Origin of the sequence: Desulfobacula sp. (assembly GCF_030145145.1) — a bacterium.
Taxonomy (GTDB): Bacteria; Desulfobacterota; Desulfobacteria; order Desulfobacterales; family Desulfobacteraceae; genus Desulfobacula.
Map to the genome: position 1 here is coordinate 1 of NZ_JAQYWD010000030.1, position 57,671 is coordinate 57,671.

49 protein-coding genes and 2 pseudogenes (1 of these 51 running past the window's edge) are annotated in these 57,671 nt (G+C 44.7%); 26 read left to right on the top strand and 25 right to left on the bottom strand.

What is annotated here, in order from left to right; genetic code table 11:
• Positions 1-208: pseudogene (locus Q1Q15_RS16835) on the bottom strand (transcriptional regulator); the annotation flags it as partial.
• Positions 209-374: 166 nt separating this feature from the next.
• Complete coding sequence (locus Q1Q15_RS16840; protein ID WP_300462488.1) at positions 375-1,040, bottom strand: MBL fold metallo-hydrolase; 666 nt, start codon at positions 1,038-1,040, stop codon at positions 375-377.
• Between the two features lie 640 nt (positions 1,041-1,680).
• Here Q1Q15_RS16840 and Q1Q15_RS16845 point away from each other — a divergent pair.
• From Q1Q15_RS16845 to Q1Q15_RS16860, 5 genes and pseudogenes are all read left to right on the top strand, one after another.
• Positions 1,681-2,640: a hypothetical protein gene (locus Q1Q15_RS16845; protein ID WP_300462490.1), complete on the top strand. Its 960-nt coding sequence runs from the start codon at positions 1,681-1,683 to the stop codon at positions 2,638-2,640.
• 109 nt (positions 2,641-2,749) lie between these two features.
• Positions 2,750-3,715: a double-cubane-cluster-containing anaerobic reductase gene (locus Q1Q15_RS16850; protein ID WP_300462493.1), complete on the top strand. Its 966-nt coding sequence runs from the start codon at positions 2,750-2,752 to the stop codon at positions 3,713-3,715.
• Positions 3,716-3,740: 25 nt separating this feature from the next.
• Positions 3,741-4,052, top strand: a complete 312-nt coding sequence (locus Q1Q15_RS25510) for a hypothetical protein (protein WP_363321010.1) — start codon at positions 3,741-3,743, stop codon at positions 4,050-4,052.
• Positions 4,043-4,509, top strand: a pseudogene (locus Q1Q15_RS25515) (acyl-CoA dehydratase activase). The gene Q1Q15_RS25510 and the pseudogene Q1Q15_RS25515 overlap by 10 nt, the downstream one beginning before the upstream one ends.
• Complete coding sequence (locus Q1Q15_RS16860) at positions 4,506-4,895, top strand: hypothetical protein (protein ID WP_300462496.1); 390 nt, start codon at positions 4,506-4,508, stop codon at positions 4,893-4,895. Before Q1Q15_RS25515 ends, Q1Q15_RS16860 begins: the two are co-directional and overlap by 4 nt.
• Before the next feature lie 142 nt (positions 4,896-5,037).
• Here Q1Q15_RS16860 and Q1Q15_RS16865 read toward each other — a convergent pair whose 3' ends face one another.
• The 3 genes from Q1Q15_RS16865 to Q1Q15_RS16875 all read right to left on the bottom strand — a co-directional run bounded on the left by Q1Q15_RS16865 (position 5,038) and on the right by Q1Q15_RS16875 (position 8,499).
• Positions 5,038-5,544, bottom strand: a complete 507-nt coding sequence (locus Q1Q15_RS16865; RefSeq protein WP_300462499.1) for a hypothetical protein — start codon at positions 5,542-5,544, stop codon at positions 5,038-5,040.
• Positions 5,541-7,754, bottom strand: coding sequence for an MMPL family transporter (locus tag Q1Q15_RS16870; RefSeq protein WP_300462502.1), 2,214 nt, complete (start codon positions 7,752-7,754; stop codon positions 5,541-5,543). Before Q1Q15_RS16870 ends, Q1Q15_RS16865 begins: the two co-directional genes overlap by 4 nt.
• Before the next feature lie 181 nt (positions 7,755-7,935).
• Positions 7,936-8,499 (bottom strand): chalcone isomerase family protein, encoded by a 564-nt coding sequence (locus Q1Q15_RS16875; RefSeq protein WP_300462504.1) that lies wholly within the window; start codon positions 8,497-8,499, stop codon positions 7,936-7,938.
• 441 nt (positions 8,500-8,940) lie between these two features.
• Here Q1Q15_RS16875 and Q1Q15_RS16880 point away from each other — a divergent pair, with 441 nt between their 5' ends.
• From Q1Q15_RS16880 to Q1Q15_RS16920, 9 genes are all read left to right on the top strand, one after another.
• A complete protein-coding gene (locus tag Q1Q15_RS16880; RefSeq protein WP_300462507.1) occupies positions 8,941-9,723 on the top strand; it encodes an IclR family transcriptional regulator in 783 nt (260 codons plus the stop codon).
• 30 nt (positions 9,724-9,753) lie between these two features.
• Positions 9,754-12,195, top strand: a complete 2,442-nt coding sequence (locus Q1Q15_RS16885) for a molybdopterin-dependent oxidoreductase (protein WP_300462510.1) — start codon at positions 9,754-9,756, stop codon at positions 12,193-12,195.
• On the top strand, positions 12,188-12,529 hold the full coding sequence (locus Q1Q15_RS16890) for an oxidoreductase (RefSeq protein ID WP_300462513.1): 342 nt from the start codon (positions 12,188-12,190) through the stop codon (positions 12,527-12,529). The genes Q1Q15_RS16885 and Q1Q15_RS16890 overlap by 8 nt, the downstream gene beginning before the upstream one ends.
• A 25-nt stretch (positions 12,530-12,554) precedes the next feature.
• Positions 12,555-14,990, top strand: coding sequence for a molybdopterin-dependent oxidoreductase (locus Q1Q15_RS16895; RefSeq protein WP_300462514.1), 2,436 nt, complete (start codon positions 12,555-12,557; stop codon positions 14,988-14,990).
• A 5-nt stretch (positions 14,991-14,995) separates the two neighbouring features.
• Positions 14,996-15,331, top strand: a complete 336-nt coding sequence (locus Q1Q15_RS16900) for a 4Fe-4S dicluster domain-containing protein (protein ID WP_300462517.1) — start codon at positions 14,996-14,998, stop codon at positions 15,329-15,331.
• 266 nt (positions 15,332-15,597) lie between these two features.
• The gene (locus Q1Q15_RS16905) at positions 15,598-16,941 is read left to right on the top strand and encodes a sigma 54-interacting transcriptional regulator (protein WP_300462519.1); all 1,344 of its coding nucleotides are present in this window, start codon (positions 15,598-15,600) and stop codon (positions 16,939-16,941) included.
• A gap of 204 nt (positions 16,942-17,145) precedes the next feature.
• Positions 17,146-17,544 carry a NifB/NifX family molybdenum-iron cluster-binding protein gene (locus tag Q1Q15_RS16910; RefSeq protein ID WP_300462522.1) on the top strand — a complete coding sequence of 133 codons (399 nt, stop codon included), beginning with the start codon at positions 17,146-17,148 and terminating at the stop codon, positions 17,542-17,544.
• Positions 17,545-17,752: 208 nt separating this feature from the next.
• Positions 17,753-18,097 (top strand): cytochrome c3 family protein, encoded by a 345-nt coding sequence (locus tag Q1Q15_RS16915; protein WP_300462523.1) that lies wholly within the window; start codon positions 17,753-17,755, stop codon positions 18,095-18,097.
• A 116-nt stretch (positions 18,098-18,213) separates the two neighbouring features.
• Positions 18,214-20,133 carry a PAS domain S-box protein gene (locus Q1Q15_RS16920; RefSeq protein ID WP_300462525.1) on the top strand — a complete coding sequence of 640 codons (1,920 nt, stop codon included), beginning with the start codon at positions 18,214-18,216 and terminating at the stop codon, positions 20,131-20,133.
• A gap of 53 nt (positions 20,134-20,186) precedes the next feature.
• Here the strand turns inward: Q1Q15_RS16920 and Q1Q15_RS16925 are convergent, their stop codons facing one another.
• The 3 genes from Q1Q15_RS16925 to Q1Q15_RS16935 all read right to left on the bottom strand — a co-directional run bounded on the left by Q1Q15_RS16925 (position 20,187) and on the right by Q1Q15_RS16935 (position 23,246).
• Positions 20,187-21,074: a DMT family transporter gene (locus Q1Q15_RS16925; RefSeq protein ID WP_300462528.1), complete on the bottom strand. Its 888-nt coding sequence runs from the start codon at positions 21,072-21,074 to the stop codon at positions 20,187-20,189.
• Positions 21,075-21,427: 353 nt separating this feature from the next.
• Entirely contained in the window at positions 21,428-22,507 is a 1,080-nt protein-coding gene (locus Q1Q15_RS16930) for a uroporphyrinogen decarboxylase family protein (protein WP_300462529.1), read from the bottom strand.
• Between the two features lie 112 nt (positions 22,508-22,619).
• Complete coding sequence (locus Q1Q15_RS16935; RefSeq protein ID WP_300462532.1) at positions 22,620-23,246, bottom strand: cobalamin-dependent protein; 627 nt, start codon at positions 23,244-23,246, stop codon at positions 22,620-22,622.
• A gap of 557 nt (positions 23,247-23,803) precedes the next feature.
• On the opposite strand from Q1Q15_RS16935, the gene Q1Q15_RS16940 reads away from it, so the two are divergent.
• From Q1Q15_RS16940 to Q1Q15_RS16950, 3 genes are read left to right on the top strand one after another with little or no spacing between them, the layout of a single operon-like run.
• Positions 23,804-24,604 carry a dihydropteroate synthase gene (locus Q1Q15_RS16940; protein WP_300462535.1) on the top strand — a complete coding sequence of 267 codons (801 nt, stop codon included), beginning with the start codon at positions 23,804-23,806 and terminating at the stop codon, positions 24,602-24,604.
• 12 nt (positions 24,605-24,616) lie between these two features.
• The gene (locus tag Q1Q15_RS16945) at positions 24,617-25,333 is read left to right on the top strand and encodes a hypothetical protein (protein WP_300462537.1); all 717 of its coding nucleotides are present in this window, start codon (positions 24,617-24,619) and stop codon (positions 25,331-25,333) included.
• A gap of 38 nt (positions 25,334-25,371) precedes the next feature.
• Positions 25,372-25,968 (top strand): DUF2889 domain-containing protein, encoded by a 597-nt coding sequence (locus tag Q1Q15_RS16950; RefSeq protein ID WP_300462539.1) that lies wholly within the window; start codon positions 25,372-25,374, stop codon positions 25,966-25,968.
• An 18-nt stretch (positions 25,969-25,986) separates the two neighbouring features.
• Here Q1Q15_RS16950 and Q1Q15_RS16955 read toward each other — a convergent pair whose 3' ends face one another.
• The 4 genes from Q1Q15_RS16955 to Q1Q15_RS16970 form a co-directional block, all read right to left on the bottom strand.
• On the bottom strand, positions 25,987-26,364 hold the full coding sequence (locus Q1Q15_RS16955) for a DUF1667 domain-containing protein (protein WP_300462542.1): 378 nt from the start codon (positions 26,362-26,364) through the stop codon (positions 25,987-25,989).
• On the bottom strand, positions 26,358-27,602 hold the full coding sequence (locus tag Q1Q15_RS16960) for an FAD-dependent oxidoreductase (protein ID WP_300462544.1): 1,245 nt from the start codon (positions 27,600-27,602) through the stop codon (positions 26,358-26,360). The genes Q1Q15_RS16955 and Q1Q15_RS16960 overlap by 7 nt, the downstream gene beginning before the upstream one ends.
• A 1-nt stretch (position 27,603) precedes the next feature.
• Positions 27,604-29,073 carry an NAD(P)/FAD-dependent oxidoreductase gene (locus Q1Q15_RS16965; protein WP_300462547.1) on the bottom strand — a complete coding sequence of 490 codons (1,470 nt, stop codon included), beginning with the start codon at positions 29,071-29,073 and terminating at the stop codon, positions 27,604-27,606.
• Between the two features lie 71 nt (positions 29,074-29,144).
• Positions 29,145-30,581, bottom strand: a complete 1,437-nt coding sequence (locus tag Q1Q15_RS16970; RefSeq protein ID WP_300462550.1) for a 4-hydroxyphenylacetate 3-hydroxylase N-terminal domain-containing protein — start codon at positions 30,579-30,581, stop codon at positions 29,145-29,147.
• Between the two features lie 563 nt (positions 30,582-31,144).
• Here Q1Q15_RS16970 and Q1Q15_RS16975 point away from each other — a divergent pair.
• Both Q1Q15_RS16975 and sucD read left to right on the top strand, forming a co-directional pair.
• The gene (locus tag Q1Q15_RS16975) at positions 31,145-32,278 is read left to right on the top strand and encodes an ATP-grasp domain-containing protein (protein WP_300462552.1); all 1,134 of its coding nucleotides are present in this window, start codon (positions 31,145-31,147) and stop codon (positions 32,276-32,278) included.
• 59 nt (positions 32,279-32,337) lie between these two features.
• Positions 32,338-33,210, top strand: a complete 873-nt coding sequence (gene sucD, locus Q1Q15_RS16980; RefSeq protein WP_300462555.1) for a succinate--CoA ligase subunit alpha — start codon at positions 32,338-32,340, stop codon at positions 33,208-33,210.
• Between the two features lie 45 nt (positions 33,211-33,255).
• Here the strand turns inward: sucD and Q1Q15_RS16985 are convergent, their stop codons facing one another.
• Together Q1Q15_RS16985 and Q1Q15_RS16990 are read right to left on the bottom strand one after the other, a co-directional pair.
• Positions 33,256-33,564: an MGMT family protein gene (locus Q1Q15_RS16985; RefSeq protein ID WP_300462558.1), complete on the bottom strand. Its 309-nt coding sequence runs from the start codon at positions 33,562-33,564 to the stop codon at positions 33,256-33,258.
• A gap of 128 nt (positions 33,565-33,692) precedes the next feature.
• The gene (locus Q1Q15_RS16990) at positions 33,693-34,019 is read right to left on the bottom strand and encodes a hypothetical protein (RefSeq protein WP_300462560.1); all 327 of its coding nucleotides are present in this window, start codon (positions 34,017-34,019) and stop codon (positions 33,693-33,695) included.
• 168 nt (positions 34,020-34,187) lie between these two features.
• Here Q1Q15_RS16990 and Q1Q15_RS16995 point away from each other — a divergent pair, with 168 nt between their 5' ends.
• The 3 genes from Q1Q15_RS16995 to asd all read left to right on the top strand — a co-directional run bounded on the left by Q1Q15_RS16995 (position 34,188) and on the right by asd (position 38,524).
• Positions 34,188-35,645 carry a reductive dehalogenase domain-containing protein gene (locus tag Q1Q15_RS16995; protein WP_300462563.1) on the top strand — a complete coding sequence of 486 codons (1,458 nt, stop codon included), beginning with the start codon at positions 34,188-34,190 and terminating at the stop codon, positions 35,643-35,645.
• Between the two features lie 64 nt (positions 35,646-35,709).
• Positions 35,710-37,257, top strand: coding sequence for a leucyl aminopeptidase (locus tag Q1Q15_RS17000; RefSeq protein ID WP_300462566.1), 1,548 nt, complete (start codon positions 35,710-35,712; stop codon positions 37,255-37,257).
• 160 nt (positions 37,258-37,417) lie between these two features.
• Entirely contained in the window at positions 37,418-38,524 is a 1,107-nt protein-coding gene (asd, locus tag Q1Q15_RS17005; protein ID WP_300462567.1) for an aspartate-semialdehyde dehydrogenase, read from the top strand.
• 6 nt (positions 38,525-38,530) lie between these two features.
• Here asd and Q1Q15_RS17010 read toward each other — a convergent pair whose 3' ends face one another.
• The 6 genes from Q1Q15_RS17010 to Q1Q15_RS17035 form a co-directional block, all read right to left on the bottom strand.
• A complete protein-coding gene (locus tag Q1Q15_RS17010; protein WP_300462569.1) occupies positions 38,531-39,436 on the bottom strand; it encodes an amino acid ABC transporter permease in 906 nt (301 codons plus the stop codon).
• On the bottom strand, positions 39,402-40,196 hold the full coding sequence (locus tag Q1Q15_RS17015) for a transporter substrate-binding domain-containing protein (RefSeq protein ID WP_300462572.1): 795 nt from the start codon (positions 40,194-40,196) through the stop codon (positions 39,402-39,404). Before Q1Q15_RS17015 ends, Q1Q15_RS17010 begins: the two co-directional genes overlap by 35 nt.
• 35 nt (positions 40,197-40,231) lie before the next feature.
• Positions 40,232-41,005: an amino acid ABC transporter permease gene (locus Q1Q15_RS17020; RefSeq protein WP_300462574.1), complete on the bottom strand. Its 774-nt coding sequence runs from the start codon at positions 41,003-41,005 to the stop codon at positions 40,232-40,234.
• Positions 41,006-41,112: 107 nt separating this feature from the next.
• Positions 41,113-42,519, bottom strand: a complete 1,407-nt coding sequence (locus Q1Q15_RS17025) for an ammonium transporter (RefSeq protein ID WP_300462576.1) — start codon at positions 42,517-42,519, stop codon at positions 41,113-41,115.
• A 20-nt stretch (positions 42,520-42,539) separates the two neighbouring features.
• On the bottom strand, positions 42,540-42,878 hold the full coding sequence (locus Q1Q15_RS17030; protein ID WP_300462579.1) for a P-II family nitrogen regulator: 339 nt from the start codon (positions 42,876-42,878) through the stop codon (positions 42,540-42,542).
• Positions 42,879-43,135: 257 nt separating this feature from the next.
• On the bottom strand, positions 43,136-44,227 hold the full coding sequence (locus tag Q1Q15_RS17035; RefSeq protein ID WP_300462582.1) for a geranylgeranyl reductase family protein: 1,092 nt from the start codon (positions 44,225-44,227) through the stop codon (positions 43,136-43,138).
• Positions 44,228-44,529: 302 nt separating this feature from the next.
• On the opposite strand from Q1Q15_RS17035, the gene Q1Q15_RS17040 reads away from it, so the two are divergent.
• Together Q1Q15_RS17040 and Q1Q15_RS17045 are read left to right on the top strand one after the other, a co-directional pair.
• Entirely contained in the window at positions 44,530-45,735 is a 1,206-nt protein-coding gene (locus Q1Q15_RS17040; RefSeq protein ID WP_300462584.1) for an amino acid ABC transporter substrate-binding protein, read from the top strand.
• A 56-nt stretch (positions 45,736-45,791) separates the two neighbouring features.
• Positions 45,792-48,095, top strand: coding sequence for a response regulator (locus Q1Q15_RS17045; RefSeq protein ID WP_300462587.1), 2,304 nt, complete (start codon positions 45,792-45,794; stop codon positions 48,093-48,095).
• Between the two features lie 102 nt (positions 48,096-48,197).
• On the opposite strand, the gene Q1Q15_RS17050 is transcribed toward Q1Q15_RS17045, so the two are convergent.
• The 5 genes from Q1Q15_RS17050 to Q1Q15_RS17070 form a co-directional block, all read right to left on the bottom strand.
• A complete protein-coding gene (locus tag Q1Q15_RS17050; protein ID WP_300462590.1) occupies positions 48,198-49,223 on the bottom strand; it encodes an aminotransferase class I/II-fold pyridoxal phosphate-dependent enzyme in 1,026 nt (341 codons plus the stop codon).
• Positions 49,224-49,329: 106 nt separating this feature from the next.
• Complete coding sequence (locus tag Q1Q15_RS17055) at positions 49,330-50,253, bottom strand: DMT family transporter (RefSeq protein ID WP_300462591.1); 924 nt, start codon at positions 50,251-50,253, stop codon at positions 49,330-49,332.
• A gap of 131 nt (positions 50,254-50,384) precedes the next feature.
• Positions 50,385-51,275 (bottom strand): arginase, encoded by an 891-nt coding sequence (gene rocF / locus Q1Q15_RS17060; RefSeq protein WP_300462594.1) that lies wholly within the window; start codon positions 51,273-51,275, stop codon positions 50,385-50,387.
• 168 nt (positions 51,276-51,443) lie between these two features.
• A complete protein-coding gene (locus Q1Q15_RS17065) occupies positions 51,444-52,601 on the bottom strand; it encodes a SpoIIE family protein phosphatase (protein WP_300462595.1) in 1,158 nt (385 codons plus the stop codon).
• Positions 52,598-56,038 (bottom strand): response regulator, encoded by a 3,441-nt coding sequence (locus Q1Q15_RS17070; RefSeq protein ID WP_300462597.1) that lies wholly within the window; start codon positions 56,036-56,038, stop codon positions 52,598-52,600. The genes Q1Q15_RS17065 and Q1Q15_RS17070 overlap by 4 nt, the downstream gene beginning before the upstream one ends.
• Positions 56,039-56,449: 411 nt before the next feature.
• On the opposite strand from Q1Q15_RS17070, the gene Q1Q15_RS17075 reads away from it, so the two are divergent.
• Positions 56,450-57,031, top strand: coding sequence for a TetR/AcrR family transcriptional regulator (locus Q1Q15_RS17075; RefSeq protein ID WP_300462599.1), 582 nt, complete (start codon positions 56,450-56,452; stop codon positions 57,029-57,031).
• On the top strand, positions 57,028-57,671 hold the start of the coding sequence (locus tag Q1Q15_RS17080; RefSeq protein WP_300462601.1) for an acyl-CoA dehydratase activase-related protein. 3,712 nt of this gene lie beyond the right edge of the window; only the first 644 of its 4,356 coding nucleotides appear in the window; its start codon is at positions 57,028-57,030; the stop codon falls past the right edge of the window. Before Q1Q15_RS17075 ends, Q1Q15_RS17080 begins: the two co-directional genes overlap by 4 nt.

Consider the following 57,671-nt stretch of genomic DNA (forward strand, 5'->3'; position numbering starts at 1 on the left):
ATCCTTGCATCTGACCTATCCATAATACAGCAGGTGCTATCCTCCCATTTCTGCAATCCGGACACTTACCTGGTTTTCTGAATGTCTTCCTGTTTTTAAATTGAAATCCGCAATCCAAGCAATAATAGGGTTCCACATGTATTCTTTTTTTCTGTTGCCTGACTGATTTTTCTATGAAAGTCAGATGATGGTAAACATCTTTTTCCATAATTCCAACCGACTGAGAAATATCTCTCGCCGTCAGGGGGCATTTTTCAAGACGACTTATAATTTTCTGCCTGATGGTTTGTTTTCTTTCATTACTCATGCTGAATGATCTTTTAATTTTGTCCGTAGCGGATTGTAATTAAAAATTTGAAGAATTATAGAGCGGGCTATAATAAGGGTTGATTAAGTCTCTTGTGTTTTTCAATGTACTGTTTTACCCGGTGGTTTGGTTGAAAAATACCAAAATGGCCTTCACATAAAATATCTGCTTCCAAGTCCAGAAGTTTTTGCATTGACAACTGATAGTCCTGTAGGTCAGATAAAAAATTTTCATTGAAGGGGCCGTGTAAGTCTTGGCCAAACAATACCTTTTTCCCTTCTGATTCAACAAGAACAGATATCGAACCGGGTGTATGGCCAGGAGTATGGATGATCTGGAAATCGTAATTGCCGATTCTGAGGATAGTATCCGAGGTGAATTTTTGATACAATTTGACCGGTTCATATCTTACTCCGTACCAAGATGCTGCTGTCCGCCCATCATGATTCGGCTTTTCAATTGGAGCGGCATCCAATTCATGGGCATAAAATTTAATGCCGGACAATTCTCTACTTAACTGAGCGCAGATACCAATATGGTCAATATGACAATGGGTCAGGATACAATGCTGGATATTTTTAAACAGTATTCCATGAGAATTAATCTGTCTGATCATATCAAGATTCATGCCTGCATCGATTAGGACCAATCCTTCATCGCTTTGTGTATCTACCATATAAACAGAGCACTCATTGTCACCCACATGATAAATATTTTTAATAATTTGTTTCATTTATAAACGAATAATAAATTTGTGATTTACAGTCAAGCAAGAAAAAATCCTGCCAAGATTCTGTTGATGTATACTTGCACTGAGCAACCCCGTTTGTCAGGAATATCCCAGTAAAGTATATTTTTGGTATTTGAAAGAATTCCAGCCCATGAATACTCTTAACACGTATTTGGCCCATAACAGGCCAATAGAGGGCTGCAACCGGAAAGGCTTACTGGTATCCGAAAAGGAGTCATTATTGATGATCAGCCTGGCATGGCGGGTCTGACTTCTTCAGCGGAGACAATCAGATAAGGTGTTTTGAACCAGGGTGAAAGAGCCATTGAAGCATCAAACCCCTGTATTCTCCACATCTCCATGAACCCAAATACTCTCTAAATGATCAATTTGATACCTGATCCGGGTCCTGCTTATCTGGTACATCTATTGGGGTTTGATACGGAGAAGCACCAAGCTGGATTGACATTCCACGATAAAAAATCTAAGGCGGGCGATGCCCGCAACCCAATTCCCAGATGACATGAGCCGCCCAATTTGCTAAAGATGAAAGTATCCAAACAACCATCAAGCAAAAGGAGGCGGCTCATGAAATCATTTATAGATAGGTTTTCAAATTTGGTCAAGGGAACTATTTCCGGATTTGATCGGTGTATGGTCTTGTCTGGAAAGAGGGTCATCGTATCGTGCAGTGTATTGCGCTGAAGCCGGGTTCCCTCAGTTGAGACATTATCAAGTTCAATGCAAGCATTTATATTTTTATTTTGATGACAGTGAATATGGTTTTATGAATATACGTCTTCAAACCTGGTTTCCCTATCATATTCAGATATGCCTCAATGGGCGGGAGTGGTTGCGCCGTGGCCTTGAACGAGAGGGAATAAATTTCTCTGTTCATGGTAACAAATTTCTCCATATTGTCGATTATCCAAAGGCCCAGCAATTACTTGATAGACAGCTCGACACCCGTTTTAGCAAGCTGCTTAACAATTTTGCTCAAAAAATATTTCCCAGTATGAAGGATATTATGGGGCCATACCTTTCTTATTACTGGACGTTATGGCAAAGTGAATGGGCCACAGATTTTATTTTTGATACTCCTGCTTCTCTTAAATCAATCATGGATTCCCTATTACGCCATGCCCATATAACCGGGACAAGCAGTCGTGTTTTACGTTACCTTGATAGGCCCGTAACAAAATCAGGCCAACTGTATGCCAGATCCAAGGACACTGTTGTAACACGTATAACTGATTTTAATGATGGCATCCGTCTCCGCCATTGGGTTGACCGGAATTCTGTGAAAATCTACAATGAACAAAATAATCTCCGAGTGGAAACAACCATTAATGATCCCGGAAAATTCAAAGTGTTTCGTCATAAACAAGGGCAAGATAAAAATGAACCCAAACAACGCCTTCCCATGCGTAAGGGCGTAATGGATACTCCCTTGCGGGCAGCAGTCTCCCAAGATGTTAATAACCGTTTAATGGAGGACTTGGTAACCCTACAGGAAAAAACTCCGATTCGTGATCTCTTGGATGGGCTGATTGTTCCTATCATTAAAAAGGGTCGCAATTTTCGGGTCAGGGCTTACGGATAAACAATTGTCAGCAAAAGTCAGTCGTCATCTGAAACTGCTCAGGGTTCACGGGATTATCCGCAAACTACCAAGACAGAACAGATACCAAGTGACAATTAAAGGAATGAAATTGGCAAATACTTTAAGCGCATTATTGGCTGCATCTACCGAAAATCTCATTAAATTTAAACTGGGCAAAGTCTGCCCCTATCTTGAGAGTGCAGACATGATTGTCGGAGAAAACACCTGTGATGGCAAGAAAAAAGCCTATGAATCTCTGGGGCATCTGGTTGAAAACCTCTACGTCATGGACCTGCCTCAAATGAAATCAGGTCAGGGGCGCGATCTCCTCAGGAATGAGTATGACCGGTTTAAAAATGCAGTTGAAAAACTTACCGGTGTTGCCATCACCGCAGATTCTCTTAAGGATGCGGTTAATGTGGTTAATGCCAAACGCTCGGCCCTCCACAGGCTTTCCATGCTTCGAAAGGCTGATCCGGTGCCTATTTCCGGACTGGATGCCCTTCTGGCAAATCAGGTTTTCTTTTATGACAATCCCGCCCGGTTTACAGAGTCGGTAAATAAAATCTGTGAGGAACTGGAAAAAAGAATAGCCAAAAAACAGGGTGTTGCCCGGGAAAAGACTCCCAGAATTCTATTGTCCGGCTGCCCCATGGCTGTACCCAACTGGAAACTGCCGTGGATCATTGAAACATCCGGCGCTGTGATCGTGGGTGAAGAGTCCTGCGTAGGAGAACGGGGTGTCAGGAACCTTACTGAGGATTCAGGGACCACTGTCGATAAGTTAATGGATGCGATAACCGACAGGTATTTTAGAATGGATTGTGCTATTTTTACACCCAATGAAGACCGGCTCAACCATATCGTGGAGATGGCTGATACCTATAAGGCTGACGGGGTTATCCATTATGGCTTGCAATTTTGTCAGCCATATATCATGGAATCCATTCCGGTTGAAAAAGCCCTGGAAGAAAAGGACATCCCCTGCCTGCGCGTTGAAACCGATTATGGAATGGAGGATGTGGGCCAGGTCAAAACAAGGGTGGAAGCTTTTATTGAACTGATCAAAGTCTGATAAAGGGTTTAAGAGATAAAAATTTATGAAATACGCTGGAATTGATATTGGTTCAAGGACCATTGAACTTGTGGTCGTAAAAGGCGGTCGGATAATTGAAAGCCGCCAGACCGATACCGGATTTGACCCGATCACGAAAGCTAGAAGAATACTGGATGGGGTTGATTATGACAAAATTATGGCAACCGGATATGGCCGCAATTTGTTTGAAATTGTTTTTGATGATGCGAAAACCGTAACGGAAATTAAAGCCCATGCAAAGGGGGTCCGCTCTTTTTTCAGGATGCCCGGACCATACTGGATATCGGGGGACAGGACAGCAAAGCCATTGCTCTAAATGAAAACGGACGGGTTCAAAAATTCGAAATGAATGATCGCTGTGCAGCCGGTACCGGCAAGTTTTTAGAAATTATGGCAAAAAATCTTGGATTTCCATTGACCAGTTCGGTCCAGCAGCTCTTGAGGCCAGGAAAGATTTGAGTATAAACAGCATGTGTACGGTATTTGCAGAATCCGAAGTGACATCTTTGATTGCAAAAGGGGCCAATCGGAAAGAAATTGCCCGGGGGCTGCATCTCAGTGTTGTCAAACGGGCAGCAGGAATGATCAACAGAGTATCGTCAACTGGACCGATTGTTTTTTCCGGCGGTGTGGCAAAGAATCCCTGTATCCGGGAATTGATTTCTCAAACCCTTAACCGGGAAATTTTTGTCCATGAAAATCCACAGATGATTGGCGCTTTAGGTGCGGCCTTGATTCTTGAGGAAGAAACCCATGTGAATTCAGCAAAATGATTCAACATATCAAATATCATCCCCGGTTTCACAAACAGTGTGAAAAACTTAAACGCTCAAACGACAAAGCAAGCAAGGCTGTGGAAAATGCCTTGGACATCATTTTGGCTTTCAAAAAACATAGAAAAAATTTCAATACCATGGGAGCACTTAGCCATTCCGGTGAGTTGAGGTTGAAAGACGGTATAAAATACCGGCTTGGCAATGGTTATCGGCTTGTGCTTTCCATAAGAAAAGAGTGTCTTTTTGTTCTTTGCATCGGCTCCCATGACCAATGTGACAAATGGCTTGAAAAAAACAGAGGAGAAGAAGTGTTCAGTTTTTCATTGCAGGAAAAAGTCCTGATGAAAAACCTGAAAAAAAAGAAATCTCAACATACACCTTGATAAAAATGGGGTCCCACACTGGAGCCGCAACTGTCTTTTCTGCTTGTATTGTGAAAAGGAGCTGACCAAAGAACCGGAATCGGTAATTTTAATCATGATTCCCAGGTTTTTTCTTTAACTCTCTGGATTGGGTATGTTGAGTCTACATTTTCAGGCTGTTTTTATGTTCAATCATCCGGACAAAACCGGTGACAAGCTGGTCAATTATACCGTCATGGTTTCCAATAAATAAAGACCTTGCAAATGTCGAACTCATCCTCATCCATAGCTTGGTGGGGAAAACATTCCAGATAAGATTAATATTGGTATTGTCATCAGATCCCAGGAAATGACAAATCCCCTCGCCACGAAGATCACCCGTCACATTGAAGGATAAAAACGAATACGGGGCAATATCCTTTATGATGGCATCAAAACTGATGCTATAGGAAAGCGTTCCTTTCCAGACGGATCTGATATGGTTTCCTTTTTTGGGGTGATCAAATTGGCCCATCGGTTCAATCTTTTCCAGGGCATCACACCAGGCAGGCCAGTTCTTATAGTTTAACAACTCATTCCAGGACTGTTCCAAAGGGGCATCAATATTCCAGCAGTTATCAAAGCTGTAATAATTTTTTTTGTCTATAAAATCATTTAAAAGACTTATCATGAAACCGGTTCTCTTAATTTATGTGACAATAAATAATTTAAGGGTTTAAATGTCAGGACAATTGCCGGCATAAAGACAAGATCACCGATCAGTGCCATGATGGATGCAGAAGATATCAAAACCCCCAGGGAAAAAACATGGCTGAAAGATGAAAAAAGCAACCCCAAAACCGAGAAAAAAAGGACGGCTGTAGTGGAAACAAGCGCCCGGGAAGTTTTATGGTATGCTTTTTTTAAGCAGTCATGGATATTGCGGCCGGCTTTTGGAACACGCATTTCTCTTTTTAATTGGGTCAGGTAATGTATGGAATCATCAACAGATAAACCAAAAGAGATAACAGCTGCAAATATGGTCAACGGGTCAAGCGGGATATGAAACCAGCCCATTATCCCGAATATGGTGATAAGGGGAAACAGGTTGGGTATCAGGCTCAGGATCCCAAGTACAATGGATCTAAGCTGGATCATCATTAGTATCGTAATAACAAAAAGGGCGAATATAAGTGTTCTCACCTGGGAAGAAACCAGGTCCGCGGTCTGGGATCGCAACAGGATTAACTGTCCGGACAAGGTAACTTCGGCTTTTTTTGAAAAGATCTGTTCCGCTTCTTTCTTTACCTTCCCGAGGATGATTTCGACCTGATCTGATGTCCGGCTTTGAATATGGACAATGATCCTTATTTTTTTTGAAATCGGATTGTAATAGGATCGCAATATATTATTCCCACGGCTTTGCGCCTGGATATAATCAAAGGCTTTTTCAGGGTTGATTCCTCCAGGGGAAAATTTGAGGGCCATCCTGAAAACAAGCGGTGTCAAGGATTCAACGCCCTGGATACCCGGGATGGATTTAATGTTTTTCTCGTATTGGATGAGGTCATACCAGAATCCTCTTGTTTTAAAATTGTCATCCACTGATTGCAGGATGACTGAAAAAGAGGTGCCTGTGGATATGTGCTGCTCGATATACGCAAGATCCTTTGCTTCCGTGGTATTTTTTATGGTGGAAGTGGTCAAGTGCTTTACCATTTGAATGTCAGGAATTGCCCATGCCATGGTAATAATGAAGGCGATCCCCAGCCATACGGATAGCGCCGGTTTATTAAATCCTGTGATCAGACAGTGTTTAACAAACCGATCCAGAAAATCCTCATTTGTCTTAAAAAAATTAAATTTTTTGAAATTTAAAAGTTTTGGCAAAAAAAAAGCGGTTGTCACCAGTGTCAAAAAAAACGCCAGCATCACCCCCATAGAAATGATGATTCCGGCTTGCCGAACCATTGGCACAGGACTCATCGTCAGGCCTAAAAATCCTGTAGATGTGGTAAGAGAGCACATGAAACAGGGGCGTAAAACCGTTTGGAATGTCTTTACCAGGGCCCTGCCCGTTGGTTCTATTTTCAGTAATTGAAAATAGGCTGAAACGATATGAAAAACCGTTGTTGTTGAAACCACAAGAATAAATCCAAAACTCAAACTTGTGGCAAGATTCAGATCAATACCAAAAATCCCCATGATCCCCAGAATCCATACCAGGGAAATTAAACTTGTCAGCATGACCATCACAGCGGTCCACGGGGTTTTAAAAAGATAAAAAGCGATCAAGCTACCGAACAATAACCCAATGGATCCGAAGATAAGTGCACTTTCCAGATTGTACCGCTCAAATGCAGCGCGCAGGACAGGAATGCCTGTGGCATAGCAGTGAGGATGTTCAGGAAAATGCATTATCAGGATTTGTTTCATGTGTTTGAGCTGCTTTTCCAGTTGGAATCCGTTCAAATTTTCATTGTTAATTTTGACAATGACCGCTAGGGTTTTCATATCATCGGAAACCAGACGGCCAAACCCTGGAATGATTTGACGTGCTTTGGCAAGATATTTATCATCCCAGAAATCAGAATCGCTGATAATTTTTATAAAATCAGATGATGCCATGGCGCCAAGATCGATCACCTCTATAATAGTGTCCATGGCTGAAAGTTCCTGATGAATTTTTTTAAACCTTTTTTCCAATTCAGGATCAGAAATGTTAAGGCTGTTTTTAATGGCCAACATGACATAATCATCTGTTCCAAAGGATTCAACAAATGCCAGGTAGTCCGTGTAATTTTCAGCGGCATCCGTCGTGAAAGAAACACCTGAGGCATCAATTCTTACCAGGGATGCGGGTACAATCAATAACAGGGAGAGTATCATCGTGCATCCCATAAGCAGTGTCCGGTTTTGTACCAGGTTTTCTGAAACTTGGCCTGACGAGATATGAAATACGGTTAAGCGGTGCAGAAAATTTTGAAGTTTTTTGATCATTGAGGTTACAAGATCCGGTATTGATGGAATGTCGATATTTTAAATCGTTGGAAAGTTTACAAGTGGTGAAAACAGAATCTTGTTATTCCCCGAGCATACCTTTTTTAAGTTTCTTATCGGCAGGATTGGAAGACAGCCAGATGCCGAACAGTGCTTTCTTAAAAGGCATTCCACTGATTGTATCTTTAAGAGTACCATTTTTAAAAACAGTTATTCCGCCACCCTTAGCATAAACCATTTCAAAAACATCACCTTTTTCTATTTTTTCTGAAAAACAGGCATTAAATGCATCTATCTCAACTTTTATCTCATCTGTTTTTCCGCCTGTTGATTTTTCAAACCCCTCGATTGTGGATGCCATCATTTTTTCCGATGTGATCATTCCCGAAATAATTTCAAGCCTTATAGCCATATCTTTGTCAGCATTCATTATGGCTTCTGCATCATTTGATTTTTCTTCCAGATATAGCATTCCAACATAAAGCTTTATAAACATTTTGGATCTGATTCCGGCACCATTAAGCATTAATTCCTGGTTCGCAGTTTTAAGACTATCTTCAATCATAACACCCGCGATCTCTTTTGACGCACCTGCCTCGGACACAAAGGCCAAAACACATAATACGAACACGATCCTTTTCAGCATTGCATAAGCTCCTTTATTAAATAGTTACTCAACTTTCGGTGTTGGCAATTTACATGGGATGCCCGAAAGTTGATATAGGTATTAACCTGACCGTCTTGGATGGCCAATGAAGATTTCTCAATACAAATTTTATTGACAACCATATCAAATCAGGGTGTGCGGTTTAGCTCTCAAACATATACAAACTGCTTACAGATGGGTCAAGAAATTCTTTTTTTGCACAGACAATCTGGCACAGGGATAATTACTGAACCTGGCCCTATAATCATGGAAAATTCCGGCCGTCACCGATGATACCGCCAATTGCTCCGGCACTGGGTCTCTGTTTCCCGGACCTCTTTTTCTGTTCATTTTTTTTCTTGACATGACATTGGTTTTTTATCTATTATGCAGAACGTTGTTCTATATACAGAACTATTTATAATAAAAAGGATGACCTGAATGACCATAGAAAAGAAAAAGTCCCTCTACCACCCGTCGTCCCCTGCTGTGGAACAGGCGGCGCAATTGCTGTTGTGCCTTGGAAGAAACAAGGACAATGAGATGGGTTTGACAACGATCTGTAATGAAATCGGCATCCATAAAAGCAAGGGGTATTCCATACTAAATGCATTGACCCAGTATGATTTAATCACAAAAGACCGGCAGGCAAAAACCTATTCCCTGGGACCGGCCCTCATGCCACTGGCGCGAAAGGCAAAGGAGAAACTGGACATCAATGCCATTGCAAAACATCATCTTCAACAGCTGGCCGATGAAACCCGGGCCAGCGCATTGCTGGGTATCATCTGCAATGATCAGTTTTATATCGCAGGGAAATATGATGGAAACAAAGGACTTTCCGTCACCGTCAATCAATACCAGTCCCTGCACATCACTCACGGGTCCCATGGAAAAGCCATTTTTGCATTCCTTGATGGAAAAGAACAGCAAAGAATCATTGATTCAGATCAGCTGTTTTTTCATGGCGATATTGACGATTTGGACAAAAAAAGACTTGAGCAGGAACTGAGTTTCTGCCGTAAAAACGGATATGCGGTTGACAATGGCGAAAGCACACCGGGAATCCGGGCGGTCAGTGCGCCTGTCTTTGATCACAACAATGAGGTCACAGCCGGCATCGTGCTTGTGGGAACGTTTACGGAAGATAAGTTCGAAGCATTTGGAACAAAGATTGCAACGGTTGGTCGGATCATTTCCAAACAGGCCGGGGCTCAATTTTAATCATTCATGAAAAAGGGATCGGACAGAAAAATGGGAAAAAGTAAAACCACCATCGTTAAGACAACGACCTGGTCCGCAGGTCCCGGATGTCATGGGGGGTGCGGCGTTCTTGCCCATATTAAAGACAACCGTCTGGTGAAACTGGAAGGTGATCCAGATCACCCCTGGAACCAGGGCCGCCTTTGCGCAAGAGCCCTGGCCATGACCCAGTATATCGATCATCATGATCGGTTAAGGGCCCCCCTTAAACGGGTTGGCAAACGCGGGGAGGATCAATTTGTAGAAATCTCATGGGAAGAGGCCCTGGATACCATTGAAAAAAAAATGAACACCATCCGGGAGGCGTTCGGTCCCGAAAGCATGATCTTTTCCATGGGAACCGGTCGTGACATCGGCCCGTGGATCTGTATGCTGGCCTATGCCTATGGCAGCCCCAATGTAATGTTCGCCCTGAGCGGGAATGCGTGTTACAGTCCGAGAATCGCGGCCCTGGACACCATCCAGGGAGATTATAGTGTTTTTGATGCAGCCCAGTGGCTGCCGGGCCGGTATGACAACCCAGAATACAAAGTGCCGGAGTGCATGATCATCTGGGGGTATAATATATCCGCCACCTGCCCTGACAATCTATTCGGACACTGGATCATTGACCTGATGAAAAAAGGGACAAAAATCATCACCATTGACCCCAGACTTTCCTGGTTTGCCTCCCGCTCTGAGCACTGGCTCCCCATCCGCCCGGGAACAGATGCAGCCCTTGCCCTTGGATTTTTGCATGTTATTATCAAAGAGCAGCTTTATGACCAGACCTTCCTTGAAACCTGGACAGATGCCCCAAGACTGGTGAGAAACGATACAGGAAAACTGTTGCGGGAATCAGATATGACAGCAGACGGATCAACAGAGAATTTTGTTGGTTTTGATCTACAAACAAAAACACCGGTTATCTGGAACACCATCCGTCAAAAATTTTCCATCGAAGATTCAAATATAGCTTTGACAGGAAGTTTTGACATAAGGCTCTTAAATGGCGATATTATTGCCTGTACAACTGTCTGGGATCAATTCAAGGACAGCTGTGCTGCCTATACGCCTGAAACAGTTGAAAAGATCACCTTTGTCCCGGCCAACGATATCCAAAAGGCAGCCCGATTTTATGCAAAGGCCCAGCCGGCTTCCATTCACTGGGGTGTCCCCATTGACATGACCCCGGAAATCACACCGTTATGCCATGCCATCGCCGCTTTATGGGCGTTGACCGGCAACCTGGACGTTCCCGGTGGAAATGTATTTACCCGTGCGGCATTTAATGCGGTTGCCTATGCCCTCCCGGGTGCCGAAGGCGTGATCAAATTAAAGGATCCGGCCCAGGACAAGCCGCGAATCGGCAAAGATGACTATGGCCCGTTCAATAAATTCATATGGCGATGCCAGACCGACAAGGTCATTGAGCAGATTTTCAGTGAAGACCCCTACCCGGTTAAGGGATTGTGGATGCAGACCTGCAACCCGTTATCCGGTATTGGCCTTGATCCGAAACTATGGCAAAAAGCACTGGAAAAATTGGATTTTATTGTGGGGGTGGACCTGTTTATGACCTCATCCCTGAGGTATGCCGACATTATCCTGCCCGCAGCCACTTTTCTTGAAAAAGAAGGGGTCCGGTCCTGGTGGGTCCCGCTGCAGACGATTAACAAAGCCATGACCGTTGAGGGATGCCGGCCGGATGTTGAGATCAATTTTGAATTGGCCAAACGGTTTGATCCTGATTTTAAATGGGAAACCCTCCATGACCTGTTTGATGAGATACTTAAACCCTCGGGCATGAGCTTTGAACAGCTGGCAGAAAAAGGATGGGCCCTGCCCCCGGAAAACCATGCGTCCCGGCCCTATTTCCGTCATGAACGAGGGGTGTTGAGATCAGACGGTAAGCCTGGCTTTGCCACGCCATCAGGCAAGTTTGAACTGTATTCAACCCTGAGGGAGGAATGGGGCCTTAAAGCGGTGCCCTATTTTAAGGAACCCCCCTTTACCCCGGTGTCACGACCGGACCTGTTCAAAACGTATCCGCTGATCCTGAGTACCGGCAGACGGTCACCGGCGTTCTTTCACGCAGAACATCGCAATATTCCCTGGCTGAGAGCCCTTGATCCCGACCCTGTGGTGGAAATCCATCCGGATACGGCAAAGAAAAACGATATCTCCAACGGTGAATGGGTGACGGTGGAAAACTGGATGGGAACCGCCAGGTTCAAGGCCAAAGTCACAAAGATTGTCCCGCCCTGGATGGTCATGGCTGCCCATGGCTGGTGGTTCCCGGAAAAAAAGGAGGACCCGTTGTTCCATACATTTGAATCCAATATCAATATGCTGATCCCCATGAACGAACAGGGAGAAGACGGCCTGGGGGCACCCATCAAGCATCTTTTATGCAGGATAAGCAAGGAAACCAGAGGGAGTGCCCATGTCTAAATCAAACAAAAACGGGATGCTGATTGATTATGAATATTGTACGGGATGCTTTTCCTGCACCGTTGCCTGCTGCCAGGAAAATGGATGGGAAGCCCCGTTAAGCGGTATGAAAGTAATGGAAATCGTGCAGGATTTACCAAAAGACAAAGCCTATCTCACCTTCCTGCCCTTCCCCACTGAGCTTTGTGTCTTATGTAACCACCGGACCAGACAGGGTCTTGATCCGGCTTGTGTCAAACACTGTATGGCAAATTGTCTGACATATGGACCGTTAAAAGAACTTGCCGGAGAACTTGAAAAAAAGCCAAGGATGGTTCTCTGGTCGCCACGATAATATTCAATCCAACAAGGAGAATGGTATGAAAGAGGATGGGGTAAAAATCATTAAAACAACGACCTGGTCACCGGGTCCAGGCTGTCATGGCGGGTGCGGGATACTGGTCCATGTCAAGGACGACAAAGTGATCAAGGTGGAAGGCGACCCGGATCACCCCTGGAACCAGGGAAGATTGTGTTCGCGGTGTCTTTCCATGACCCAATACATGTACCACAAGGACCGGCTAAGAAAACCGCTGAAACGCATCGGAGAAAGGGGACAAGGAAAATTTGAAGAGATTTCCTGGGATGAGGCCTTTGACCTGATTGAACAGAAAATGAAAAAAATCCGGGAAGATCATGGACCGGAATCCGTCATCTTTCACCAGGGAACGGGCCGGGATATCGGCGGATGGATCTCCATGCTGGCCTATGCCTATGGAAGTCCCAACTGGATGTTCGGCCTTTCCGGCATCTCCTGTTATACGCCGCGCCTGATGATGATGTCCATCACCCAGGGGGATTTTGCCGTGGTGGATGCATCCCAGTGGCATGAAAAAAGGTATGATGATCCTGAATATAAAATTCCTGAAACCGTTACCATCTGGGGTCAGAACCTGCCTGCCACCTGCCCGGACGGTTTCTTTGGTCACTGGTACATAGACCTGATGAAAAGGGGTACCGAGGTGCTGGTTATTGACCCCAGATGCACCTGGATTGCCTCCCGGGCAAAACTCTGGCTCCAGTTAAGACCGGGAACCGATGCCGCCCTTGCCCTTGGATTTATCCATGTCATGATCAAAGAAGACCTCATCAACATGGCATTCGTTGAACGATGGACCAACTCCCCGTTCCTGGTGAGAACGGACCAGGAAAAGAAACGTCTGTTAAGGGAGAGTGACCTTATAAAAAACGGTCTGGATACCAATTTCATTGCCCACGACCCTGTTTCCGACAGTTTTGTGGTATGGGATTCCGACCACCAGACCTATAAAAAGAAAAATATTACCCCGTCCATGGAGGGAGACTTCACCCTGGCCCTTGCAGACGGCTCAACCGCAACGGCAAAAACGGTCTGGACCCTGTACAAAGAAAACGCTGAACAGTATACGCCCGAAGCCGTATCCAAGATCACCTGGGTGCCGGCAGATAAAATCAGAAAGGCTGCCCGGATCTATGCGAAAAGCCAGCCATCCGCCCTTCACTGGGGCCTTCCCATTGACACCATCCCGTCAACGGTGCCCACATCCCAGGCCATCAACCACCTCTGGTGCCTGACCGGGAACCTTGACAATCCCGGGGGCAATGCCATTGCCCGGTATGCCTATGACGTGGTGACCTATCCCTATCACTCGGGCGGCGCCATTCTCAGCCTTCCCCCTGAAGTCATGGATAAACGCATAGGGATCCATGATTATGGGGCAATAAAAGATTTCAGGGCATGGGCCCAGCCCGATAAAGTATTGGAACAGATCTCTTCAGACGATCCCTATCCCATCAAGGGTATGTGGATACAGACAGCCAATCCCATTGCCTGCACCGGCATGGAGCCTAAAAAATGGCGGGATGCCATTAAAAAACTCGATTTCACCGTTTGTGTGGATCTTTTCATGACCCCCACGGCCATGCTCTGTGATGTGATCCTGCCCGCGGCCACCTTTCTGGAAAAAGATTCTTTAAAGGCCTGGTGGGTTCCCCTGCAGGCCATTAAACGAGTCGTGGAGGTGGACGACTGCAAATCAGACATTGAGATCAACCTTGAGTTGTGCAAGCGCTTCATGAAAGATTTTCCCTATGACAATACCCAGGAACTCTTTGACACGCTGCTGAAATCTGCCGGTATCACCTATCAGGAACTCACCGATAACACCTGGATGATCCCCCCCAAAGGCCACCCCAGCAAACCCTATTTTAGATATGAAAAAGGCCTGCTCAGACAGGATAAGAAACCGGGATTCAGAACACCGTCGGGGAAAATCGAACTGTATTCCTCCTGGCTTGAAAAATGGGAACTGGAGCCCCTGCCCTACCATGAGGAACCGCCCTACAGCCCGGTGAGTACACCGGATCTGTTTGCGGACTACCCCCTCATCCTGTGTACCGGCCGGAGAATGGGACCTTTTTTCCATTCGGAACATCGCCAGATTCCCTGGCTTCGGGAACAGCAAAGAGACCCGGTCCTGGAAATCCACCCGGATACGGCTGAAAAATACGGCATCGCCCACGGAGAAAAGGTGTGTGTGGAAAACTGGCTGGGAAAAATCACGGTAAAAGCATTGGTGACGCCGGTGATTCATCCGGATATTGTCATGGCGGAACATGGATGGTGGTTTCCGGAAAAAGAAGGCAAAGAACCCAACCTGTTCGGTGTCTGGGATGTCAATGTCAACCAGCTCATTCCCATGGGTCATGAAGGCAAAGCAGGATTGGGAGCGCCCATAAAAAGCATGCTGTGCAAAGTCTATAAAGCGAAAGGATAAAAAAGATGTCAGAATATGGAATGTTGATCGATTATGAATATTGCACCGGCTGCAGGACCTGTGAAGTGGCCTGTAAACAGGAATATGGCCGGCCGGCCGGGAAAGTTGGAGGGGTGGAGGTAACAGAATACATCCACACCCTTCCCAATGGCAAATTATTTATTACCAATATCCCCACGTTTACCCGGGCCTGTGTTTTTTGTGCTGGTCGTGTTAAACAGGGACTTGAACCTGCCTGCGTAAAACACTGCATGGCAAATATTTTGACCTTCGGCAAAATTGAAGACTTACACGACAAAATCCCGAAAAAAAGAAAGGCCATTCTCTGGACCAAAGGGTAATGGTGCACCATTCCTGGTATGGTTGCACAAAAGCAACCATACCAGGAATGGCAATACGAATCCACTGGATCTTCTTGTTTTCATTCTTCCAAATTTTCCATATCAACACCGCTAACCAATTGTAAAAAAAAGAAAAAATTCATTATACCATCCAAATTGGCATACCGATTGCTTATAAAACCAAAAAGAAAAAAAATGGTTGCACTATTGCAACCATTGCGTTAAATTATAGGAAAATAGTGCTAAACATTACTGGATAGACACAAATGAAACAAAAAAAGACAACCAGCCCATTGACTGAGGATACCACCAAAGTCATTCTTGACAGCATCTCCGATGGCGTTTTTACAACCGATTATAATTGGAGAATCACATCTTTTAACCGGGCAGCAGAAAAAATAACCGGCATCTCCCGCAAGGACGCCATTGGTCGGCATTGCTGGGAAGTTTTCCGTTCCAACATGTGTGAAAAAGACTGTGCCCTCAAAAGGACCATGGAAGAAGGCAGGCCCTTCATCAACTCATCCGGATATATTATTAACAATAAAAAGAAAAAAATCCCCATTACCGTATCCACTTCCCTGTTGATCGATAAAAACGCAGAGGTGATCGGCGGCGTTGAAACCTTCAGGGATCATTCGCTTGTTGAACAGCTGCGAAAAGAACTTTCAACTAGATTTAAAGTCGAAGATATTGTCAGCAACAGCGATGCCATGAAAAATATTTTTAATATTCTGCCCCAGGTATCAGACAGTGATTCTTCAGTTCTCATTGAGGGCGAGACCGGTACCGGAAAAGAATTGCTTGCCCGGGCCATCCACAATATGAGCAACCGAAAAAAAAATCCGTTCATTGCCATCAATTGTGGGGCACTTCCGGATACGCTGCTGGAATCTGAATTGTTTGGATACAAAAAAGGGGCTTTTACCAATGCCGTGAAGGACAAACCCGGTCAATTTGCCCTGGCCGATGGGGGTACCATCTTCCTTGATGAAATCGGAGATACCAGCCCTGCCTTTCAAGTCAGCCTTCTCCGGGTTCTTCAGGAGCATGAATTCACCCCCCTTGGTGCCCTGGACCAGGAAAAAACCAATATCCGAATTATCGCCGCGACCAACAGAGATCTCACAACGCTTGTGGCCCAGAATCAATTCAGACAGGATCTGTATTACCGGATCAATGTGATACGACTTACCTTACCACCCTTAAGACATCGAATGGAAGACATTCCCCTTCTGGTGGAGTCCTTTATTCAGAAAATGAATGTCCGCCAGGGAAAATTTATCCAGGGCATTGACAAAAAAGTCCTTGAGTCCTTTATGAGCCATGAGTTTCCAGGCAATATCCGGGAACTTGAGAATATTATTGAGCATGCCTTTGTCCTCTGCTCCGAGGGCTATATAAAAGGCAATCACCTGCCCGGGTTTCTATCATTACCGGCCAGTATCAATACGGAGAAAGACAATAACCCCGTCAAATCAGCACAGATCAAACTTCTGACCGATGCCTTGGCACGCAATAACTACAACCGCAGTGCTGCCGCCAAAGATCTGGGAATCCATAAAAGCACCCTTTTCAGAAGGATTAAAAAACTGGGGATGAGATTATAAGGCCCCTTTTTTTTGAGTTGCAACGCTTGTAATCGAAATCGTCTTACTTATGCGACTCTTTTCATTTCCCGGTCGAGCTGCTCAATCTTTATTTTCCAACCTAACCGTTTAATATTTAAAACCATTTTATCAATTCAACCAAAAAACTTTCGTTCCGGCACATGCTTTGCAGATCTATAAGTTCAGACCGAATGGAGGATATCATTGAAAGTAGCCGTAACAATCTGGGGAAATCGAATCTCACCTGTTTTTGATGCTGCGGGCACACTGCTTGTGGCCCAGATCAAAAACCGGATGATCATCAAAAAAAGCTATACATCCTTTAACCCTGAGACACCTTCCGATCTGATAAAAACACTGAAACAAATGGGAATTTCCATTCTCATATGTGGTGCCATTTCTACCAAACCTGCAGATTTGATCGTTGAGAATGATATCAAACTCATCTCTTTTGTGACGGGAAGTGCGTTAAAACTTCTCGAAGATTTTGCCCATAAACAGACCATTGAAAAAGCATTTATGATGCCGGGGTGCAGCAAACAATACTGCTGGCGCCACAAATCGGACAAAACGACGGTTAAGGGGACAGGCCCTGTCGGCTGAGCCCTTAACTGATCCGGCACGGGATCGCGTAAAAGATACGTCCATCAAGCCGGATGGGTATGCCCTTCACTTGGAATCACCTAAAAATTCAACAAATTTTTCTTTACAGCACGCGCTGCAATTGATAATCAAACATATCTATGCGAATGATGATATGCTAAATAGTATATCACAACAACCTATTAATGATAACATAGTCGAGGTAATTATGAAGCGTTTAACACCCATTGTTCTTTTGACCGTTTTTCTTTTTTTCACTGGCTATTCTTATGCTATGGCCCAGAACACCGGCAAAAAATCTATGGTGCTCAATGGCGGCAATAAGGGAATCGTTAATTTCGAACACCATATGCACCAGGCCATTGCCAAGGACTGTGCCATCTGCCATTCCTTATTTCCACAAACTCCTGGTTCTTTAGATCAATCAAAAGAGAATGGGACCATCAAAGCAAAACAGGTCATGAATACAGTTTGCCTCAAATGCCACCGGGACATGAAAAAAGCCGGTGAAAAATTCGGTCCAGTAAGCTGTTCCGGATGTCATACTAAATAGTGTTTAGACGGCTTGTAGAGGAGCTCAAACACGGAATTTCCGGCCAGGCACTATATAGGCTATTTTGTGAACCGGTTAACCGGTGGATACGTTTTTAATGTTACCAGGGAAAGGCCATGGTTCAAAAACCCACATATGAAGAATTGGAATCCAGGATAAAAACCCTGGAAAAAGAAGCACTGGAGATCAAGGAAGCCGATCGCGAGACAAGGATTGCCAGTAGAAATCATAAAAGATTCTTAAGATTTTTACCCTATCCAGTGCTGGTTAGGGATGCGAAAGAACGGATTACCTATTTAAACCCTGCTTTTACAGACACCTTTGGCTGGACCTTAGAAGAGTTGAAAGGTCAGGAGGGGCGGCAATATGTTCCCGAAGTCCTTAGAGATGAGCTGAAAAGCAAGATCGAAACCCTGCCTGATAAAAAAAGCGTTTTGCAATTCAACACCAAACGGCTGACAAAAACGGGCAAACTTCTGGATGTCATCATCCGGATTGGTATAGACAAGGATGCGGACAACCATCTGGAAGGACTGATTACGGTCTTGAAGGATGTCACCATGGAAAGACGCAACAAGCGGAATCGCGATGTCATGAATCGCATCAGCCATGTTCTTCCCCAGTATCCGGATTTAAGGAAACTGCTTTTTTATGTCAACACTGAAATAAAAGGACTCCTGGGCGCTGAAAGTGCCAATACAATTTTATTGGATAAAACGCAGACAGAATTCTATTTTATAAGCGCTGTCCACGATGACCCAGCGACACAGGAACGGATTGAAAAAACACGATTTCCCGTTGATGATCTCCTGTCCGGACAGGTGGTAAAGACGGGCAGGCCCCTTATGATCAATGATTTTCCCGGCGAACACAACCAGTATGAATCCAGGGATCTAAAAATCGGTTATAAAGTCAAAAATTTAATCCTGGTTCCGTTACGCACGAAAGATCGCATTATCGGTATTCTGGCGGCGGATAATAAAAAAGCAGGGGATTTTGATTACACGGATTTGGAAACATTGACAACTATTGCCGCTACCGTTGTACTGTCAATAGAAAATGCCCGGGTGTCCAGGGAATTGAGAAAAGCCTATGAAGAGTTAAAAAGCCTGAACCATGCGAAAGATAAAATGATCAGCCACTTGTCCCATGAGCTGAAAACGCCCGTAGCGATCCTTTTAAGCTCGTTTAAAATTCTTTCAAAAAAAATGGCAGATCTTCCTGAAGCAACCTGGCAGCCGACCCTGGACAGGGTTCAAAGAAACCTGGAGCGCATTGTTGGGATTGAAGGCGAAGTTTCTGATATTGTAGAAAGAAAAGAATTCTATCATAAGAACATTTTTTCCCTCATCCTGTCGCAATGCCGGGATGAGTTCGAATCCCTTATTGCAGAGGAGACCGGCGAAAAAGGGGTCATCGCCAAAATCAGTCAAAAAATCGAAAACCTTTTTGTTACACAAGATCTTGATATCCAGAATATTTTTCTAAATCATTTTGTTGAAAAAAGGATCAAGACCATCAAACCGGAGATTAATCGTCGAAATATTTCTCTGATTTCCAGGCTTGAATCTTCTTCCCCGATTCAGATGCCTGTTGAACCCCTTAAAAAAACAGTGGATGGACTGATTCGGAACGCCATTGAAAATACACCGGATGGCGGGAAAATAGAAGTACTGGTGCATCCGGAAGGCAACGGCATGCATTTTGTGGTCAAAGATCATGGAATCGGGCTTACCCGGGAAGCCCAGAAAAGAATTTTTGAGGGCTTTTTTTCCACCCAGGAAACCTTGAATTATTCATCAAAACGGCCCTTTGACTTTAATGCCGGTGGTAAAGGCGCTGATCTGCTGCGGATGAAAATATTTTCAGAAAAATATCATTTTAAAATTTCCATGACATCCCAGCGATGCCGGCGAATTCCCGAAGACAAGGATGCCTGTCCCGGCTCCATACAGGCGTGCAGCGAACTCCCGGGACCCCCTTGTGACGGCATGACCATTGTCACCTGTTTTTTCCCTTTTCCTGAAAACAGCTGAAATGGTATTTTCCATTTCTGTATTGCTCGTTCATCTTTCCCTTACCCTGATTATCAAGAGGGTTTATCTGTTGCGGTCATACCCAGGTATATGGCCATCAACACAATTATGACCCCCATCCATCCGGGTATCCCTGTTTGCCGATTGAAGAAAAGAACATCCCAGACAAAAGAAAGTGCCGGCTGTAACAGAAGAATCAAACCGGCATAGGATGCTTTCACTTTGGGCAGGACATTGGAAATCATTACCCATGCAGCAAACTGAATAAAAAATCCCAGACAGAACAGCGATGCCAGTGTTATCATATCCGGAACAGCAAAGGACCCACCGGACATATAAATTTTACCGCCCAGAAAAAACGAGCAGGCCACGGATAATACCATGAGATAATAAAACAGAGAAAAATCTGCTGTATTAGATTGAAGTTGCCGCAGCAAAAGCAAAAACAGACTGTAAAATACTGCGGCGGCCATGCCGAAAACAATTCCGATAACATAGTTCCGGTTCAACTGATCAATATCCATACCAATAATAAGGAACAGGCCGAAAAATGCCAATGGCAATGACAATACAAAAGATATGCCGACCTTCTCCTTGAATACCAGGAAGCCGACAATGGAAAGGATAAATACCTGAAAATTCGCCAGTATGGTGGCAAGGCCCGGGCCGACATATTGAATGCTCAAATGCCATGCCCAGAGATCCAGGGCAAACAAAAGACCACAGACAACGGCAAGGAAATTTTTTTTCAGGCTTCTGTGTTTAAATTCTTTTTTGATCAGGCATGCACCCATGAGGAAAAGACTGCCAAAAAATACCCGGTAAAAAGCCGAGACTGAAGGCGGTACATGCGATATCTTTACCAGGGCACTGGAAAAACTGATGATAAAAGCACCCATAATAAGGGCGGGAACCGGCCGGGAAAATATTTTTTTGTTCACCCCACTCAAATCCTTTTGGTTTAAAAAAAGGACCCTAATGATTTAAAAACCGATAGTCAAGTAAAACCTCACCTTTTAGACGTTTTATATGAAAATGCGACAGCAGAGCCCCCGATGGGCGATCGGATTGGCCCGTTCGGACCCAAAGGCGATCAGCCCATTTGCCCTGCCGGGCGTTAAGAAACGCAGGCTGTTTGAGGACACACCTGCCCGCAGTTCCTGCGCTTTAGACCGGTAGGACAAATGGGCCGCCGACGGACCGGGGCCGATCCGATCGCCCGTCGGGGGCGGCATAATACCATTTTCGTTATTCGTTGTGTCGGCAGACCGAGTCTTTCATTCATTGGTACTGATTATTCATATCGACCGAATTGTTCAGCCGCGTCCATCATGGCCATGACCTTTATGGGGGCTGCGTCTGCAGGGAATTCACACCCCGGTGTCAGGATAAATCCACCCGGGTTGTCTTTGCCCTCGTCAATGGCATCCTTGCACAATTGAACGACTTCTGCATAGGGTTTCTCAAGAATGGCAATGGGATCCACATTACCACAGATGATATCATGATCCCCAAACGCTTTCATCTGATCGGGAATAGATGTTTCCGGACCAAAAATCCAAATGTATCTGCCGTGCCAATCACAGGCCTCTCTCATTTGAACATAATAAGGAATGTTTAAATTCTGATCGGCACACGGATGCATCAACACGGCACCAATGCCCAGTTCTTTTATCTTTTGATTCACTTTTAAATTATAGGGATAGACCAGGTCCCTGAAGGTGTCCGGTGAGATCATGCCGTTGGCTTCCAGGGGACCGGCCTGAAACGGCATACACTGCTGGGCACCGAATTTATTGGCAAAATACTCCAGGGCATTGATAAACATGTCACTGACCTTGTCCATGAGCATGCGAACCGCATCCGGTTCCGTAATCACCCAGGTTAAAAAAGCGTTGGTGTCCGCCACCTGGGCAGCCGCTGAAAAAATACTCCCCGCCTGGAAACCGGCCGGCATACCCATTTCAACACACCGTTCCGCATTTCGATCGGCAATGGCAAATCCGCCCGGCAAAGGGCCGTCAAATGTCGGGACCTTCAAGGTTTCTATATCTTCAAGGGTTTTTACCGGAGACTCTATGACATAAGGTGCCAGTTCGCCGCTTCCATCGGGCATCCCCACCTTCCCGCCAAATTCCCAGGGACCACAGGCCGCATATCCGAAAAGGGGCGTCTGCTCATATCCATGGAGTCGCATACTGGCAAAATTGGCATCAAAGTAGTTGTCACCATCTGACCAGAATTCACCGGGGGGCATGCCCATGATATTGGCCGCATATCCCTGGATAAATGGCACAACAGGAACCCTGTCGGGTTTTTCCTGTCCCATCATTACAGCCATCATTCGTTCAGGCGGTGTCATTGCTTTTGTCATTTTTGGTTCTCCTTTATGATATGGTTATCGTTGGGGTTTATCTGCATCACATAATTTTAAATTCAGTTTTCCCTGTACACTTATGACCGTTAATCCTGGGAATCGGCCAATCTCAAAGTGCCATCAGTTTTCTTGCGGTCTCCACGGCCTCCGGGCCATCTCCGCCATACCCGTAAGATCCAATCCGCTCGGCAAACGCCATCGAGGTTGGTGCCCCACCCACCATCGTTTTGACACCGCTGACCTGTTCTTTCAATTCAGTTACAATTTTTTCCATGGCCGGCATACTGGTGGTCAAAAGAGAGGATAACGCAGCAATATCGGCATTATTATCCGTAATCGCCTTCACGAATGCCGCCGTATCATTGTCGACACCGATATCCACGACCTTGAATCCCGCCCCTTCCAACATCATGGCCACCAAATTTTTTCCCACATCATGCTGGTCCCCTTTAACGGTTCCGATGACGATGATGCCTTTGGGCTGAGCGTTTGTTCGGGCCAAAATCGGTTTTAAAACGCCCAGCCCGTTTTTCATGGACAAGGCGCCGATGAGCATTTCCGGCACAAACAGGGCGCCCTGGCTATACTGGCGCCCCAATTCGTCCATGGCGGCAATAAGTCCATCATTGAGAATCCCTGAAACATCCGTTTTTAAATCGAGCTCCTTTTGCACGAGGTCGGCGATTTCTTTGTGTTTAAAGGCCAGGATTGCGTGATAAATGTCAGCTACTGCCATTGTTCGGTCTCCTATTTTCCGGTTGGCTGCCAAGTCTATTTGAGGCATATTCTAAATACAAAAATTCTTTCTTGTCAAGAGATAAATTTTAAAAAAATAGTAAAATCATATTTAATTTTTTTTTAAAATACTTATAAATAAAGGCTATTAATACATGTTTATTTTTATTACCGACTTTCTGTCTCATTATAATCTTCTCATATTTGGCAGTAAATATTGCTATTTATTTTTGAATTTTGTTCAAAAAAATTTATTAAAATTAAATTTTGAGGTATATTCTATTAAATTAGTAGGCATTTATATTTTCACGATCCATTTAACCGCCCGTGTAACCAATGACAAAATAAACAAAATACAACCCGTATCGCACTTCAATATTGATATTATAGATATTTAATCAACAAAAAATTTGTCAATCATATTTTAAACTTTCAATAATGACTTGACAAAACCTTTTCTTGTTGATTGAATATGCCTCATATATGGATAATTTCAATTCAGCAACGCATAAACAGTTAAATTTGTACAGATAACATTCAAAAATATGGGGCAATACAATGTTTACGGTGATAGGAGAAAGAATCAATACCACTTTGGAAAAGGTAAAAGAAGCAGTAGAAAAAAGAGATGCCGACTACATCACCAATGATGTAAAAAAACAAACGGCGTGTGGTGCAACCTATATTGATGTAAACGCAGGTGCCAGGATCGGCTGCGAAGCAGACGACATGAAATGGCTCTTAGATGTCATACAGGGCGCCACAGATCTTCCCCTCTGCCTGGACAGTCCTGATCCAAAGATCCTGGAAATTGCCTATGGACGGATTGATCAAGCCCCCATGATCAATTCAATCAGTCTTGAAACGGATAGACTCAATGCCATGCTCCCCTTTCTGAAAGGGAAAGACTGCAAAGTCATTGCCCTGTGTATGGATGATTCAGGATTACCGAAACATTCGGATGACATTGTCAATTGTGCAAAAACCATTGTGGAAAAACTTGAACAGATCGGGATGAAACGGGAAGATATTTTTGTCGATCCATTAATTCAGCCGATCAGTGTTGACGCCAATAACGGGGCAATGGCGGTGGAAGCAGTCAAAACGATCATGCAGGACCTTAAAGGCGTTCACACAACAGGGGGGCTTTCCAATATCTCCTATGGCCTGCCCCAGAGGAAAATCATCAATCGCTGTTTTCTGTTGATGATGATGGCCGGCGGACTGGATTCTGCCATACTGGATCCAATGGATAACAAGATCATGGCCGTCTTAAAAACAGGAGAATTGATTGCAGGAAATGACAGTTTTTGTATGAATTTTTTAAAATCGGTCAGGGCCGGTGAGATAAGATCGTAAGGGGGTGAATCAATGACTTTCCCGGATACAAATCCACACATGCTGACGCAGTTGGACATTGAGGTAACATATCAAGACCTTCTGCAGCAGATGAAACCGTCCAGTTGCCAACCTGAAATAGTGACGATGGCAAAAGAGACCCTTGATAAAGTTAAAAACATATGGAAACCCGCAGCAGTCTATAACTGGTTTGAATTTCAACAGATGGATACGGATACGTTAGGGTGTATTTTTCAAAACACCGGCAGTTTGTGCCTGATAAATTTCGGGTATGCCATCAAGTTCCTGAAGCATGCCACCCACGCGCTTATTTCTGTATACACTGCAGGCCATGAACTGGCGCGGGAAGCCGTAAAGGCCTCTGCCAGGGGCGACTTGCTGGAGGCGTATTTTCTTGATATCATCGGCTTGATTGTCCTTGATAGAACAGGTCAGGCCGTTAAAGCCATTGCTGAAGATCAGGCCAGAGGGTCAGGATGGGGAGTCGGCCCTTTCCTGAGCCCGGGGTCGGTCCACGGATGGGACCTGGAAGAGCAGACAAGCCTCTGCTCACTCTTACCCCTTGAACGAATCAATGTGCAAATTCAGGACGGCATCTTATCCCCGTTTAAAACCGTTTCCTGTCTTATTGGCATGGGGCCTGGATATGAGTCTGATCAAGTTGGCAGCACCTGCCAGGTTTGCTCGAACAGGCATGACTGCCAGATAAAACAGGCCCAAACCTGTTGATAGATAATGGCCATTTGTGATGATCTTGTTTGATTTTCATGGGGAAAAAGATTATATACGGATCCATGCTCAATACAATAATAGAAAATAAACCCAAAATACACACACGGGATATAAGCCTTGCCACCTATCCCCATACAGATTCCCGGGTGATTGTTCACGGGGTATTAAAAGACCGGCGATACACAAGGATATTTGATGTAACAGGCGCAATGCTGGAACCGGGAATCATGCACCACATTGATGTAACGCTGCTGATAAAGCCTGATCCGCTCATGATCGAAGACGCCCAGGCCCGGATGATCCATGTCCCCATGACGGCCTGCAACACCACCCTGGATACCATTGAACAATTAAAAGGGCTTGAGATTAAATCGGGGTTTTCAAAAAATATCAGCTTGATCATGGGGGGCAGAAAAGGATGTACCCATCTTTGCAACCTGATCATTACCATGGGCCAGGAAATTGTCCAGGGCTGGCTGGTACACAAAAGAAAGGACAAATCACCTGTTCCAAAGGATCTTGACAGCTTGAAAGAAAAAAATTTTTTAATCGATTCCTGCCGGATGTGGACACAGCACGGCCCCAAAATGAAAAGCCTTGAAAAAGCCATAAAAGAACGGCAGTCACTTTAACAAGCACGGGAAGTGACTTTAGGGCTGCACACCGACATTTCTTGTGGCAATAATATGGCAGGGAACCCCTGCCGGATTTTCAATCAGACGATCACCAATGGTTACTGGTGCCTTAACCCTCTTGTGCTGAATGATATCCATTACCTCAAATATTTTACCCAATGGAATGGCGGTGTCTGTTCTGACACTGACAAGTTCAAAATCACCCTGTTCAACAACGATACTGGAAGCAATGGTCCGCATGGGATTGACAATTTCCTGTTCTACCCACGCAATGCCTTTGTCACAGGTGCATCCGCTCACCTCCAGGACTTTTAATGCAGGGGTTTCTTCAATCAGGGCCTCTACCTGGCAACCATTGGGACAGACGATACACACCAGTTCTTTTTTTAACATTGAACACTCACCTCAAGTTTTTCTGCGGTTTCAATATTCTTTGCCTTGACCTTCACCCGGATCATTTCAGCAGGGTGAAGCCTGACGATCTTTTTTCCGGCCACTTTCCGGCCCTTGTCTTTGATCATCACCACCCCATTGGCCATGGGCCGGGTGACTCTCAAGGATACGGTAAAATCGGTTTTCCCGCTGACCGTCTGGGGCAGAACATATCGAACATCCTGCTTTGCTTCAATGGGAATTGAGGCACTGTCACGCACGGTTTTTTGCGTTACATACCGAACCGCACTCTGACCCACCAGGGCTGCTTCTTCTGAAACATGGTCCACAAGGTCATGCACATGCAGCACATTGCCACAGGAAAAAATCCCCGGAACACTTGTCATGTAAGTATCATCCACGGTTGCACCGCTTGTTGTGGCCTCAAGATTCACGCCGGCACCGAGGGACAGCTCGTTTTCAGGGATCAAGCCCACAGACAGCAGCAGCGTGTCACAGGGAACAAATCGTTTTGTTGATTCAATCATTTGAAACGTTTCATCAACCGAGGCCACCGTCACCCCTGTGAGTCGGTCCGTTCCATGAAGTTCAAAAACAGAGGTGCTTAAAAACAAGGGAATGTCATAGTCGTTCAAACATTGCTGAACATTTCTGGCAAGGCCACTGGGCGTTGGTAACAGCTCAAAGACAGCCGCAACGGTTGCCCCTTCCAGGGTCATTCTTCTGGCCATAATCAATCCGATATCCCCTGATCCTAAAATAACGACGCGGTTTCCTATCTGTTTATTCTGGAGATTGATAAAGTTCTGGGCGGCTCCGGCCGTATAAACACCGGACGGCCGTGTTCCGGGCAAGGATATGGCACCGGCAGTTCTTTCTCTGCACCCCATTGACAATATCACTGCACCGGCCTGGATTTTGACAAATCCCTCTTTCGAACTGACACTGATCTGTCTATTGTTATCCAAAGACAACACAATGGTTTCAAGCATGACCTCAATGCCCAGTTTATGGAATTCATCAATATAGCGTTGGGCATATTCCGGACCGGTCAAGGCCTCCCTAAATGTATGGAGTCCGAATCCGTCATGAATACATTGATTGAGTATCCCGCCAAGGATTTTATCCCTTTCAATTAAAAGGATGTCTTTTAAGCCGTTTTTCCTGGCAGAGATGGCAGCCGCAAGACCTGCAGGGCCACCGCCAATGATGACCAGATCCCGTTTAATCACTTGCATCTTATACAACATCCTGACGCATTTTCCCTAGAAACAATTGGGAATCCTTGCTTTTGAGTAAAAAATCTTCAGGGTTATAACCAAATTCTTTTTCCAGGATCTGGACGATCCTGGGCAGACAGAATCCCCCCTGGCACCGACCCATCATGGCCCTTGAACGATATTTGATACCATTGATGGTCTGCACACCCAAAGGATTAGAAATGGCATCCAGCACTTCTTTTTTGGTGATCTGTTCACACCGGCAGACCACTTCTCCATAATCCGGATTCTGGGACACCAGATCCGCTTTTTGCTCGTCGGGTAATTGATGAAAATAACCGGCCATACCCGACCGGGTCCCCTCAAAGGTCTCTTTTCTTTTCAATGTCAGCAGCTTGGCAACCATATCCTTGACCATCAGCGCAATTGCCGGTGACGATGTCAGACCGGGACTTTCAATTCCAACCAGGTTCACAAAACCAGTGACATCCTCCCGGCTTTCGATGACAAAATCCTCAAACCCGCCCTTTCCCGGTGACGTCTGCTTGGCACGCAATCCTGAAAAACTCCGGATAAAATCAGCGGTTTTTAAATCCGGTAACAATTCATGTCCTTCTTTTCTCAACAAGGCCATAATACGGGCAGTACAGGCATAATCCTCGGGATCATCCTGGTATTCATTGCTGGGTCCGATCAGGATATTACCGGAAACCGTATTGGTCAAATGGATGCCCAACCCGGCTTTTCCCTTATGGGGTGCGGGATACACCAGAACTTTCAAACTGCCGTCCAGTCGTTTGTCCAGAATCAGATATTCCCCCCGACAGGGATAAATTTTATAGTCATTTATTCCCAGCATGGCACAGATATCTGCCGAATAAAGACCGGCAGAATTGATCAGTACCCGGGATTGAAACCGCTTGCCCGACGCAGTGACATCAAACCCGTCCCCCTGCTTGCTCAAGGCGGTTACCCTATGGCCCAGATAAAAATGACAACCGTTTGCGTAGGCGTTTTCCGCCAGGGCAATGGTCAAAGAATACGGGCAGATAATCCCGGTGGAGGGAGAATGAAGTGCTTTTATGCCACCGACATTGGGTTGAATTTTTCTCATGGCATCAGTGTCTAATATGGCAAGGTCTGGAACGCCGTTTGCCTGGCCCTGTTCCTTGAGTATATAAAGGCTTTTGACCTCTTCTTCATCCTGGGCCACTGTCAATTTTCCCAGATAATTCATCTTTACCTTTAAATCATTGCAAAGATCCGCCATCAAAGAATTTCCCAGCACATCCAACCGGGCCCTTAAGGTCCCCGGTTTATAGTGTATCCCGGAATGCAGCACCCCGCTGTTTCTTGAACTGGTCCCCATGGAAACATCCAGTTCTTTTTCAATGACAGCGACACGTATCGAGTATTTGGACAATTCCCTGGCAATGGCATTTCCCACAACACCTGCGCCAATGATTATCACATCATATTGATTTTCCATTGAATGCCATCTAACCCTTTTGCGAAGGCTGATAAACTTTGTTTACCAGCCTTTTTATATGATAACAAGCCTTAGCCTTCAATGCCGGCAAGACGTTTGGCCGCTCGCTTTTTGCTTTCAAGATCGCTTTCCCTGAGAATTGTAACCCGGTGGGCTTCGGGTGACCCCCCCCCGTGAATATCGGAAATGGTGTCGGCAGACTCCATTGCCATCTTTTCCACGAGCCGGAACATTCTGATTCTATTTTCCACAGGAATCCCTTCAACCGCTTGAAAATATCGCTTCAATACAGGACCGATTTCAGGATGATCAAAATCCCTGTCCGAAGGCATGTCCGCAACAAAGCCACCCACGATATCAATCATTAAGCGGATACATTCACTCAATTCTTTACCCTCATGAATCTTTGAAGCATTGGACAGGATAGTATCGATAAAATAAGCCCCGGAAGCCTCTTTCTTGCCTTCATAGGATGACGCAAGGCAGCATCCGTATAATGTTTCAGCCCGGTATATCATATCAATCACTTTTTGTTTATGATGGGCAACTTTGGATGTCCCGTTATAGTCCATCAATGTCAATGCGGCACCAATCATACAGTCGATTTTTCCGGCTTTGCATCCGCCATGGCTCTGCCTGTGGAAAGAAGAGAATCGAATCACCATCTGCACGGCAAATTCCGTTTCTCCATTCAGGAACACCCTGTGATTGGGGATGAACACTTTGTCAAATATCAATGTGGGACAATTTTTTGAGTATCGGATGTTTCCACAGTCCACGCCCTCAATCTCACGGCTATCCAGGCTTGAACGACCCACTACATGGATGAGGCCCGGGGTATCCGCTGGAATGGCAAAGGCAACGGCATAATCCTCATCTCCCTTTTTAAACGCTCTGGTAGGCAATACGATAATTTCATGGGATGAAAGTGATCCTGTCTGGTGAACCTTTGCACCACTGACAACAATTCCGTCAGGTCTTCGTTCAACGATTTTCAGATACATCTCATCATCTGCCTGCTGGGTCGGCCCCTTGGAACGATCCCCTTTCAAATCGGTCACACCGGCATTGGCGGTGAGGTCGTTTTTCTGCATATAGGTTAAAAATTCAAGAAAATTCTGATAATAGGGGGTCCCGTATTTCTGATCCACATCATAGGTGACAATTGACAGTGCTGAAAGACAGTCAAGGCCGGTACATCTCTGGTGGCATGTGCCCACATGGTTGGCAATGGCTCTGTTCAATTTGACCCTGTGGACAAGATCATCAATTGATCCGGGCGGGAGTGTGAAACGGTTGACCGGCTCATCAATCAAGGGACTCGTGGTGACGGCCAGATCACGATATTCATCCATTTCAGCCACTTCGTATGTCGCACCGGTTGCTTCGATACCGGCCCGGAGTCTTGGATTGTCAACAACATTGTTAATTCTCTCGCCCCCCATATAAACAACCGGATTCAATTTTCTCAATGATTCAATATACTCATCCTTTGTCATCAGTCCCATAATAATTTCCTTTCTTTAAAAATTAACAAACAAATTTCATCCAATATGGAATTAAGTGATCTTGATAGAATATTTAATATCAAGCAGGGAGGTTTAGTTGAGTAATAAAGATAAAGAAATTAAATTTATTACAAATTCATTCCATCTTTAATTTAAAATAAAATAAACATCACAGCCAAAATGAATGTAATGTCTTTCTAAATAATACTTAAATTTCACAAACCCACTATTGTACACTATCCATACGCAAATTTTCCCATGAATCAAACAAAAATCGCTGAAAACGATATTTGTTTTTTTGATGCATATTTTTATAACTATAAACAAAAATCTTATTTTTTTTACTTTTAGTCCATATAATTTTGGGTATTTTTAAAATATATATGGCCATCTTGTCAAGCACTTTTATAAGCGATTGATATAACGACAAAAACAATCCCATCACAAGCATACCTTATAATTTTTTATTGACATAACAACTTATTTTTTTTAGGATTTCTGCCTTGAATATTCAAAAAACCTATAAAAAAAATTCATAAATTTGAATTTAACAGGAATTTATTATGAGATTACACGAATATGAAGGCGCAGCTATTTTTGAAAAATTCGGTATCCCCGTTCCAAGGAGAGGGGTTGTAAGAACCGTGGAAGGCGCTTTAAGGATTGCAGATGAAATTGGTTTTCCGGTTGTCCTTAAATCACAGGTTCTTGTTGGCGGACGCGGATTGGCCGGGGGAATCAAGACGGCAGAATCATCTGATGAGCTCGAAAAAAGCGCAGATGACCTGTTGAATATGGAAATAAAAGGACTGCCGGTCAAAGAACTGATGATCAGTGAACGCGTAAAAATTGCAAAAGAACTTTACATGGGGATCACCATTGATGGGTATTCCGGAAAACCAGTGGCTGTTGTCAGCACTGAGGGGGGGGTTCTTATTGAAGAAACGGCAAAACACTCGCCCGAGAAAATCGCCTCTGTAAAAATCGATCCCAAACTAGGATTTTACCCTTACCAGGCGCAAAAACTGCTGCGACAGCTGGGCCTGGCACCGAAACCATTAACCGCCTGTTCCGATATTCTGGTGCGCCTGTATAAAGTATTTGAAAAGTATGAAGCAATCATTGTCGAAATAAACCCCCTGGTCATTCTGGAAAACGGCGGTCTCATGGCCGTTGATGCCGTTCTTGAAATTGATGATTCAGCCCTGTTCAGACTCAAGAAATCCCTTTCACTGCCCACGGATAATCGGCTGGGAAATTCACTTGAAAACAAGGGAAAAGAAATCGGGGTAACCTATGTTGATCTTGACGGCGATATTGGATTAATTTCTTCCGGGGCAGGCCTGGGTATGGCATCAATGGATATCATTGGAAACAAATTAAACCCGGCAAACTTCCTTGAAACAGGCGGGGGTATCACGGCCGATCTGCTCTACAAATGCATGGAATTGATATTGATGAAAGATCTAAAGGCCATCTTCATCAATATATATGGTGGCATCAATCCAATCCATGAAGGGGCCAAAGGGATTGTCAAATACATCAAAGATCATCATTTGACCCTGCCCATTGTTGCAAAGGCCCTGGGGAATCACCAGGAAGAAACATGGGAAATTTTAAGATCCGGTGGTGTTCACGTCGTGACCCAGGCGGCGACTGAAACAGCCGTTGACAAGCTGATTGATCTGTTAAAATAGTATCAACTGCCTGTTCTCAACAAATAATTTAAAAAAGACCGTTAAACATAGAGGTAACAATGAGTATTCTTCTTAATGATGATACCCGCGTGATTGTACAGGGGATAACTGGAAAAATTGGCAGCGTTCAAACCAAATGGATGCTGGAATACGGAACAAAAATTGTCGGTGGCGTGACCCCGGGCAAAGGTGGGCAGACGGTTGAAGGCCTGCCTGTTTTCAATTATGTGGATGATGCGGTGAAAGAGACCGGGGCAAACGCATCGGTCTTCTTTGTTCCCGCCATATTTGTTCTGGATGCTTTTTTAGAAACCGTTGATGCCGGCATTGACTTGATTGTTATTGTACCCGAACATATCCCGGTACACGATGCCATGAAAATGCGGGATTATGCCAAAGATAAAGGAACTCTCGCGTTAGGTCCCACAACACCGGGCATCCTGTCTCCTGGAAAAGGAAAAATGGGCATTATGCCGGCGTCCCTGTTTGCACCGGGTCGGGTGGGGGTCATTTCAAGATCCGGCACCCTGTCCTATGAATTTGCCGGTATCCTTTCTGAAAAAAACATCGGGCAAAGCACGGTTGTGGGCATGGGAGCGGATCCAGTGGTACTCTGCAACCTGCCGGAAATTCTGGAAATGTTTGAAAATGATGCAGATACGGATGCGGTGATCATTGTGGGTGAAGTGGGCGGAGAACAGGAAGAAAAAGCTGCTGATTTTATTGCCCATAACATGAAAAAGCCCATTGCATCTTATATTGCCGGTCGATTTTCCCCCCAGGGCAAAAAAATGGGGCATGCCGGTGCCATTGTCCGGGGATCAGCCGGCACCTATGACGGTAAAATTGAGGCGTTTAAAAAAGCCGGCGTCACCGTCCTTGAATCCCCTGTTCATGTGAATGCCTGGGCGGAAAAGCATCACTTAAGATAAACGATTCAGCCATTTTTGTCTCTTGAAAAAGCGGTATGATCGTTTTCAGGGAGACCATAAATACGCTTCAAGATCAATGGTATGATTTTTTGAAAAAACAATGCCTTCTGATTGAAGAAGTGCCTTTTGAAGTTCATATCCCTGGTCCGGTCTCAGGGATATTTTTCCCTTTGAATTGACCACACGGTGCCAGGGCAGATCATATTTTCTGGACATTGAATGCAGAAACCGTGAAATCTGCCGGGCACCGCCGGGGTTTCCTGCAAGGGCAGCTATCCAGCCATAGGTCATTACCTTGCCTTTTGGGATATGTTGAATAATATGAACTGCTTTTTGTGCGAAGGGAGTCATCATGAGCCTCAATATTGACATCTGTTATTTTTTCAACTCTCGTATGGTTGCTTTAAGAACCCCTATCTTTGAAAACAAGGTTACATTGTTTAACCATTTTTAAATGGTTTTTTCAAATCTTCAGCCGGTGCTTATACCCATAGGGAATGTTCAATTTGTCCATCCGTTTCCGGTTTGACTTCCCTGATTTTTACCCCGCCATGGGTCATTCGCCGGTCCAGGGAGGTTTCAATCTGTCTTTCAACCAAGTCTTTCAGAACATTCGTGGTTTTATAGGTATCTAAAAGCCACATCGGATCTCTCGGAAGATATCTGTGGCGTTTTAAAGGGGCATCCGGAGCAATAATCATGGCCCGCTCAATAAGATTTTGTAATTCTCTTACATTGCCGGGCCAGGAATAGGTTTTCAGTCTTTCCATGGCATTTTCAGATAATCGAGGGGTTTTGGAAAAATTCATTAAGATAGATATAATCGCTTTTTTTTGCAAGGAAAAGCAGGTGAAGAGATTTCATTTTTTCCAATTATTTAATTTTACATTTTTTTTAAATTTGGTACAATACTTGCTTTTAAGAAAACCGTCAAAACAAGTCAGCAATTTACTTCACGTTCAAAAGGAGACTTTTACATGGTAACAACTCTTGCAATGATCATTTTGGCAGGGCTTATTTTGCAAGCCCTCATTGGCATGGCATTTTTTATTTCATCAATCTTTGAACGGGAAAAAAGAGCCACCATCCTTGGTGGCATACAATTATCCGGGATGATTTTTCTGGCGCTGGGATTTCTTTATCTATATCTCAATGGTCTTTTTAATTCAGGCCCCGGGGGAATCAGCCTCTTTTTGTTGTTCTGCCTGGGGTTGGGTGGTGTGATCTTTTTTTTCAGAAGCACCCGCCCCAATGAAAAAGCATTAAAAGGCGCAAAAGGCTATGTTGTCGGTGAGGCAGGCCGCTTTGATGAAAGAGACCATGTTTTCGCAAGGAATCGGTCGCTTCTCCCGGGTTCTGAACAATATGCGGCCTATTACCGTGACCATCCGGAATGGGAAGACATGGATGCAAAAAGGAGAGAAAAAGGGGGCCCCACGGGTCGTCCCGGGTCTATTGACAGTCCAAATGCTGATGCCAATGTGGCAGGAACATTGGCATCGGCATCCTTATCCCACTATCTTTCTGAACCGGATAAATATTCACCTGAGCCGCATATAGCATTAAGAGAAAAAGTGACCCGTAAAAAAGTTGAAATGGGTCTGGACGAGGCAACGACCAGAATTAAGGGGTATGCAAAGGCATTGGGTGCCTCTTTGGTGGGCGTAACAAAAATAAACCCGTTATGGGTGTATTCACATCGGGGAGAAATATTTAACAATAACTGGGAAGACTGGGGGAAAACGATTCATGTGCACCATGGGTATGCCATTGTCTGTGTTGAAGAGATGAATAAAAACATGGTGGGAAGTGCCCCCCATACACCGACCTGTCTTGAAAGTATGATAAATTATGCAAAAGGATCCTACATTACAACACAGCTGGCCGGATATATCGCCAATATGGGGTACTCAGCCACAGCAAATCATTTCCGGCACTATGATACGATATTGCCGCCTTTGGCAGCAGATGCCGGATTAGGAGAGGTTGGAAGGCTGGGCTATCTCATCACAAAAAAATATGGTCCCCGGGTCAGGCTGAGCATTGTGACAACCGATCTTGAATTGACAGAAGATAAACCAGTGGATATCGGTGTTGAAGATTTTTGCAAAATATGCAAAAAATGTGCTGTTTGCTGCCCGTCAAAATCTATCCCCCATGAAGAGATGACGGTTGAAAGGGGATTGCTTCGGTGGAAACTGGATGCCCAATCCTGTTTTGAGTACTGGGGAAAAATAGGAACAGACTGCAATGTCTGTATGAATGTCTGCCCCTGGAGCCATGCGGATACCATTCCCCATCAAATTATTAAAACCTTGATCACGAGAAATCAATATGCCAGAAAACTTTTTAATCTTATGGATGATATTTTTTATGGTAAGAAACCCAAGCCCAAGTCCCCGGAAAAATGGGCTCAGTTTGGCACATGGAAATAAATACACCATTTAAAAGGACATTTTTTTTAGACTGTTCATCATGCTCAGGAAATAAAGGATCACTATGAAAACAACTCGAATCAGTGTTACGGGAAAAAAAGTACAGACAATTGAGGCAGACCTGCTGGTTTACTGCCTGGCTCAACCCCTCAAAAAAAACAGCAAAACAGCCCCGCCATGTGATGCCCTAATACGGCAGCAGGTTAAAACAGCCTTTGATCTTGGGGATTTCTCGGGTAAGGATGGTGAAACGCTTATGTATTACCCAGCCTTAAAGGAAGAAACCGCTGTCAAGGCCAACAGAATCATGGTGATGGGTATGGGTAAGATCAATCAGGAAACGGATGCCTCAGCGGTGTTTGAAACCTTGAGGGAATTAGGGGGCCGTCTTGCAGGTACCTGTAAAAAAGTGAATGCAAAAACCATCACCATCTGTCTGCCTGATATCACGATGATCAGCCCCGGTAAAACAAGCCAATGTCTTGTTGAGGGGCTTCTTCTGGGAGATTACCGGTTTGAAAAATATAAAGCCGCCACCCGGAAAAAGACAGATTATACGGGCCTCAAACTCATTCGTTTCTCTGGTTTGAACCCGGTTAAATCTGTAAGGGCCGGAGTAAAAAAGGGTCAGATTGCCGCCCATGCGGCATGCGAGGCAAGAAATATGGCAAATGAGCCGGGCAACGGCTGGACATCAAAAGAATTTGCCGCTTATGCCAAAGACCTGGCATCAGAATATGGCTTAAAATTTACCTGTCTGGAAAAAAAGGATATGGAAAACCTGGGAATGGGAGGGATCCTTGCCGTCAACCAGGGCTCAGCTATTCCACCGAGAATGATTATCCTTGAATATACACCTGAAAAAAAATCCAGCACCCTTCTTCTGGTTGGAAAAGGAATCACTTTTGATTCCGGCGGTATCAGCTTAAAGCCTTCTGCCGGCATGGAAGAAATGAAATATGACATGTGCGGCGGTGCGGCTGTTCTATCTGCCATGAGGGCTGTGGGAGAAGAAAAACCAGACATCGGCGTTGTTGCGATAATCCCTGCCACCGATAATATGTCCGGCAGCTCAGCCGTCCGGCCGGGTGACATTATCCGGCATTTTAACGGGGTGACATCAGAAATTGTAAACACGGACGCTGAAGGGCGAATGATCCTGGCCGATGCGCTCGCGTATGGGATCAAGATCTTTAAACCCGACGGCGTTGTGGATATTGCAACCCTGACCGGAGCGGTTATCATTGGTTTAGGCCATCACCATGCCGGCATGGTCAGCAACAATGATCCATTATCTGACCTGCTGATCTCCGCTGGAAAAACTGCCGGAGAACCCCTATGGCGACTGCCGTTAAACAAGGCGTATAAAAAACAGATTGAATCAAAGGTCGCCGACATTAAAAATATCGGGGGTAAATCCGGGGGGAGCATTACAGCGGCAGCTTACCTGGCCGAATTTGTGGGCAAAACACCTTGGGCACACCTGGACATTGCCGGAACAGCCTGGAATTTTACTGAAAAAGCCTATATCCCCAAAGGCCCGTCCGGATTTGGTGTCAGGACGTTTATCCATTTGATACACGCCTGGAAAGGACAGAAGTTTAACCGGTAATGGCCCGTATTTTCACCTAGGGCAGATGACAAATTGTTTTTTGCATACTTTTTTGTCCAACCCCTGGTATCTTTTTTAAAAAAAGGGTATGACACATTTTTTAACCTGAGATATAATCAAAAATTCATCAATTGGGTTTGAATTGAGAAAGGAGAGGACAATGAAAAAAGTTGGCATTGTAGGTTGGCGGGGAATGGTGGGCTCTGTGCTCATGGAAAGAATGATCGAGGAAAATGATTTCAAACGATTTACGCCTCTTTTTTTCACTACCTCCCAGGCGGGTTTAAACGCCCCGGATGTGGGGTTTGATTCACCCCCACTGGTTGATGCATATGATATAGATCGCCTGCTGGATATGGATATTATCCTGTCCTGCCAGGGCGGGGCATATACGGAAGCTGTACGGCCCAGGCTTGCCGAAAAAAACTGGGCTGGGTACTGGATTGATGCCGCATCCACCTTGAGGATGGATGAAAAAAGCATTATTGTCCTGGATCCGGTAAACCGCAAAGTCATTGACGATGCCCTCTCCGATGGCATTAAAAATTATATCGGGGGAAATTGTACTGTATCCCTCATGCTCATGGCCCTGGGGGGCTTGTTTGAAAACAATTTAATAGAATGGCTGACATCCATGACATACCAGGCGGCGTCCGGTGCCGGGGCTAAAAACATGGAAGAACTCGTCACCCAGATGAAGACCATTGGCAACCTGGCATCCCCTGTGCTTGAAAACCCGGCCTCCGCTATCCTGGAACTGGATAAAAATGTTATCACCACCATGAGATCCCCTGCCCTGCCCGTTAAAAACTGGGCCGTTCCATTGGCAGCAAGCCTGATTCCCTGGATTGACCGGGCAATGGACAATGGCCAGACAAGGGAAGAATGGAAGGGGTTTGTGGAAACCAATAAAATCATGGGTCGTTCAGACAATCCCATTCCCATTGACGGGCAATGTGTCCGAATAGGGTCCATGAGATGCCACAGTCAGGCGTTTACCATCAAACTGACAAAAGATGTGCCGCTAAACGATATTGAAGCCATGCTGGCCGAAAATAATGACTGGGTTAAAGTGGTTCCCAATGTGAAAGAAGACACCATCAAAAACCTGACCCCGGCAGCTGTCACCGGCACATTGACGGTGCCTGTGGGTCGTATCAGAAAGATGACCCTTGGGGACGATTTTCTGACGGCTTTTTCAGTGGGGGATCAACTCCTCTGGGGAGCGGCTGAACCGCTTCGCCGAATGTTGAATATCATTCTTTAGCAGGTCTTACTTTAGGGCGTATTTCTTTTCAAGGAATGCCACTGATCTTGACAGGGAAAATGTCAGGATAAAATAAAGAAAGGTGATGGTGATCCAGATTTCAAAGGTGAGAAAGGTGGCAGCCATCAATTCCATTCCCTGAAAGGTCAGTTCCTGGACTGAAATAACCGATACAATGGCTGAATCTTTTATGGTGGAGATGAATTGCCCGGCAAGGGGAAATGCCACCTTTCTGAACGTCTGGGGGAGAATCACCAGCAAAAATGTCTTTTGCCTGGACAGGCCGATGGACCAGGCAGCCTCCCATTGACCCCCGGGGATGGATGTGATGCCGCCCCGGACAATCTCTGATACATAGGCACCCTCATAAATGCCAAGGGCAATGATGGCGGAAAGAAAGGAATTGATGTGAGCCGGCCCTGCAAACAGGAAGCCTGTAATCTGTCGAAGGGTATCGGAGCCCTCTCTTAACCATCTATCCAGATAGAGCGCATCCAGAAACTGGCTGGACACAAAGTAATAAAACAGGATGACCAGCACAAGGGAAGGGATATTCCGGATGGTTTCCACATAGGCCCTGCTGATAAATCGTTGTTCAAACGATCCCTTTGCTCCCATGACACCGGACAGGGTGCCCAGCAAAAACCCCAGGACCGTTGACCAGAAACTGAGTTTAACGGTTGTAATAAACCCCTTGACAAAAATATTGGCTGTTAATTTTCCAGTGACAGGATCCCAAAAAAAGAAATATGAGAGCATGGTATCCCATTTCCAATGATAGTCAAGGACATGGCTCATCCGGAAAAAAAACAAAGATATGACAGTCATCAATAAAAGAATGGCTGCCACATCAATGAAGGTAAATTTTAAGGGCTGTTTATTGAACAAGCGCTTCCCATTTTTTGGATTCAAACCAGTATGCTTTTTTCTCTTTTAAAAATCCCTGGGCATGCATGTTCAAAATCCAGTTATTAAAATAATTAAGGGCATCATGATCTCCTTTTTTAAGGGCAAATCCAATGGGTTCCTTTGTAAAATTTTCCTTGATGGGAACAAATAATTTATCCGGATATTTTAGGGCATGGAATGCCGGCATGGGAGCAGAAGAAACCACTGCATGAACCCGGCCCAGATTCAGCTCCTGAAGGGCCTGACTCTCGTTTTCAAACAACTTAAACGTTGCATTGGGCATATATTTTCTGGCTGCCTGTTCGGCAGTTGTCCCCATCCGTACCGCAATGCTGACATCCTTTCGGTTAAAATCAGCAACGGACGAAAACCCTTTAGCCATGGTTTTATGGGCCACCATGGACATCCCGGAATAGTCATAGGGATCCGTAAAATTCACTTTTAAATTCCGTTGGGGGGTGATCCCCATCCCGCCAATGATCACATCAAATTTGCCGGTTAAAAGTGCCGGGATAATGCCGGACCATGCCGTGGGAATAAACTCAATTTTAACGCCCATATCCTGGGCCAGTTTTTTTGCCACATCTATTTCAAATCCCACAAGCTTGCCCTGTTTGTCTTTCATGGCCCAGGGGACAAAGGTGGACATCCCCACCCGGATAACCCCCTGTTTCTGAATTTTTTCGATAATACTCTCCTGGGCAAACGAGACACTTCCCATGAAAAACAATATCATCGCACTTAAGCATAAAATTTTTTTCATTCGTTTCTCCTTTTTAAAAATTAATAATCAACGCTTTACGGATTGATAAATTTAAGCCTGTTTTCAAAATGCCTGATAATAAACGAAAGAGTGGCCGTAATGGCCAGATAACATAATGCCACAGTAAACCAGATTTCAAAAGTTAAAAATGTTTCCGACACAATTCTCTGGCCCTGCATGGTCAGATCATAGATGGAAATCGTACTGACCAGGGCAGAATCTTTTATCAAGGAGACACTTTGACCGGCCAGCATGGGAAGGGTTTGTCGGAGCATCTGAGGGATAATAATCTTGATATAAATGGCCGGAACAGACAGTCCGATACTTTGGGCCGCTTCATATTGTCCCCTGGGGATGCTGACAATCCCTGAACGAATAATCTCTGAAGAATAGGCCCCTTCAAACAGACTCAAGGCAATGACGGCAGACGTGAACGCCGGGATATTGAAGACCGGTGAAATTACAAAATAGAGCAAAAATATCTGGATCAGCAACGGGGTATTTCTGATGGTCTCAACATAGATCCATGATATGGATTTGAGCACTGGCGAGGAAGATAAGCGTGCAAAGGCAGACAAAAAACCAATAATAAAAGAAAAAATAAGACCGAGAAAAGAAATTTTAAGGGTAACCCAAAGACCGTCAAGCAGCAGACCTCTTGTAAATTCACCATTTTCAATGACAAACAGAAAAGGTTTGACCCTGTACCACTGCCAGTTATATTCAAGATTTCGATATCCGATAATGAATACAACTAAAATAAAAATGATAAATAAAAAGGGTTTGACACCCTTTTTCACCTGATTCATCGATTAACCTTTGCCGTTTAATAAAGACAAAACATAGCATAAAACAAAAAAACCTGCCACCTCAATATACCGCAAAGTGACAGGTTTTTTCTTGTTACACCGCTTCTTTAACTCTGATTGGCCAACTTTTTGGAGGCATAAGAGGGGGCAGACGCATAACCAGCGCCCGGACCACCGGAAACCCCCAGGGATCCATGGTTGATGGTTGTAAAATCGGGATATGCATTGCCACCATGTTCTGTGGAATCAAGACCTTCCATCTCTTCTTCCTTAGAGACCCTCAACCCCATGGTTGCTTCAATCACCTTGAAAAGAATAAATGCCATTGTAAATGTCCAGGCAAAACAGGCGACAATTCCAGTTAACTGAACCGCCACTATCTTAAGGGTCATTCCACCCATGTTGAAAAGACCGGCAGCAAGGGTTCCCCAGGCACCACAGACACCGTGAACGGAAATCGCGCCCACAGGATCATCAATTCTGATTTTATCAAAAAACACAACAGAGAACACAACAATCATACCGGCGATGGCACCGATGACGATTGAACTGGTGGGTGTCACATTGGCACACCCGGCAGTAATCCCCACAAGTCCAGCCAGGGCACCATTCAAACTCATACCAACCTCGGGTTTTCCAAACATGATCCATGAAACCACCATGGCCATGATGCAACCGGCTGCTGCAGACAGGTTTGTATTGACAAAAATCATGGCAATATCCTTGGATGCTGCGGTTGTTGACCCGGGATTAAACCCGAACCATCCCAGCCAGAGAATGAAAACCCCTATGGCTGCCAGAGGAATATTGTGCCCCAGTATGGGTTTGACCCTTCCTTCTTTTGTATACTTTCCCAGACGGGGACCTAACACGATGGCACCGGCAAGCGCTGCCCATCCACCCACTGAATGAACAACCGTGGAACCGGCAAAATCGATAAATCCAAGCCCTTCAAGCCATCCGCTGCCATTAAACAGACTCCCCCATGCCCAGCCGCCAAAAATCGGATAGATCAACCCGGAAATAACGGCAGAGTATATCAAATATCCAGTGAACTTTGTTCTTTCTGCCATGGCGCCGGATACAATGGTAGCAGCTGTGGCCGCAAAAACGACCTGAAACATCCAGAATGCCAATACCCAGGGATCTCCTCCAACCTTAAAATCACTCAGAAAAAACCCGGAGGTGCCTAAGAAACCGGTTTTTGAAACACCAAACATAAGGCCGAATCCAATGGCCCAATAGGCAATGGTCCCCATGGAAAAATCCATCAGGTTTTTCATCATGATATTCACTGCGTTTTTAGCCCGGGTAAATCCGGCCTCAACCATGGCAAACCCTGCCTGCATAAAAAACACAAGGGCAGCCGCAACAAGGGTCCAGACATAGTCTGCATGGGATTGAACCAATGCGATGGCATCTGCATTAGAAGTGATGGTGGGGGCATCATCGCCGGCCCAGACAACAGACAGTGAACAAATCAAATATGCAACGATTAAACCAACTTTTTTCATTTTATCTTTCTCCTTTTTATCTATAATGCAGAAATACCGGTTTCATGGGTTCTGATGCGAATCACATCTTCAATGGGTATGATAAAAATCTTCCCGTCTCCAATCTTTCCTGTTTTTGCAGCGCCGATGATGACGTCAACCACTTGATCCACCTGCTCATCTGCCACGACAATTTTCATTTCAACTTTGGGAACAAAATCAGTCTGATATTCCGCACCCCTGTAGATTTCTTTATGGCCTTTCTGTCTACCAAATCCCTTGACCTCAGAAATGGTCATTCCATTTATATTCATGCCGGTTAACGCATCCTTTACCTCATCAACCTTGAACGGTTTAATGATTGCCAGTACTTTTTTCATTTAACTCTCCTTTTTATATAAAAATCAAAAACACATTTGCTTTTTAAAATGCAAAACTGATGCCATCAGCGATATTTGTTCTAAATTTTTAGTTAACTACTTAAATTAAAAGGAAATTTTATTCTTATGGATGATTGAACAGCATGACATTTAATAACATTTTTGTTTATTTATTAAATACTAAAATGTTATTAATTTATTTGAACTATCTATTTACTCATGCATTTTTGTTAAAGGGTAGGGTTTTTAGATGCGGATCAGCTTTCGTTTAATCCCTTTGTCATCAGAATCTGGGTAAGGGTTTTACCGTCTGCATACCCATTGACAAATCGGTTGCGGATAAAGGGAAAAGACAATGCCTTTAGTGACACCCGGGGAAACCGGTAAAACCATTTTGAACTCAGGTCATACGCCTTTAAATCCGTCTGGATGGGTTTTAATTTTTCCAGGTAAAGGTCCCTGGCTGACACGGCAGCGTGTTCTGATTCTAAAATGGACTGGGCCGCCTGCTGACCACTTTTTACGGCAAAAAAAATTCCTTCCCCCAGCAGCCGTTCAGCCAAGCCGGCTGCATCTCCTGCAAGGAGAATCCTTTTTGAATCCGGTCGATACTTAAATCCCCCCGTACAGATGGGATACCCTTTAATCGCCTCAAGCCGGCTGGTCAAAAGCCTTGATTCCGCAAAATCAATGAGTCGCTGGACCTGGGGCCTGGCATTGGCAGCAAGCGAATAAATCCCGATATTCACATGATCATCTTTTGGAAAGAGCCAATAATAACAATTACGTAACCTTGAAAAATCAAACTCCATTTGATACATATCGGGCCTACCAACCCTCACATCCGCTTCAATGGCCAATTGCTTTTCATAAAATCGGACAGTTGAAACACACCGCCTGACAACACTGTTGGCCCCATCCGCACCGATAAGGTACGATGCCCTGAAGCACCCTGAATCCGTATATATATCCACGGAAAAAGGCGTTTCGCCAATGGATTGAATTTTTTTTATTACTCTGAAATCTGCACCAATAGAAATGACCTTTTTCAAAGAAAAAAAATCCAGCTCTTCCCGCCTGGTCATATAACAAAGCGTCCTGTCATCCGTTACAAAGAAAGGCTTTTTATTGAGCGGTTTGATTTTTATGATACGGCATTTTCTTTTTACGATCGGGGAAATATCATACCGGAACAGGTGATATCCTTTCGGCGTAATCCCGCCGGCACAGGCTTTTTTCCGGGGAAATTCATACTTATCCAGGATCAGCACCTTTCGCCCCTGTATTAAAAGATCAAAAGCAGCCGCAGTTCCGGCAGGCCCTGCCCCTATGATCGCAACATCAAACATGACCGTTTCTTATCAGGTCTATCCCCCAAAAACAAGCCGCCCTGAACACATATAGACCCGACGAATCACAGATGGGGGATAAACCGCCACCTTTAAAGTATAATCAAATTTTGGAACTGAACGATGTGTTCGGGAGGCAATTGACTTTTTAAGTGTATCTTTATATGGTGTTATCCGGGTTGATTGCATCATGGAAAGGACGATGATATCCCCATTAAGCATCTGAGTTTTCCTCTTCAACCTGAAAAACACGACATGCAGAATGCACGTTTCATTAACCGTTAGAACAGGAAAATATGGAAATGACTTCATATGGCTTAAGCTTCCGCTTTATGCGTGCCGGCGTTTTAGCGCAGTTGGGTCAATGGCAGCGGATGGCACTGCTGCTCAGTATGATGATATTTTTTTTTCAATTGCCCTGTACAGCGGAACAACCCATAAAAATCGGTGTCAGTCTCGGGCTTACCGGTCGGTTTGACGTCATATCAGGGGCGTTGAACCGGGGGTTTAAATTATGGGAACAAAATGTCAATAATACCGGCGGCATATTGGGGCGGCCGGTACAGGTAATCGTCAAGGACGACAGGAGTGACCCCGATCATGCCGTCTCCCTGTATCGAGAATTTATAGAAATGGAACAGGTCGACTTTCTGTTTGCCCCGTATTCCAGCCTGATTACAGAAGCTGTTCTCCCCATTGTGGAAAAAAACGATATGCCCCTTCTGATTGCCGGAGCAGCGGCCGATAGACTTTGGGAAAACGGGTACCGCAATGCCATTGGCGTCTATACCCCGGCCAGTAAATTTGCTGTGGGATTTTTGGAACTGCTTGTGTTAAACGATTTGGATAAAATTACCGTGGTATATTCCGATGATCCGTTTTCAGTTGATCTGGCCAAAAGTATTAAAAAATGGGCCCGGCGTTTCGGCTTGAACATCGTCGATTTTCAGAGTTTTAAAAAGGGGACCCTGAATCTGGAACCTTTGGCGTTAATCACCAGACAAAACAAGTCACAAGTCCTGATGGTGTGCGGGCATATGGATGAAGCCATTCACATGTCCAACGCTTTAAAGAAAATTGACTGGCGGCCGAAAGCATTTTACGCCTCAGTCGGCCCGGCTCTGCAGGGTTTTTACGACCAATGCGGGCCTGAGGTTGAGGCTGTTTTTGGAACATCGCTCTGGGAACCCAGAGCCAACTATCCCGGTGCGCAAGAATTCAATCAGCAGTTCACTGAAACATATGGCACTCCACCGGGATATCATGCCGGTCTGGCCTATGCAGCGGGCCAGGTCCTGAAAAAAGCCGTGGATGAAGTGGGAAGTATTGATAAAGGTAAAGTGCGCCGGGCATTGTTTGATTTAGATACCATGACCATCATTGGACGATTTGGTATTGACAAAACCGGGAAACAATTGCGGCAGCACACGTTCATCATACAATGGCAGAATGGACACAAAGAACTGGTCTGGCCCGATCAAATAAAAACGGCCGAGCCGAAATTTTAACCCCCATGCTGACACATCGTTTTTTTAAAAGTTTGCCCATTCAAATGGGTATCCCCGTGGTAACGGCCATTTGCCTTATCGGTGCAGGAATGTATTTTTTTGTTCTGCGGTCTGTTTCTGACTTTGCTGATGAACAGATCAAAAAATCATTGGCCAATATCGCCAGTGAAGTGTATGACATCTGCGATAAAAATTTTACAGAGTTGATGCAAACCGGTAAAATGAACGACCGAAAAGCCAAGATCATTAAAAAAGCTTTAACCTTAGGGGCTATTGAAGAATATACGCAACGAAACAACATCAGTTACGTCCTCACCGATTCTAAAAAAGGGAACTTGCTGCTGCACCAGATCAAACCGAGTTTAAAAACTTTTATTGTCAAACACCATTCAACGGGAATCTCTGCAACGATTCAATTTGAGGGTAAAAAATATTATTTTCAACATTTTAATTTTAAACCCTGGGAGTGGCATATCGGCCTTGTGAAGGATACCAGGGATTATGCCCCTCTGATAGGACGGGTAAAGCTTGTCTACACGATTACGGGGTTCCTGCTGTTATTGGGTCTTATACTGATTCTGTTGTTACAAGAGCGATTTCTTCGCAGACCGTTGAACCAGATTATCCATGCCCTGCGAATGGGGAACCAACCGGAATATAAAGGTATTTTTGAACTTGAATTTTTAAGCGACAACATTTCATCAATGATGCATTCACTTGAGGAAAAAAACAAATGGGTAAAAGATCTGTATCTCATTGCCGTTACGAACCGGGGTGAAGATTTTTTCAATCGGGTGGCCGATGCATTAGCTGAGGCGTTGGACCTGAATGCCTTGATTTTAAGGTATCAAAAGACAGAAAACGCGTTCTATTCGGCTGCTTTTTCACGAAACTGTCAAAACGGTGATACCGTTTATGACCCATCTATGGGTTTGCCCAATTATCAGATCGTTGCAGAAAAAAAACCAATTGTACTCTCGTCCGGTTCCCATGTGCGATTCCCTGCAGCACAATGCTTATCTGAAATTACAGCGGAAAGCTATGCTGGCGTACCGATTTTGGATCGAGAAGGAACAATAACCGGCACGATACACGTCTTTGGCAAAGAAAGAAAATTTGTCGAATGGGATATAAATCTGATCAAAACCGTCGGTCAAATCGTGGCGGTGGAATTTGAATATCTATCAAAAGAAAGAGACAAAGCAGCGCTTGAAATTCAACTCCAGCACGCCCATAAAATGGAAGCCATCGGATCTCTGGCCGGGGGAATTGCCCATGATTTTAACAATATTCTTTCAGGTATCTTCGGGTATGCCCAGTTAGGTGAAATGCATATTGATGACCATCAAAGAATAAAAAAGTACCTGGGTCAAATTGTTAAAGGTGCCAAGAGAGCATCCGCCCTGGTTCAACAAATACTTACTTTCAGCCGGCAGGCTGAACACGAAAAAATCCCCACCATGGTTTCTGTTATATTAAAGGAAGCACTCAAATTACTCCGCTCTTCAATTCCTTCATCCATAGAAATTGAAAATGAGATATTTTCCAATGCCACGATCATGGCAGACCCAACCCAGATTCATCAGGTGATAATGAATCTGTGTACAAATGCATATCAGGCCATGGGCAATGAGCGAGGGGTTTTGACCGTGGGATTGTATGACACAAATGCTTCTGATCAAAAAATGATGTCTGATCTCAACCGGCTGCCTGGGAAATATCTTAAACTCGAAATAAGGGACACAGGATATGGCATGGAAAAAAAAACAATGAACCGGATCTTTGATCCGTATTTTACGACAAAAAAAATCGGGAAGGGTACGGGTTTAGGATTATCAACCGTTGATGGCATTATTAAAAACCACAACGGCTTTATAACCGTGCAGAGTAAAGTTGGTGAGGGATCCGTATTCCACGTATTTTTACCGGCCATTGAAGGGGATGAGGTTTCAGAAGATCCAGAGGAAAATGAGACAGCACTGGTCACGGGCACAGAAAAAATAATGCTGGTAGATGATGAGCCGGCTATTCTCCAGACGCTGCAAGATATTTTGACCCGACACGGATATGACGTCTTAACGTTTACTTCAGCAGAATCTGCTCTCCTCGAATTCATAGAACATCCCCATGAGGTAGATCTGATTATAACCGACATGACAATGCCCCAGATGACAGGGGATACATTCTCCCGGGAAATTTTAAAAATCAGGGATGATATGCCCATTATTATTTGCACGGGTTACCATGAGATTTTTACTGAAACTGAAGCCATGAAGATAGGGATTAAAAAGTTTATTCAAAAACCGATTATGGGAACAGACCTTTCTAAAATTATCCGGGAGCTGCTGGATACTCCCTAAAACCAATCTTTTTTTATACCCCATGACCCGACCAGGCGGCTTGAACAACTTAACCCGGTGTAATGTCATTATTTTATGGAAGGATCCGTTCCTGAATCATCATTAAACCGCCTGTGTGTAGGCATGGATAAAGCCTTGAACTGAGTTTTGCGATGTTGCCCAGGACGTCACCAGGCGGACCGCAGAATGCGCCTCGTCTGCTTTGGCCCAGATATAAAATAAAAATTCATGGGAAAGCGCTTCAATGACGCTGTTTTTCATGACCGGAAAAATCTGATTGGTTGGAGAGTCTATCCAGAAGCGGCAACCGGTTGTTTTCAGATCATCCACCATCTGTTGTGCCATGGCATTGGCATGCTGTGCCAGTTCAAAATAGAGGTTATCTTTAAAGAGTGCTTCAAACTGGATGCCCAATACCCGGCCTTTTGCCAGCAAGGCGCCTCTTTGTTTGATGAGATAGCGGTACTCGGCCTTGAGGTCGGCATTACGAAGGACTAACGCTTCTCCCAGCAATGCGCCGATTTTCGTACCACCAATAAAAAAAGCATCTGTCAATGTGTACATATCTTTTAACGTGACATCCGCGTCCCTGATGGTTAAGGCAGCCCCTAAACGCGCACCATCAGCGTACAAAAGGAGGTGCCTGGATCGGCAATATTCATGAAGGGTTTGGAGTTCATTTCTGGCATAGACCGTGCCCAACTCTGTGGGGTTTGAGATGTACACCAGTCTCGGCTTCACCATGTGCTCAAAATGATGGTCTTTCAGTACGGGCTCAATCAGGTCCGGGGACAGCTTACCATCATTGGAATCCACGGTAAGCAACTTATGCCCTGTGGCTTCGATGGCGCCGGTTTCATGCGTAGCAATATGACTGGTGACCGCAGCAATACAGGCTTCATGGGGGCGTAAAAACGCACTGATGGCGATGAGATTTGTCTGGGTACCCCCTGAAATCAAGTGCACGTCAGCTTCAGGGCTTCCAACCCGTTCTTGAATCATGGCAATAGCCGCCTGGGTATGCCGATCCAGTCCATAGCCGACTTCTTGTGTCATATTGTTTTTTTGCAAAGCTTCCAGAACGTTTGGGTGAGCCCCTTCACTATAGTCATTTTGAAAACTGAACATTCTCTTCCTTTTTTGAATAACAGCGTTGAAATTTCAACGATATTCATTGTACAGATTTTTGTCAATACAGAATGGCACCCAGTCCCCGGCCACACCATGATACCCATCAAGCATCCGGAATTGCCCTCCGGCCGGCCTTGTTGATCCCCATGCGGTTCTGGCTTAACAGTATCCCGCTAAAAACAAGAAAAGAGGCCATGTACTGGATACTGGTAAATCGTTCTCCCAGTACCAGGGCACTCATGCCCAATGTAAACACCGGGATCAGATTGATAAAGGCAGTGGCCTGACTGGCAGGAATCTTGCTGACCCCATAATTGTAAAACCCATAGGCACCCAGGGTAACCACACTGCCCAGGTAGAGGATTGAAAAAAAAGATACCGGCACGATCTGGGTTGGCCATTCTACGCCCGGGAGGAAAAGGGCTGGAAAAAAGAAAACAGCTCCGGCAAAGGCCTGGAGAAATGTGAGAAACAACGGGGAGTATCGCGCCGTGAGTTTTTTCAGGCAGATGGCATAGCCCGAGGCACAGACCATGGCCATAAATTCCAGGAAATTGCCCAGCAGGGGGTTGGGTCCGTGGGGGGAGGACTCAGAAGAGAGGCCCAACCAGAGGGCACCTGCCACGGCAATCAAAAACCCAAGCAGGATTTTACGGGTTAGTTGCTCTTTTAAAATCATCCAAGAGGCAATGGCAACCATCAAGGGCATCATGGTGGTGATCATGCCTGCCTGGGCTGCAGTGGTATAGACCAAGGCTTTGGCTTCAAATACAAAATAAAGGCAGGGTTCACAGATCACCATCAGGATCATGTATTTCATATCCTTCAACCGAAACCGAATATTCCTAAAGGCAAAGGGGAAAAAAACGGCACACAGGCTTGCAATTGCCATTCTTCCAAAAATCACCACCATGGGGTCATATGCCCTGAAAGCCAGTTTGAGGACAACAAAGGTACTTGCCCAGAGCGCCATGGCCAGCACCAGGCATATATAGGGTAGGAGTCTGTTTCTGGATCTGTCCACCATCTATTCCTTCATTCTATTGTGCTATAAAAAGTTGCCCTGTGTAGCATTTTCTTGAACCGGATGGAAGTGGAATTTTAATCCCCCCTGCCCCGCGGGGATTCATCACCGCGTTTCATGCCTTCTGACATCCCTTACAAAATATTTTTCCCCAGTGCGGAAAGGACCAGTTCCACGGCAAGCCGGGCTGTCTTATTTGCCTGATCAAGGATGGGATTGACTTCAACGATATCCATGGATGTCAGCTTTCCTGAATCCGCAAGCGTTTCCATTAAAAGATGTGCTTCACGATAGGTGATACCGCCGGGAACAGGCGTGCCCACACCGGGGGCTTCAATGGGATCCAGGGCATCCATATCCAGCGTCAAATGAATCCTTTTCATGTGGACGAATTTCATTAACGCCTTATTGGCCACAGAACTGATGCCCTGTTCGTCGATATTTCGCATTGTAAAGACCTCAATACCGTTTTTTTTCAGTCTTTGTTTCTCTTGGATATCCAGATCTCTCTGGCCGATCATAACGACATTATCCGGACTGATTTTTGTTCCTGGCCTTCCAACATTAACAAGGGATTCATGGCCTTCTCCGATCAGTGTGGCCAAAGGCATGCCATGGATATTGCCGCTGGGAGATGTTTCCGGCGTATTAAAATCACCATGGGCATCTATCCAGATAAGACCCGATGGTTCCTTGTGGGTAACCGCACCCACAGCCCCAATGGAAATAGAATGATCTCCGCCTAAAAACAGGGGGAAATGTCCCTTGTCAACGGCTGTTTTCCCCATATCATAGACGGATTGGCAAACTTGTGTGATCTCATTTAAATATTTTCCCTTGAATTGGGTATCGTCGGCATCCCTGACCGGCACAAAGACATCGCCCGTGTCAAATACCGTATGCCCTAATGATCGAAGCCGTGAAACAAGCCCTGAATATCTTGCAGCCGCCGGTCCCATGTCAACGCCCCGGTGGAGTTGCCCAAAATCCATCGGCACCCCGATGATGCTGATCTGTTTTACCATTAAATCCTCTCCTGAAAAATAAGTCCCCAGTTAAACGCTCACCCAAACTTAACCCATTCGTTCCGTTCAATAAAGAGAATCCTCTCTTTTTTCTTGAAGAAAAGGAAAAATATGACAAAACATTTTTTGAAAAGAAAATGGATTGGGCGGCTCGAGTGATCGGTTAATTTATAAGGCCTTGATCACAACAATGGTAATATCATCATGGTTGGACCGGGAACCCTTGAATTGATCCACGGATTCAATGACGGCATCGAGTATGTTGGTTGACGAGTGATGGATATGTTTCAAAATAAGTTGCTCAACCCGCTCCTTACCAAAAAACTCGCTTTTGCTATTCCGGGTTTCAGTAATCCCATCTGAAATCAGAACCATTATCGACCCGGATTCAATTACCAGTGTTGAATCTTGATAGGTTGCATCCTTTGTTATACCGAGCGGTAATCCACCAAATTGATGCAGCAAAAACACCGCTCCTTTTTTGTGATCATAAAATATGGCGGGTTCATGCCCGGCCCTTACCCATGTAATTTGTTTTTCCCTTGCATTTAAGCAACAGAAAAAAAGCGTCATGAACTGACCGGAATCCCTGACATCAGAACAAAACTGCTTGTTTACATCCGATATGATCTGGGACGGTTCGCCCTCTAAAGAGGCCCTCTGTCTAAGGAAAGCCCTTGCAGAAGCCATTAGCAGGGCTGATGGAATGCCATGACCGGAAACATCCCCCACAGCAATGCCAAAATGATCCGGACCCCTCTGGCTCATTTTGATGAAATCATAATAGTCTCCACCGGTTTCGTCACAGTAAATGGTCCGGCCGGCAATATCAAATCCGCTGATAATCGGATCGGCTTTTGGGATAAGATTTTGCTGAACATCTTTAGCCAGATTCAGGGACTGGCGCATCTTCCTGTTTTGTTGTGATAATTGCCTTGAGGCCACAAGAAGTGACAAATGGGTTTTAACCCGTGCTTTTACCTCTATTATCTCAAATGGTTTTGTAATATAGTCCACAGCACCCAGTTCAAATCCAGCTGCTTTATTTTCGGTTTCATCAATGGCTGTAATGAAAATAAACGGTATGTCTTGTGTCCGGGGATCAGACTTAAGCTTCCGGCTGACTTCAAATCCATCCATGCCGGGCATCATGATATCCAGGAGAATTAAATCAGGTGATTTTGTCCGGGCATATGTTAACGCACTTTCTCCATCCATGGCGAAACCCAGTTTGTAATCGTCTTTTAACGCCTGTACCAGTACATTGATATTTTCTTTAATATCATCAACAAGAAGGACCTTGCACTTATTTAATTCAACACTCAAGACAGCGCCTCTTTTTTTAAAATTTCTTTTATTTTCTGAAGATCATCAATGGCTTTTTCATATTGAAAATCCTCAATATGCTTATTTAACTGACTCATTTCCTTATGCACAACTATCGGTAAAACAAAACGGTTTAACTTTTCAATGCAGTCAATGGATCCGGATGGATCAAATTCTTCCAGAAAATGATAAAGGTCATCCAATTGAGATAGAATACTATCAAGAGGCGCCGTTTCCCTGGGGTGATCTCCACCGGCAGACGCTTGAATTGGTTTTAACGTCAAAATCGAATCACACACCCGTTGAAAGGCGTTTTCCACCTCACCAAAAAGCGGCTCAATATCCTTAATCCTGTCTTCCCGCACTGCCTTTTCCAACTCCCTTGCGGCACTTACAAGTCCTGGGGCAGAAATCGTCCCTGCGGCACCAACAAAGGTATGGGCATGATACCTGATTTTTTCCAAATCATTCTCCGCCACAGATATTTTAAGCCCATTTAAAATTTCCTGCTGATCACCGGGAAAGGCTGTCAGCATTTTTTGAAAGATCTGCCAGCTCAACCCCTGACGTTCCATGCCATCTTCAATATGAATACCGGGGAGATCCGGCAGATTTTCATCGGACATATCCTGAGCAACCGTATATGTTTTGTCTGTTTCAGGATCGCGTTTGATCCATTTGTCCAGGGTATTGATCAATTGCAGCCTGTCGATGGGTTTGCTGATATAGTCATCCATCCCCACCGACAGGCATTCCTCCCGGTCACCGGCCATGGCATTTGCTGTCATGGCAATAATTGGGAGCCTTTTGGATGTGTTTAATCTGCGTATCTGGCGGGTGGCTTCAAATCCATCCATGAGTGGCATTTGAATATCCATCAGGACAAGGCAATAGCTCGTATGTTGAACTGCGGTCACAGCCTCCTGGCCATTTTTCACCGTATCAACTGAAAATCCGGCCTGGGACAACATTTCCACGGCAACCAGCCGATTGGCACTATTGTCTTCAGCCAGAAGAATTTTATACCCATCAAAAAAAGCATGTTTGATATCACTCTTTTTCCGTTGATTTAATTTGATTTCCAATCCAACTGCTTCCATTACAGCATCCAGTAAAGCAGACTGTTTGATGGGCTTGAACAAAAAGTTTTTAATACCTGCGTCTTTTGCCTCTGAAATAATCGTTTCACGGCCATAGGCACTGATCATGATAATGGGGATGTCTTTCAGGCCGGGGTGGGCCAATACTCTTCTTGAAGCCTCAATGCCGTCAATTCCCGGCAGTTTCCAATCCATGATGATCATGGATATGTTGGCCTGGTTTTGATCTTTGATCAAAACATCAATGGCGTCTTCTGCACTGGCAACCCCCCTGTTTTGAATACCAAAATTTTCCAGCATTCTCGAAATCATCAACAGGCTGGACTGGTTATCCTCCACAACAAGAACGTTCAGGTCTTGAATCGGTTTGATTGCATTTTGATCAAGTTCATCTGCCAGGGCAACCATATCAAACGGACACGTGAATGAAAAAATACTGCCTTTATCCGGTTCACTTTTTATTCCAATTTCACTGCCCCCCATCAATAAGACCAGCTCCCGACTGATGGTCAGCCCAAGTCCGGTTCCCCCATATTTCCTTGTGGTAGAACTGTCTTCCTGGGTAAATGCTTTAAACAAGGAACGTTGTTTTTCAATGGGAATTCCCTTACCCGTATCTTCCACAGCAAACAGCAAAGAAGCGGTGGTTTCACTGGAATGAACCGTTTTAATCCTGATTCGGATTTCCCCGGTTTTTGTAAATCGAAAGGCATTGCTCAGCAGATTGATAAAGACCTGTCGCAATCTTAATGGGTCCCCTTTTAATCCGTTTGGTACATCAGGAGAAATATCAACGATTAATTCAATCTCTTTTTCTAACACCTTATCCCGAAATTGATCGGTTACATCCTCAATAACATCCCGAAGTCTAAACGCGATGCATTCAACCGATAATTGTTTTGCCTCAATCTTGGATATATCCAGGATATCGTTGATCAGATAAAGTAATGACCTGGATGATTTTCGAATGACATTGAGATATTCCCTTTGTTTTGTATTCAGTCCCATGGATTGCAACAGGTCCCCCATGCCGATGATGGCATTCATGGGCGTCCTGATTTCATGGCTCATATTTGCCAGGAACTGACTTTTAGCCCGGTTGGCTGTTTCGGCTTTATCCCGGGCGTCAATTAATTCCTGATTCATTTCATTTAACTGGTCTGTTCTCTCATGTATGAGCGTATTCAGCTTGCCGGAGGCATATCGCCAGGCCACCACCAAAACAATCATTAAAAATATGAACACAACAAGTCCATACAGGATACTGAACCATAGCTTCTTCACCAGAATTTCAATCAAGCTCATTGAAGTTATGGGATGCCAGGCCAAAAACAGTGCGCCGGATGATGTTGTTTTAGACTCAAAGTTTAATATCCCGCGTCTGGGTATGGGAGCTGCACCAACAAGATGAGGATGTTTTTTAACCTTGAAGATGAATCCGTCAGGTGCATTGTCTAAAATACGAAAAAAATGCTTTTTTCTGATGATCTCCCGGGGCAGTTCTTTGGTGGTGGAGTAAATAATATATTCATTATGGCGGCCAATGGGTTTTTTGCCGGATTTTTTTATTGCCTGGGGCCAGGCTGTTTCATCAAGATACTCTTTTTTAAGCAACACTGCCATATCCATTTTCATATGCGGGCCGGAAAATAATTTTTTGATTATTCCGGCAACATCGGCAATATCTGACCCGACTTCAATAAAACCAATTATTTCTTTTTCAGGTGTATTGGACTGTGCGCTGAAAATGGGTGCAATGCCCCTGATTCCAGAATATTTTGATGAGGTTTCAAATCCGCTTACGGCTGCTTTTTTAACCAGGGCCTCCTGGAGTAAGGCTGTCGGTTCATCAAGGGGGCTGTCAATCATGCCTGTTTGATCTATATTGAGAAAAGGAATGACGTCTGTGCCCAGATATATCTGGACATCCATGGGCAAGGGGCCTGAAGACATCCATCCCCATTTATGATTCATCCGATCTAATAATTGTTGTCTGTATCGTCTGGTGTTATCTCCATTAGTTGCCATTTCTTCTGAAACATATGCTGTTTTGCTCTTTTCCACCAATGATTTTATCCGGTCATCATCGGCCAGCAAACTTGCCCAATGTTCCATTTCAAACGCAATGGATCGAATCTCGGTGGGCAAACCACCCTCAATTATTCTGACATAGTCAAATTCATTCACCGCCCCTTTCACCATGGACATGTAGGTAATGATGACAAAACCAAATACACATACTGCGATAATCAGTGTTAAAACCCCAAAAAGCCGTATGGGCCTTTTGGGTTTTTCAGCATGGGGCCAGGGTTTAAATTTGTGCTCACATCGTTTCATTTTTTCCCAGACAATATCCGTAATTTTTTTTAAACCATATTCTCATTTACATTATGTGGATTTAAAAAAAATTTACAACCCGTATTTCTTTTAAACAGCAATTCTCATTTTGGCATTTTCTTGAACGGGTCAGGCTTGTTTTATTGTGCTTTTTATCAAAAATCGGTTCTTGAAGAGGCTAAAAGCGCAATAAAGCAAGCCTGACCCTATCCTGATGTTTCATATTTAGAATTGCTGTCTTTTAAATTTAGTACGCATTCCTGGTTTTTTCACCCCATGGCACGGGCAGGCAATTGATGGCCAGACCAGTTACCCTGAACCAAACGGGTTGATTTTTCCTTGACATTTTTTGACTGCTCCGTTACCAATGGAAACTGATATAGTCTATTTAGTTTTCAATGGAGCATGATAATGAACGATGATATTCAAACGCTCATTGTAAAAGAAGCCCAAGCATGTTTTTATCTTCACGGATTTAAAAAGACAACCGTTGATGAGATTGTTTCCCACCTTAAAATCAGTAAGAAAACCCTTTACAATTATTTTGTTTCAAAAGATGAACTGATAAAAGCGGTGATAATTCAGTCAATGGAACCGCTCATTTGTGACATTAACACTGCCATAGAAAACCAATCTTCCATTTTTGATGCGATTCAAGGGCTGTACAACTTTTCCCATAAGCTTTCAGCAACTATTTCACCGACCATGTTGAGAGATATGCGCCTCATGCCTGAATTCTGGCAGGTGGTTGAACTGGAAAGGAGAAAAGCGCTGGGCAAACTGTCCGTTATTCTAGCAAGGGGAAAGGAAGAGGGAATAGTAAAACAGGATCTTGACATCGAATTGTTTGTAAAAATTCTTATCAATACATTTGATACCTTTGCTCACCCAGATAAATTGCTTGAGATGAACCTGACGCCCTCAGAATTTGCAGACAAGGTGTTTCACATGTATATAGATGGCATTATGAATGATGGAGGGTCTTTAATATGAGCCGGCCCAGACCTGAAAATTTTTCTGATCAGCATCATACAACCCGCGTGTTGCCGTTTTCCGGAAAAAAATCATTACCGACTGCCGTTTTCCGCGCCGGCATTGATATCGGTTCAACCACCTCTAAAATTATAATTTTTGGACATGATGGTTCTCCCTTGTTTATGGATTACCGACGTCATGATACCCGGACAAAACAGTCATTGATTGATGGTTTTCATCATATATTGAAAGCGCTGGGAGATATAACCATTTGCCTTACCCTGACCGGGTCTGCCGGAATGGGACTTTCTGAACTATTTGGGATTCCGTTTATCCAGGAAGTTGTTGCATCGGCTGAACTGGCACAGGTGCATTATCCTGATGTAAGGACATTGATTGATATTGGTGGAGAGGACTCCAAATTAATATTTTTTGATGGCCATGGTCGATCCGATATCAGAATGAATGGTAATTGTGCGGGTGGTACCGGGGCCTTTATCGATCAAATGGCTGTTTTATTAGGGGTTCCTTTTGAAGAATTCAATGGCCTAGCTGAACATTATCAATGCATCCATCCCATTGCAAGCCGGTGCGGTGTGTTCGCGAAAACAGATGTTCAGGCCCTGATGAGCCGTGGCGTCTCAGGCCGGGATATTGC

What these genes read in the sequence shown, in the direction of transcription:
- Q1Q15_RS17020 (WP_300462574.1), bottom strand. Translation starts at nt 41,005, where the DNA reads ATGAATCAGGTGAAAAAGGGTGTCAAACCCTTTTTATTTATCATTTTT.
- asd (WP_300462567.1), top strand. Translation starts at nt 37,418, where the DNA reads ATGAAAAAAGTTGGCATTGTAGGTTGGCGGGGAATGGTGGGCTCTGTG.
- rocF (WP_300462594.1), bottom strand. Translation starts at nt 51,275, where the DNA reads ATGGTAAAACAGATCAGCATCATCGGGGTGCCGATGGATTTTGGGCAA.
- Q1Q15_RS16865 (WP_300462499.1), bottom strand. Translation starts at nt 5,544, where the DNA reads ATGATAAGTCTTTTAAATGATTTTATAGACAAAAAAAATTATTACAGC.
- Q1Q15_RS17055 (WP_300462591.1), bottom strand. Translation starts at nt 50,253, where the DNA reads ATGGTGGACAGATCCAGAAACAGACTCCTACCCTATATATGCCTGGTG.
- Q1Q15_RS16840 (WP_300462488.1), bottom strand. Translation starts at nt 1,040, where the DNA reads ATGAAACAAATTATTAAAAATATTTATCATGTGGGTGACAATGAGTGC.
- Q1Q15_RS16940 (WP_300462535.1), top strand. Translation starts at nt 23,804, where the DNA reads ATGTTTACGGTGATAGGAGAAAGAATCAATACCACTTTGGAAAAGGTA.
- Q1Q15_RS17025 (WP_300462576.1), bottom strand. Translation starts at nt 42,519, where the DNA reads ATGAAAAAAGTTGGTTTAATCGTTGCATATTTGATTTGTTCACTGTCT.
- Q1Q15_RS17040 (WP_300462584.1), top strand. Translation starts at nt 44,530, where the DNA reads ATGACTTCATATGGCTTAAGCTTCCGCTTTATGCGTGCCGGCGTTTTA.
- Q1Q15_RS17015 (WP_300462572.1), bottom strand. Translation starts at nt 40,196, where the DNA reads ATGAAAAAAATTTTATGCTTAAGTGCGATGATATTGTTTTTCATGGGA.
- Q1Q15_RS17075 (WP_300462599.1), top strand. Translation starts at nt 56,450, where the DNA reads ATGAACGATGATATTCAAACGCTCATTGTAAAAGAAGCCCAAGCATGT.
- Q1Q15_RS16860 (WP_300462496.1), top strand. Translation starts at nt 4,506, where the DNA reads ATGATTCAACATATCAAATATCATCCCCGGTTTCACAAACAGTGTGAA.
- Q1Q15_RS16955 (WP_300462542.1), bottom strand. Translation starts at nt 26,364, where the DNA reads ATGTTAAAAAAAGAACTGGTGTGTATCGTCTGTCCCAATGGTTGCCAG.
- Q1Q15_RS16915 (WP_300462523.1), top strand. Translation starts at nt 17,753, where the DNA reads ATGAAGCGTTTAACACCCATTGTTCTTTTGACCGTTTTTCTTTTTTTC.
- Q1Q15_RS16970 (WP_300462550.1), bottom strand. Translation starts at nt 30,581, where the DNA reads ATGGGACTGATGACAAAGGATGAGTATATTGAATCATTGAGAAAATTG.
- Q1Q15_RS16985 (WP_300462558.1), bottom strand. Translation starts at nt 33,564, where the DNA reads ATGATGACTCCCTTCGCACAAAAAGCAGTTCATATTATTCAACATATC.
- Q1Q15_RS16880 (WP_300462507.1), top strand. Translation starts at nt 8,941, where the DNA reads ATGACCATAGAAAAGAAAAAGTCCCTCTACCACCCGTCGTCCCCTGCT.
- Q1Q15_RS16975 (WP_300462552.1), top strand. Translation starts at nt 31,145, where the DNA reads ATGAGATTACACGAATATGAAGGCGCAGCTATTTTTGAAAAATTCGGT.
- Q1Q15_RS16935 (WP_300462532.1), bottom strand. Translation starts at nt 23,246, where the DNA reads ATGGCAGTAGCTGACATTTATCACGCAATCCTGGCCTTTAAACACAAA.
- Q1Q15_RS16895 (WP_300462514.1), top strand. Translation starts at nt 12,555, where the DNA reads ATGAAAGAGGATGGGGTAAAAATCATTAAAACAACGACCTGGTCACCG.
- Q1Q15_RS17035 (WP_300462582.1), bottom strand. Translation starts at nt 44,227, where the DNA reads ATGTTTGATGTTGCGATCATAGGGGCAGGGCCTGCCGGAACTGCGGCT.
- Q1Q15_RS16900 (WP_300462517.1), top strand. Translation starts at nt 14,996, where the DNA reads ATGTCAGAATATGGAATGTTGATCGATTATGAATATTGCACCGGCTGC.
- sucD (WP_300462555.1), top strand. Translation starts at nt 32,338, where the DNA reads ATGAGTATTCTTCTTAATGATGATACCCGCGTGATTGTACAGGGGATA.
- Q1Q15_RS16945 (WP_300462537.1), top strand. Translation starts at nt 24,617, where the DNA reads ATGACTTTCCCGGATACAAATCCACACATGCTGACGCAGTTGGACATT.
- Q1Q15_RS16905 (WP_300462519.1), top strand. Translation starts at nt 15,598, where the DNA reads ATGAAACAAAAAAAGACAACCAGCCCATTGACTGAGGATACCACCAAA.
- Q1Q15_RS17030 (WP_300462579.1), bottom strand. Translation starts at nt 42,878, where the DNA reads ATGAAAAAAGTACTGGCAATCATTAAACCGTTCAAGGTTGATGAGGTA.
- Q1Q15_RS17000 (WP_300462566.1), top strand. Translation starts at nt 35,710, where the DNA reads ATGAAAACAACTCGAATCAGTGTTACGGGAAAAAAAGTACAGACAATT.
- Q1Q15_RS16930 (WP_300462529.1), bottom strand. Translation starts at nt 22,507, where the DNA reads ATGACAAAAGCAATGACACCGCCTGAACGAATGATGGCTGTAATGATG.
- Q1Q15_RS16960 (WP_300462544.1), bottom strand. Translation starts at nt 27,602, where the DNA reads ATGCAAGTGATTAAACGGGATCTGGTCATCATTGGCGGTGGCCCTGCA.
- Q1Q15_RS17050 (WP_300462590.1), bottom strand. Translation starts at nt 49,223, where the DNA reads ATGTTCAGTTTTCAAAATGACTATAGTGAAGGGGCTCACCCAAACGTT.
- Q1Q15_RS16950 (WP_300462539.1), top strand. Translation starts at nt 25,372, where the DNA reads ATGGGGAAAAAGATTATATACGGATCCATGCTCAATACAATAATAGAA.
- Q1Q15_RS16890 (WP_300462513.1), top strand. Translation starts at nt 12,188, where the DNA reads ATGTCTAAATCAAACAAAAACGGGATGCTGATTGATTATGAATATTGT.
- Q1Q15_RS17070 (WP_300462597.1), bottom strand. Translation starts at nt 56,038, where the DNA reads ATGAAACGATGTGAGCACAAATTTAAACCCTGGCCCCATGCTGAAAAA.
- Q1Q15_RS16875 (WP_300462504.1), bottom strand. Translation starts at nt 8,499, where the DNA reads ATGCTGAAAAGGATCGTGTTCGTATTATGTGTTTTGGCCTTTGTGTCC.
- Q1Q15_RS16920 (WP_300462525.1), top strand. Translation starts at nt 18,214, where the DNA reads ATGGTTCAAAAACCCACATATGAAGAATTGGAATCCAGGATAAAAACC.
- Q1Q15_RS16885 (WP_300462510.1), top strand. Translation starts at nt 9,754, where the DNA reads ATGGGAAAAAGTAAAACCACCATCGTTAAGACAACGACCTGGTCCGCA.
- Q1Q15_RS25510 (WP_363321010.1), top strand. Translation starts at nt 3,741, where the DNA reads ATGAAATACGCTGGAATTGATATTGGTTCAAGGACCATTGAACTTGTG.
- Q1Q15_RS16965 (WP_300462547.1), bottom strand. Translation starts at nt 29,073, where the DNA reads ATGGAAAATCAATATGATGTGATAATCATTGGCGCAGGTGTTGTGGGA.
- Q1Q15_RS16995 (WP_300462563.1), top strand. Translation starts at nt 34,188, where the DNA reads ATGGTAACAACTCTTGCAATGATCATTTTGGCAGGGCTTATTTTGCAA.
- Q1Q15_RS16990 (WP_300462560.1), bottom strand. Translation starts at nt 34,019, where the DNA reads ATGAATTTTTCCAAAACCCCTCGATTATCTGAAAATGCCATGGAAAGA.
- Q1Q15_RS16870 (WP_300462502.1), bottom strand. Translation starts at nt 7,754, where the DNA reads ATGGGATGCACGATGATACTCTCCCTGTTATTGATTGTACCCGCATCC.